33 protein-coding genes (1 of these 33 running past the window's edge) are annotated in these 57,671 nt (G+C 52.0%); 21 read left to right on the top strand and 12 right to left on the bottom strand.

Annotated features, from left to right (window positions below):
- A protein-coding gene (locus CA13_RS16600) for a 6-phosphofructokinase (RefSeq protein ID WP_146398453.1) crosses the window boundary here: on the top strand, window positions 1–983 show its 3' portion. The gene continues 139 nt to the left of window position 1, outside the view; the window shows 983 of its 1,122 coding nt (coding positions 140–1,122); its start codon lies beyond the left edge, outside the window; its stop codon occupies window positions 981–983.
- Window positions 984–1,091: 108 nt separating this feature from the next.
- Here CA13_RS16600 and CA13_RS16595 read toward each other — a convergent pair whose 3' ends face one another.
- Window positions 1,092–2,633: a YifB family Mg chelatase-like AAA ATPase gene (locus CA13_RS16595; protein WP_146398451.1), complete on the bottom strand. Its 1,542-nt coding sequence runs from the start codon at window positions 2,631–2,633 to the stop codon at window positions 1,092–1,094.
- 228 nt (window positions 2,634–2,861) lie between these two features.
- Between CA13_RS16595 and CA13_RS16590 the strand changes: the two genes are divergently transcribed.
- From CA13_RS16590 to CA13_RS16570, 5 genes are all read left to right on the top strand, one after another.
- Window positions 2,862–3,881: a PP2C family protein-serine/threonine phosphatase gene (locus CA13_RS16590; protein ID WP_419194457.1), complete on the top strand. Its 1,020-nt coding sequence runs from the start codon at window positions 2,862–2,864 to the stop codon at window positions 3,879–3,881.
- Between the two features lie 32 nt (window positions 3,882–3,913).
- Window positions 3,914–4,864: a DMT family transporter gene (locus CA13_RS16585; protein ID WP_146398447.1), complete on the top strand. Its 951-nt coding sequence runs from the start codon at window positions 3,914–3,916 to the stop codon at window positions 4,862–4,864.
- 121 nt (window positions 4,865–4,985) lie between these two features.
- Complete coding sequence (locus tag CA13_RS16580; RefSeq protein WP_146398445.1) at window positions 4,986–6,572, top strand: MBL fold metallo-hydrolase; 1,587 nt, start codon at window positions 4,986–4,988, stop codon at window positions 6,570–6,572.
- Between the two features lie 101 nt (window positions 6,573–6,673).
- Window positions 6,674–7,708 carry a proline racemase family protein gene (locus CA13_RS16575; protein ID WP_146398443.1) on the top strand — a complete coding sequence of 345 codons (1,035 nt, stop codon included), beginning with the start codon at window positions 6,674–6,676 and terminating at the stop codon, window positions 7,706–7,708.
- 115 nt (window positions 7,709–7,823) lie between these two features.
- Entirely contained in the window at window positions 7,824–8,312 is a 489-nt protein-coding gene (locus CA13_RS16570) for a hypothetical protein (protein WP_146398441.1), read from the top strand.
- Between the two features lie 30 nt (window positions 8,313–8,342).
- On the opposite strand, the gene CA13_RS16565 is transcribed toward CA13_RS16570, so the two are convergent.
- From CA13_RS16565 to CA13_RS16555, 3 genes are read right to left on the bottom strand one after another with little or no spacing between them, the layout of a single operon-like run.
- Window positions 8,343–9,677, bottom strand: coding sequence for a DUF1501 domain-containing protein (locus CA13_RS16565; RefSeq protein WP_146398439.1), 1,335 nt, complete (start codon window positions 9,675–9,677; stop codon window positions 8,343–8,345).
- Between the two features lies 1 nt (window position 9,678).
- Entirely contained in the window at window positions 9,679–11,337 is a 1,659-nt protein-coding gene (locus CA13_RS16560) for a DUF1553 domain-containing protein (protein ID WP_146398437.1), read from the bottom strand.
- Between the two features lie 38 nt (window positions 11,338–11,375).
- Entirely contained in the window at window positions 11,376–12,530 is a 1,155-nt protein-coding gene (locus CA13_RS16555; RefSeq protein ID WP_146398435.1) for a tetratricopeptide repeat protein, read from the bottom strand.
- 91 nt (window positions 12,531–12,621) lie between these two features.
- Between CA13_RS16555 and CA13_RS16550 the strand changes: the two genes are divergently transcribed.
- Window positions 12,622–13,380 (top strand): DUF1638 domain-containing protein, encoded by a 759-nt coding sequence (locus CA13_RS16550; protein ID WP_419194456.1) that lies wholly within the window; start codon window positions 12,622–12,624, stop codon window positions 13,378–13,380.
- Here CA13_RS16550 and CA13_RS16545 read toward each other — a convergent pair.
- Window positions 13,377–14,414 carry a DUF4261 domain-containing protein gene (locus tag CA13_RS16545; protein ID WP_146398431.1) on the bottom strand — a complete coding sequence of 346 codons (1,038 nt, stop codon included), beginning with the start codon at window positions 14,412–14,414 and terminating at the stop codon, window positions 13,377–13,379. The genes CA13_RS16550 and CA13_RS16545 overlap by 4 nt on opposite strands.
- A 233-nt stretch (window positions 14,415–14,647) precedes the next feature.
- Here CA13_RS16545 and uvrA point away from each other — a divergent pair, with 233 nt between their 5' ends.
- Together uvrA and thrS are read left to right on the top strand one after the other, a co-directional pair.
- Window positions 14,648–21,064, top strand: coding sequence for an excinuclease ABC subunit UvrA (uvrA, locus tag CA13_RS16540; RefSeq protein ID WP_146398429.1), 6,417 nt, complete (start codon window positions 14,648–14,650; stop codon window positions 21,062–21,064).
- Between the two features lie 230 nt (window positions 21,065–21,294).
- Window positions 21,295–23,505 (top strand): threonine--tRNA ligase, encoded by a 2,211-nt coding sequence (gene thrS / locus CA13_RS16535; protein WP_146398427.1) that lies wholly within the window; start codon window positions 21,295–21,297, stop codon window positions 23,503–23,505.
- 127 nt (window positions 23,506–23,632) lie between these two features.
- On the opposite strand, the gene CA13_RS16530 is transcribed toward thrS, so the two are convergent.
- Together CA13_RS16530 and CA13_RS16525 are read right to left on the bottom strand one after the other, a co-directional pair.
- The gene (locus CA13_RS16530; protein WP_146398425.1) at window positions 23,633–24,322 is read right to left on the bottom strand and encodes a tyrosine-protein kinase family protein; all 690 of its coding nucleotides are present in this window, start codon (window positions 24,320–24,322) and stop codon (window positions 23,633–23,635) included.
- Window positions 24,312–25,919, bottom strand: coding sequence for a GumC family protein (locus CA13_RS16525; RefSeq protein ID WP_146398423.1), 1,608 nt, complete (start codon window positions 25,917–25,919; stop codon window positions 24,312–24,314). The genes CA13_RS16530 and CA13_RS16525 overlap by 11 nt, the downstream gene beginning before the upstream one ends.
- Window positions 25,920–26,241: 322 nt before the next feature.
- Between CA13_RS16525 and CA13_RS16520 the strand changes: the two genes are divergently transcribed.
- The 6 genes from CA13_RS16520 to CA13_RS16495 are packed head-to-tail and all read left to right on the top strand — an operon-like array spanning window position 26,242 to window position 33,850.
- A complete protein-coding gene (locus CA13_RS16520) occupies window positions 26,242–27,378 on the top strand; it encodes a glycosyltransferase family 4 protein (RefSeq protein ID WP_146398420.1) in 1,137 nt (378 codons plus the stop codon).
- Window positions 27,375–28,799 carry a lipopolysaccharide biosynthesis protein gene (locus CA13_RS16515; RefSeq protein WP_146398418.1) on the top strand — a complete coding sequence of 475 codons (1,425 nt, stop codon included), beginning with the start codon at window positions 27,375–27,377 and terminating at the stop codon, window positions 28,797–28,799. Before CA13_RS16520 ends, CA13_RS16515 begins: the two co-directional genes overlap by 4 nt.
- 7 nt (window positions 28,800–28,806) lie before the next feature.
- A complete protein-coding gene (locus CA13_RS16510; RefSeq protein ID WP_146398416.1) occupies window positions 28,807–30,261 on the top strand; it encodes an O-antigen ligase family protein in 1,455 nt (484 codons plus the stop codon).
- Window positions 30,248–31,474 carry a glycosyltransferase gene (locus CA13_RS16505; RefSeq protein WP_419194455.1) on the top strand — a complete coding sequence of 409 codons (1,227 nt, stop codon included), beginning with the start codon at window positions 30,248–30,250 and terminating at the stop codon, window positions 31,472–31,474. Before CA13_RS16510 ends, CA13_RS16505 begins: the two co-directional genes overlap by 14 nt.
- Window positions 31,471–32,625 carry a glycosyltransferase family 4 protein gene (locus tag CA13_RS16500; RefSeq protein ID WP_146398411.1) on the top strand — a complete coding sequence of 385 codons (1,155 nt, stop codon included), beginning with the start codon at window positions 31,471–31,473 and terminating at the stop codon, window positions 32,623–32,625. Before CA13_RS16505 ends, CA13_RS16500 begins: the two co-directional genes overlap by 4 nt.
- A 16-nt stretch (window positions 32,626–32,641) precedes the next feature.
- Window positions 32,642–33,850: a glycosyltransferase family 4 protein gene (locus CA13_RS16495; protein WP_146398410.1), complete on the top strand. Its 1,209-nt coding sequence runs from the start codon at window positions 32,642–32,644 to the stop codon at window positions 33,848–33,850.
- Between the two features lie 177 nt (window positions 33,851–34,027).
- On the opposite strand, the gene CA13_RS16490 is transcribed toward CA13_RS16495, so the two are convergent.
- From CA13_RS16490 to CA13_RS16480, 3 genes are read right to left on the bottom strand one after another with little or no spacing between them, the layout of a single operon-like run.
- Window positions 34,028–35,107: a lipid II:glycine glycyltransferase FemX gene (locus tag CA13_RS16490; RefSeq protein WP_419194454.1), complete on the bottom strand. Its 1,080-nt coding sequence runs from the start codon at window positions 35,105–35,107 to the stop codon at window positions 34,028–34,030.
- Window positions 35,104–41,361 carry an amino acid adenylation domain-containing protein gene (locus CA13_RS16485; RefSeq protein WP_419194453.1) on the bottom strand — a complete coding sequence of 2,086 codons (6,258 nt, stop codon included), beginning with the start codon at window positions 41,359–41,361 and terminating at the stop codon, window positions 35,104–35,106. Before CA13_RS16485 ends, CA13_RS16490 begins: the two co-directional genes overlap by 4 nt.
- Before the next feature lie 10 nt (window positions 41,362–41,371).
- Entirely contained in the window at window positions 41,372–46,303 is a 4,932-nt protein-coding gene (locus CA13_RS16480) for an HAD-IIIC family phosphatase (RefSeq protein ID WP_419194452.1), read from the bottom strand.
- Window positions 46,304–46,788: 485 nt separating this feature from the next.
- Here CA13_RS16480 and CA13_RS16475 point away from each other — a divergent pair, with 485 nt between their 5' ends.
- The 3 genes from CA13_RS16475 to CA13_RS16465 all read left to right on the top strand — a co-directional run bounded on the left by CA13_RS16475 (window position 46,789) and on the right by CA13_RS16465 (window position 50,976).
- On the top strand, window positions 46,789–47,967 hold the full coding sequence (locus tag CA13_RS16475) for a polysaccharide deacetylase family protein (RefSeq protein ID WP_146398402.1): 1,179 nt from the start codon (window positions 46,789–46,791) through the stop codon (window positions 47,965–47,967).
- On the top strand, window positions 47,946–48,908 hold the full coding sequence (locus CA13_RS16470) for a hydroxypyruvate isomerase family protein (RefSeq protein WP_146398400.1): 963 nt from the start codon (window positions 47,946–47,948) through the stop codon (window positions 48,906–48,908). The genes CA13_RS16475 and CA13_RS16470 overlap by 22 nt, the downstream gene beginning before the upstream one ends.
- A gap of 76 nt (window positions 48,909–48,984) precedes the next feature.
- Window positions 48,985–50,976, top strand: a complete 1,992-nt coding sequence (locus tag CA13_RS16465; protein ID WP_146398398.1) for an NAD(+) synthase — start codon at window positions 48,985–48,987, stop codon at window positions 50,974–50,976.
- A 39-nt stretch (window positions 50,977–51,015) separates the two neighbouring features.
- Here CA13_RS16465 and CA13_RS16460 read toward each other — a convergent pair whose 3' ends face one another.
- Complete coding sequence (locus tag CA13_RS16460; protein ID WP_146398396.1) at window positions 51,016–54,624, bottom strand: hypothetical protein; 3,609 nt, start codon at window positions 54,622–54,624, stop codon at window positions 51,016–51,018.
- 291 nt (window positions 54,625–54,915) lie between these two features.
- Entirely contained in the window at window positions 54,916–55,338 is a 423-nt protein-coding gene (locus CA13_RS16455; RefSeq protein WP_146398394.1) for a secondary thiamine-phosphate synthase enzyme YjbQ, read from the bottom strand.
- 481 nt (window positions 55,339–55,819) lie between these two features.
- On the opposite strand from CA13_RS16455, the gene CA13_RS16450 reads away from it, so the two are divergent.
- The 3 genes from CA13_RS16450 to CA13_RS35290 form a co-directional block, all read left to right on the top strand.
- Window positions 55,820–56,044, top strand: a complete 225-nt coding sequence (locus CA13_RS16450; RefSeq protein WP_146398392.1) for a hypothetical protein — start codon at window positions 55,820–55,822, stop codon at window positions 56,042–56,044.
- 470 nt (window positions 56,045–56,514) lie between these two features.
- Entirely contained in the window at window positions 56,515–56,955 is a 441-nt protein-coding gene (locus CA13_RS16445) for an iron-sulfur cluster assembly scaffold protein (protein ID WP_146398390.1), read from the top strand.
- Window positions 56,955–57,671: aminotransferase class V-fold PLP-dependent enzyme (locus tag CA13_RS35290; protein ID WP_419194451.1), on the top strand; the 717-nt coding region annotated here is incomplete at its 3' end. The genes CA13_RS16445 and CA13_RS35290, both read left to right, overlap by 1 nt.

Raw genomic sequence — 57,671 nt, 5'->3', positions numbered from 1 at the left:
AAGACCGAGTCTTGCGTGTCGGTGGCGAACAACTGGCTGGGATTCTGACCGATGGCGGAACGATTCTAGGAACCAGTCGAGACAAACCGCATAAGATGCCTATCGGCGATCGAACCGAGGACATGACTCAAGCCGCCGTCGACACTTACAAGAAGCATGCACTAGATGCAGTAGTTTGCATTGGAGGTGGTGGAACGCAGAAAAATGCTAGGCGAATGGCCGACGCGGGATTGAATGTGATCACGCTTCCGAAAACCATCGACAATGACATTTTCGGAACCGATACTTCGTTCGGTTTTGACACGGCGTTACAAATTGTGACCGAAGCGATCGATCGACTGCATTCAACGGCGACAAGTCATCACCGGATCATTGTGGTCGAAACAATGGGCCATCGAGCCGGATGGCTTGCCCTAGGTGCGGGTATTGCGGGAGGTGCGGATGCGATTTTGATTCCTGAGATTCCCTATTCAGTCGAAGCGGTCGCAGCCGCGATCCGCGAACGAGCTCGTCGCGGACGACGATTTAGCATTGTAGCGGTTGCCGAAGGTGCAATGACGGACAAGGAATCGAAGACCATCGAACGTTTGGCGCAGCAAAATAAAGAAGCGGATTCGAAAAAGGAGCGCAAGGAAGCTTCAGCAAAGCTGGCGGAATTCCACGAGAATCACGTGGGCCACACACTCAAACTGACGAAACAACTCGAGGAGCTGACCGGCATCGAGTCGCGTCTAACAATTCTCGGGCATTTGCAGCGCGGCGGTACTCCATCGGCAGCGGATCGAATTTTGGCGACGCGTCTTGGAACCGCGTGTGCCGAATTGCTACACAACGGAATTTTTGGCGTGATGGTGGCCGCGCGCGGCGACGGCAGTGAAGCGATCCCGCTGAAGGATGTCGCAGGCAAGAAGAAACTTGTCACACTCGACCACCCTTGGGTCCGAACCGCAGAGTTGACCGGAGTTTGTCTAGGGAAGCCCTAACAACGAATTCCGCCAAGCGAAAGATCGGTAGTTAACAAACAGTTGACGAGCAAACGACTGCGGGACAATCGTTGAGGCAATCGCGTTGCGTTGGCCTAAAGAGCTTGCTTACGTCCAAAGATCGCGATCTAGACTGCGATAACCGATTGCTTCAGCAAGATGCTCTTGATCGATCGAATCGTCACCAGCAACGTCGGCGATCGTTCGAGCGACTCGCAAGATTTTGTCGTGGGCGCGTGCCGACAGGCCCATTTCTTCGACACTGTGCCGAAGCATGTGTTGGCACGATTTGTTTAGCTCGCAAAATTTGCGGACTTGGCGACTACTCATTTGAGCGTTGTACTGAACATCACCATTTCCGAAGCGAGCAAGCTGGGCTTCGCGTGCTTTGACAACATCGTCACGCATCTGCTGGCTCGTCGTTCCCCCAGTGCTGTTGCTGGAAAGCTCTTCAAACGGAACCGCAGGGACTTCGATATGAATGTCGATTCGATCCATCAACGGACCCGAAATACGTGACATGTATTTTTCAACCGCAGTTGGCAGACAATTGCAACTGCGTCGCGGATCGCTTCGATACCCACAGGGGCAGGGATTTGCAGCAGCGACAAGCATAAAGTCACATGGAAACGTCGTGCTGCGAAGTGCTCGCGAAATGGTTACGACACCGTCTTCGAGCGGTTGCCGCATCACTTCGAGAGTCTTACGGTTGAACTCAGGCAATTCATCCAAGAACAAGATCCCGTTATGAGCTTTGCTGATCTCACCTGGCGACGGCGGGCTTCCACCACCAACCAATCCGGCGTCAGAGATCGTATGGTGCGGGCTGCGGAACGGGCGACATGCCAATAGTGGTTGTCCAGACGGCAATTGCCCCAACGCACTGTAAATCCGTGTGGTCGCGATTGATTCAGATGCTGTCAGCGATGGCAGAATCGTTGGCACTCGTTTTGCTAACATCGTTTTTCCACTGCCGGGCGGCCCGATCATAATCAGGTTGTGATTTCCGCCGGCGGCAAGGGCCATCGCACGTTTAGCTGACTCCTGCCCGCGGACGTCGCCAAAGTCGAGATCATAGACACTGAATTCCTTGAACAACCTCTCGACACAACTGGGAACAGGATCAAGTTCAACTTCGTCTGCAAAAAAAGCCACCGCTTGAGCAAGGCTTTGCACCGGAATCACTTCAATGCCTTCAACGACCGCCGCTTCGCTGGCGTTGGCAGCAGGGACGACGATGCCGCGTAGGTCTGGATTCTTGGACGCTTCAATCGCCAGCGACAAGACTCCTTTGATTGGACGGGTCAAGCCTTCAAGGGCGAGCTCGCCGACAACCGCATACTTTTCCAAGCGATCAAGCGTCAATTGACCACTGCCGGCCAAAACGCCCAGAGCGACTGGCAAGTCAAACGAAGCAGCTTGCTTGGGTAAATCGCCGGGGGCAAGATTGATCACAATTCGATCATGGGGACGAACAAAACCGCTGTTGACGATGGCACGTTCAACCCGATGTGTGCTCTCTTTGACAGCCGCATCAGGTAATCCAACCAAAATGGTTTTCGGCATCGCAGCTGGCGAAATATCGACTTCAACGTCGACCGGCATTGCTTCGATACCGAGGAGAGTGAATGTTTTTAGTCGAGCCAGCATGTCTCTCGTCACCTTTTCCCATAGCGTTTTCTATCGACAATCGTGACAATATGTTCATCCCAGGTCAACCTATCGTTTCGGATTCCCCCGGTCGGGGTGCATAGGGAATGCCGATGCCGTTATATTCATGAGTGCCCGGCCATCACTTTTTCACCGCGTCGCCAGTACGGTTCTCTGCATATGGACACTCCCAACGATAGCTCTCCCTCCACATGCAACGATCCCGGCATGGTGATCGTGACTAGCGGTCAGAGCGACATCGGCCAAGTTCGTGACGTCAATCAAGATCGATTTTTGATCGCAGAGTTACGGGGTGCCGTAAAAGTATCCTCGACCAACCTAGCAATGAAGCCAAGCAATACTTTCTATGGTAACTCGATCGGGGAAGCGTTGTTTGTTGCCGATGGGATGGGGGGTCATGCAGCGGGAGAGCGGGCGAGCCAACTCGCCGTCGAGTTTTTGGCAGAGCATCTTATCGAAGCGGTCCAGCCCAGTTTTGCGAACGAAGTGAAAAGCCTCAATGACGCGAGTTCCGGAAATGGGCATCCACGCGAGTCCACGTTTATCAATAGGCTTGTCTGGTTGATGCGTCTGGCTCACGCCAAGATTCTACGTGAATCGGAGACGAAGTTGGAGCACCGCGGGATGGGAACGACATTCACAATGGCGTACATCGAGTTGCCTCGCATGATCGTGCTGCATGCTGGCGACAGTCGCTGTTATTTAATTCGAGACGGAGAGGCCAAACCAATCACGACCGATCACACGTTGGCACACAAAATGGTGGAGTCAGGAGAACTCGCCCCTGAGGACGAAGCCAAAAGTCGATGGAGCAATGTGCTGTGGAACGTGCTCGGTGGTCAAATCGAAGGCGAGTTGGTTACTCAGGTCGAAACCGTCGACCTTTGCGATGGCGATGCCGTGGTTCTTTGCAGCGACGGATTACATCGATACATTGACGATGCAATGTTAGCAATGACTGTTGCTGAAGGAGACGATCCGGCATCGATTTGCGAAGAATTGGTGCGATTGGCAAACGAAGCCGGTGGCGATGACAACATTACCGTCACCGTTTCACTCATTCGACAAAGTCGCAAAAGCACTGGGCAAACGACATTGGTCGAAGATGGGACGATCGACGATACAGCGACCGGACATGGCGAGTTTGATTCGTTCATCTTAGAAGAGGGTTTCCTCGGTTCACTTGGCGAGATGGACACGACAATGGACGATACGATTTCGGAGTAATTGATCTCCCAAAAGCACGTTCAAAGGCCAAGATGAAAGTAACTCGCCCGCCCGTTGGGATGATTGCGGCCGTCGTTTGCGGCGTGACTGCAGCGGTGCTCTACACATGCTCGAACATCGCGCTACGGGAAAACGTCGGACTCGATCCGTTTCTTGTCGCAGCGATGAAAGCGTTGCCGACGATCGTCGTGCTCGGTCCTTTCGTTCTTTTCATGCGACTGACAGGACAAACGATTGCAACGAACTTGGCGATGATTCCTCGCTTTGCCATAACAGCGTTGCTTGCCCAAGTAGTTGGCAATGGTGCATTCCAATTCGCTCTTGGTTCCATCGGTTTGGCTGCTACGGTGCCAGTGACATTGGGCATGTTGATTATCGGAGGTGCCTTGTTAGGGCGATTGATTTTGAATGAACCGGTGAGTGTGCGGACGATGATTGCGATCGTGGCACTGATCGCTGCGGTCATCGTGCTGTCATTACCGAATGCGACCGAAACGCCGATGCAATCGACGACGGCCCTTCCAGTGTGGGGCGGAGTACTATGCGCGGCCGCATCGGGTTTTTCGTACGCTCTTTTCGGGGTCGTGCTGCGGAAAACGCTTAACGCTGGCGTCTCGGCGCCGGCCGCGATGCTGGTCAGTGGTATCGTGGGGGCGATCTCACTTTGGTCAACCACTTTCTATCGAATCGATCTTTCCTCGCTTGGTGAAATCACGAATCACCAGTGGTTGTTTCTAGTGCTCGGCGGTGCTTTTAACCTCAGTGCTTTTGTGGCGCTTTCAACGGCGTTAAAGGCATTGCCGGTCGTTTCGGTCAATTTAATCAATGCCTCCCAAGTCGCGATGGCTGCAGTGGCGGGCGTGATACTTTTTTCTGAGCCGATTACGAAGCCGTTGCTGCTGGGGATTTCACTGACCTTCACGGGTTTGCTGGTTTTGGCGTGTGGACGCAAACCGCGAACTCATCGCGATCCCACTTCGTAATCGATCTCATCGCGACCTAGGCTTCATCACCCTATTCCATTGCGGTTGTGGTACAACATATCGGTGCAAATTTAGCACACACTTTGGATCTTCCCTTTTTCAATAGAGCAATTCTGCGATCATGGCGACTCTTACTTTTTGTGGTGCGGCAGGCACGGTGACTGGATCTTGCTCGCATATCCAAAGCGGCGACAAACGATTTTTGGTCGATTGTGGCTTATTCCAAGGAACCAAAACCACGCAAAGCTTGAACTACAAGCCCTTTCCATTCGATGCGACAAAGGTCGATTTCTTGGTGCTCACGCATGCCCATATCGACCACAGCGGGTTGCTACCGAAACTTGTCAAAGGGGGCTTCAAAGGAAAGATCTACGCAACCGAAGCGACGTGTGATTTGCTTGAGTTCATGCTGAGGGATTCGGCCTATATCCAAGAAACCAATGCCGAACGGCTCAACAAAAAACGTGAACAAAAGGGAGAGCCACTGATCGAGCCGATCTATACGAAAGCGGATGCGGAACAAGCACTGCGTCAGCTTGAACCAGTCGACTACGAACAATGGTTCACACCAGAAGACGGAATCCGATGTCGGCTGTGGAACGCAGGGCATTTGCTGGGGTCCGCTTCAGCAGAAGTACAACTTGATGATGCCGATTCGGGCAAAGTCATTCGAATGTTGTTTTCAGGCGACCTTGGCCCCGACGAAAAGGCGTTCCATCCGGAACCCGATGCGCCAACAGGTTTTGATTACGTGGTTTGCGAAAGCACTTATGGCGATCGAAATCGTGATGACTATACGCTGGAAACACGGCGTGAGATGCTGAAAGAAGAACTAACCACCGCACTCAAACGAGGTGGCAATGTCGTGATCCCTTCGTTCGCGGTGGAACGTAGCCAGGAATTGCTGCACGATATCGGCGTGCTGTTGACCAACGGAGAGATCCCGGAATGCAACGTGTACCTCGATTCGCCATTAGCAAGAAAAGTGACAGAGGTTTTCATCAAGCATTCTGCAACGCTTCACGACATCGAAACCGATGAGGAAAAGATCTTTCGCCATCGACGTTTCCACCTTGTTGAAAGTGTCAACGAAAGCAAGGCAATCAATCATGTCTCGCAAGGAGCCATCATCATTTCTGCTAGCGGAATGTGTACCGCCGGCCGAATCAAACATCACTTGAAGAACAACATTTGGCGTCGCAATTCCACGATCCTGTTCGTTGGCTACCAGGCACCCGGGACGCTTGGGCAGATCATCACCAGCGGTGCCAAACGGGTTCGAATTTATGGTAAAGAATACAAGGTCGAAGCGGCAATCCGACGGCTGGGCAATTATTCGGCACACGCCGACCAACAGGAATTAATCGACTGGGTGGTCGAGCGTGGGCCGGTCCAAACCGCGTTGTTCTTGAATCACGGCGAGGATGAGCCTCGCGAAGTCATGCGTGGACTCCTAGACGAACACGGAATCGACGCAGCGAAAGTTTTCTTGCCCCAATTTGATGAGAGTTTTGAATTGGTGGCTGGAGAACAGCCGGTTTTGACTGCGGCTCCGGAACCACGACTCGACCTGTCACAAACCCATCACGATTGGCACAACGACTATGCTCAATTTATGATGGACCTCAGCGGCAAACTCGGAGAAATGGACGACGACCTGCGAAAGCAAACTTTGATGCGGCGACTGGCCGAAACATTGCGTCAATAACTCTGGGGCAAAGGACCATTTACACAGTTTGTTCAGCTCATTAAGCTTCGTTTTATCGGTATAAACGATTCGCCCGTGGTGTCTCAATTTTTTCGATTAACATGAAAGACAATCCTCAGCGTATTGAACGCATTTCTGTTTTTGATTCTCACACCGCTGGCGAACCAACACGATTGGTTGTCTCGGGCGGTCCTGATCTAGGAAAAGGATCGTTCGTGCAGCGCAGCCATCGGTTCGAAAACGAGTTTGACCACTATCGCAGCGCGATCGTCAACGAGCCTCGTGGAAACGATGTCCTCACCGGCGCACTTTTATGCAAGCCGTCCAATCCTGATTGCTGCGCCGCAGTGGTCTTCTTTAACAACGTCGAGTGTCTCGGTATGTCGGGTCACGGTGTAGTTGGTGTCGCGGTGACACTCGCCCACCTTGGCCGTATCGACCCGGGGCATCACTTGCTTGAGACCCCCACCGGCACGGTGAGATTTGAACTCGACGAAGATTTGCACCGTGTAACGTTCGAAAATATGCCAAGTTATCGATACCGAAACGGTATATCAGTGGACGTTCCCGGGCATGGCACGATCGTGGGCGATATCGCGTGGGGTGGCAATTGGTTCTTCTCGGCACGAAACGAGCCAGAACAAATTCGCCCTCAACATCTCGAAGAGTTGCTTTCGTTAACGCGTGCGATTCGTCAATCTCTCGAAGAGCAAAATATTACCGGTCATGGTGGCAAGATGATCGACCATGTGGAATTGTATTGCGAAACATCGCCTGTCGATGGACGCAACTTTGTGCTTTGCCCCGGCGGTCAATGGGACCGTTCACCATGCGGGACGGGCACCAGTGCGAGAGTAGCTTGCTTGGCGGCCGAAGGAAAGCTCGAGCCAGACCAAATGTGGCGTCAAGAAAGTATCATCGGAACCCATTTCGAAGCTCGCTATCGATTGCCGAAAGAATCTGAGTTGAAATCACTCCGAAGCGTGGGACTCCATAAGGATGAGTCACTTGCCGCCAACGTTGCCGCATCCAACGGGATCATTGTTCCGAGTATTACAGGAACAGCCTCGGTCACTTCCGAGAACCAATTGATCCTCGATCCTGATGATCCATTTTGTTACGGGATTCCCGTTTAGAAACGGCAATGACGTCACGCTGTAAAGGATCAGAAAATCTGCCGAATGGCGAAAAAATGTGGTAGGTTTGAAGGCACGCACTTTGCCCCCTTCCACCACAAAGCTAATCCCACCCATGTTTCGCCTCGGTTCCGTTACAAACCTCAAGACCGGCGCATCCCAACTTCGTCGTTGGCGTTGCGGACGGATCGTGATCAAGGGCGGGAAATTCGTCGAAGTCCAACATCGTTTGACAACCGGCAATGTCTCGGTCGCCCAAGTTTGGTGGCAAGCCAAGTACGGCCGGATGAATGACGACATCTGCTGGCTCGATTATCACCAACCGCTGGGAATGCCCGCGTTCTTGACACTCGATTACATCCGCAGTGGCTACCAAGCCGGATACAAGTCGGCCGTAGGTGCGGTGGAGGTTCTTTACGAGATCACGCGACTGCGTCGTGCGTCCGCGATCGTTGCCCATGTCAGCAATGCAACGATCAGCGATCGAATACTCGTGCGACAGGGCTGGCAGCGTCATCTTGAACATTGGTCAGGCCGCCATTGGATCCGTCGTTTCTATGACGGCTATCCCGAGTCGCGGCTTTGCCGATACACCGGCGTTTAAGAGATACCGGCGTTTAAGAGATACCGGCGTTTAACTCGACAACAACGCGTCGATCGGTTTCCCTTCGCTTCGAAAAATCGGACGACCAACATTTGTGTAGAGTTCTTCGTCGTAAGGAACTCCAAGTGCGGAAAGAATTGTCGCGTGCAAATCAGCGACCGCGACCACGTTTGTGATATCGTCAGTCGGTTTACTGCTATCCAAACGAGGATCGGGCGATGTTCCGCCGTAGACTGCCCCACCGCGAATCCCGCAACCGGCAAGCAATGTTGAGAATCCGTGCGGCCAATGATCCCGACCACCACCCGGATTGATCGAAGGGGTCCGTCCGAATTCGCCACCACATACTACCAACGTTGTCTCGAGCATGTCACGCTCCTTCAACCGCTCTAGCAACGACGCCAATGCAGGGTCAAGCTTCTCACATGCACTCGATTGCAACGAGTGATTATTAATGTGCGAATCCCAACCGCTCAATGTCACCTCGACGCAACGAGCCCCCGCATCGAGCAAGCGTGTTGCGGCTAAACAACCACGACCGAACGCATGGTCACCAAAACGACTCAGCACATCTTTTGGTTCACTTGAAACATCAAAAGCATCGAGCTGGTCGCTCGACATCATTTTCAAGGCAGCATCCGTTGCTGTCGTGTGAAGCGTCCGTTCTTTTTCCAAATTCGCCAATCGACCGCGCCGGAACTCGCTTTCAACGACGTCGTACAAGTCATCTAATCGGCGCTCGTAGCGATCCTCGTCGACGCGTCGGCGGATATCGGGAACTTTGCCCGCAGGGTCGCCGATTTTGAATGCGTCGAAGGCTGCACCGAGGTAGCCACCACGACCGGGTGAACCACCAGGAACGATCGAGATATGCCGAGGTATATCCGACAAACTAGGTGAACTGTGGCAAAGGGCAGCACCGATCGACGGATGAACGATCGTGGTGGCAGGACGGTATCCGGTCTTGATGTTATAAACCGCTCGTTGATGGTCGCCTTCCTTACTAGTGACGCTGCGAACTAACGAGGCCAAGTGCATTTGCTCGGCGACGCGAGGTAGCGTGTCTGCTATTTGGATGTTGCGAGCGGACGTAGGGATTGCCTTGACATCGCCACCGATCGCAGTCCCGGGATGGGGATCAAATGTTTCCAATTGACTCGGGCCGCCTTCGAGCCAAAGCAGAATCACGCTCAGCGGCCGCTTCGGATCGGTAACCCCTTTTTCGTCCGCCATCGCTAATGCGTGAGCGATTTGAGACATCATCAATCCGCTCGCCCCGGCACCAAGAAGCGTGCGGCGCGAAAAATGGGCCGCATAGTCGCAAAGTGACGGCGTAGCGGCCGAAGCTTTTCCAGATAGATTCATTTCAGTGGTTCCACGCTAATTCGGTGCTATTGAGAAGGACCCAAAAGATGTCTTCGATTGCTTGTCGACGAAATTCCGCATTGGAAATCCGTTCGCCAAAATGAACTCGTTCGCTTTCGCTGGGTCGACGATTTAAGACACTCAAGTAAGCCATCTCAATTGCCAAATCATCCGTGGGTGCGAACAAATCGATGTGGCTTGAAGCATTCATTATGGGATTATCGCTGATCGATTCCTTAAGCATGTTGCCGTTGAGCATGACCAAACGTTGGGTAATCGTAACGCTTTCGTTCGTGAATTCGTCTTCGCCAATATCGCCATACCGCTTCACGAAATCGTTCGTACTACCAAACTTTTGCAATTGGGTAACAAAAGAGGAATCACGGTCGATCGTCTTAATGCGTGAACTTTGAATCACACACGCAGCAACTTGCTCGGGCCGTAACCGCGTAAGCGGAAAAACGGCGTTCGCCTTTTCATGTTCGTCCGTGACCAAAAAAACCGCGCGGCTCGAGACACGAAACGCAGAAGATTTAACAATCAATCGAATCAAATGCCGAAGATCAAATTCGCTCGCGATAAACTCATCGGCCAACGCTTCAATCACCTCGGGTGCGGATTGATCGAGCGGCAAATTGTCAACGGATTCAGTGGCACTTCGCCCAAACAACAATGCCCACACGTGACTGACCGCTGCGCGAGCAGCTTGGCGATTCTCGGGATGAGTGATCCACGCGGCCAACCGACTTCGGCTGGATCCTTCGTCAGGCAAAAGTTCGGGTGAGTAGGGAACAGCCGGTTCAACATCGACATCCTCATCCGAATCGAGATACTGGTAACGATAATCGGCCTCTGATTCCTGGACTCCTTGAAAGCCATTTGTTTTCGCGGCACTGAAAAATGCCGCCAACTGATGAAAATCACTCTGTAATCCTTCGCGAGGTGATTCGATATCACCAAGGCTGACATTGCCCAAAAAATCGTCGTGGCATTGGAGGCAATCGATGCGAAGCCCCAAAAATGCACGTGAAGTCCGTGCTGCCAATCGAACCGGATCGGGCTGACCATCGTTACTGTCGAAGGTAACGGTCAAGAAATTCACTTCGGGTCGATCGGTCCATAAGCCTTCGGCGTTGACGAGACGACGAACAATCTCGTCATAGCGACGATCCGACGCGAATTGCTCGTACAACCAGATACGAAACCGACGTCGACGGTAAACAAGAAAGGGCCCTTCGTCGGCACCAACAAGAAACCGTGACCAGCGCTCGGACCAATAATGATGAAAACGCGAATCGAGAAGTAACGATTCGAGGTGCACCGATTCCCGTTGATCCTCAGGCAAAGATTCGAGAAAGCGAATCTCCTCAACCGACAATCCACTGCCGACCATCGCGAGCGACATGCGACGGCAAACAGTCAACCAATCGGCATACTCAGTTCGCTCAAGCCCCTGATTCTCCCACGTTTTGGCAAGAATGGTTTCGACATGATTTAAATCCTTCAGGGACGCGTCGCTTAGCTGTCCGGAACCTTGATTCTGCAACTCATTTTGAGGCTCTGACAATCCGGCTGCGAGATACCCAAAAGCAAAAAGGACCAGCAAAGTGAGCCAGCCCCAGCGAACGATCGCATTGACAATGGTTTTCATGCGGGGCATTGGATCGGCCTTTGAGAGAAGCTAAATGGACACGTCGTTCATTTTATTCGGTTGCCATGCCGTGATCTTGGCAAAAGACGGCGAAATTTGTTCCACCAACCTGTCATTTGTCCTCGCGCAGCCCGTTTTTGCTTAGCGCGAGTCAGATCGGCGAGCACACCGGGTTGTTCCCTTTTGCCTTGAATTACGTCGTCGATCATTTTAGCGACCGCCATGTTGACGCTGTCATTGGGCTGGAGAGATACCGCATAAGAGATCGTTTTTTTCGCTTTTTCCAATTGCCGGTCTAGCAGGTAGGCAACAGCAAGGTTCCCGAGCAATTCGACATCTTCCGGAGAGACTGCCACGGCTTTCTCACCCACTCGGCAAGCCTCGGCCGTTTTTGCCATCTCGAGACAGGTGCCGGCGAATTCTTTGAGCACCGTTGGATTCATTGGTGCTAGACTCGCCGCTTGACTCAAACAGTCGTAAGCTCGTTGGATCTCATCAATCGCATACCAAGCTTTTCCAAGAAACAGAAACGCGTTCCAGGCGTCGGGATGTTTTGCCGTCAATGTTTGCAATTGTCCGATCGCCTGACGAATCTCGTCATGCTTATCCGTTGGGGCAGCAGGCGTCCCTGGATGACGATTGTATTGCCAAACGACGGCGTAAGCCTTCTGGAAAATCTCCTCATCGGTCTCATGCAAACGAGTATGGTAGAGCAGTTTCCCAGTCTCTTTGTCGCGATAGACATCGACCTTTTCCTCACGCCGCACAAACTCCAAACGCTCCTGCACTTCCTCTGACGACAGATGCTGCAACTTCGATTCCTCGCCCGGTTTCCACCAATCGGGGGCAATGATCGTGCTCGAATCGTTACCGCGCATCGTTGCAATCACATGGCCTTCGTATTCAAACAGGACCAACCAATCACAATCTGGTTCCGTCGATTGGTTGTGCGTATTGACGACCACAAAGTCAGGAACAAATTCAAAAACTTCGGAATTCCGCTGAAGCCCACGCAACTCCAAACTCTCAGCGTACAGCTGCGCGTCGTGAGGCGACATAAAGCTTGCTTGCGAAACACGTTCATCGCCATAGCAGACTTGGTGGGGAGCGATCGAGATAAAATCAGATGCACCCCCAGATAAGCAACGGTCCAGTGCGTCGTTGCGGATCACAATCGCAGTACCTTGAATCAGCAATGGCATGTCACTTCCTCGATGTTGAAAAGGACTAGCGAGTGATTGTACAATAGCAGCCGACGCAAAAGTCTATCATCCCCCCAATCGAGTCCAAAACGTGAATCCGCCAAACGAGCGTCGAATAGTACTGAGCTGCAAGATTTTCGAGCGAGAAATTGAACAAGCACTTGAGCGGGCAAAGGGGAATATCGACGTTGAATACTTAACCCTCGGGTTGCATTGTGGCACCGCCGACGAGGCTCGTTTGGGGATTCAAGCAGCCGTTGATTCGGTCAGCAGCGAGGCTTACGACACCGTGCTAGTGGGCTACGGATTATGCAACTTTGGAATTCGCGGACTTGTCGCACGCGATTTGCCGTTAGTGATTCCCCGATCTCACGATTGCATTTCGTTTTTGTTCGGAAGTCGTGATCGCTATATCGCATTTTTCCAAGAGCAACCTGATTCGTATTTCTTGACTTCGGGATGGGTCGATGGGATGGCCGAAGGAATAGTGGGCCCCGACAAAACAGTCCTCGGCTCTCAACTTGGACTCAACGGGGAACTATCCGAATTGATCGAAAAATACGGCGAGGACAACGGACGCTATCTATACGATCAATTGAAACCACGCCAATACGCTCAACGAGTCTATGTCACCAGCGGCTGCGAGAATGAAGAGGAGCTAATCGAACGTGCTCGCGAAGAAGCCGAGCAACACAATTGTCCTCTGCAAGTCGTCCAAGGTGATACCGTGTTGCTTGAGCGATTTTTAAACGGCCCATGGGATGAAGAGAATTTTCTAATCACGCCACCAGGAAAACAAGTTGCCGTCGTCCATGACGATCGGATGATTGACTGGTCGGACCTTGATTAAAACTCGTCACCATCCTCATCGTCGTCGTCCAAGAATCCTTCGTCAAAGTCGCTCTCGTCCATTTCCTCCGGTGCATTGCCTCGCTCCATCAACTCCGCTGGCGGCTCGCTACCGTTTTGCGGAATCCATCGAATGGTCGACCGTGGTGGATCGGACAATGCTTCTTCGCATTCCATCGCCAACCAATTAATGTCGCCGGGACCGTCCGCAGTATCACCGTCTTCGACTTCTTCGTCCGAAGTGAGCATGTAGAGCGAAGCGTTTCGCAAGAACCGTTCGATGTCAGCCGGTTCAAATTGGTCGGCCCGGTAAATCGCTTCCAAGTCTGGCAAATCCAATTGGCCATTGCCAACCGTGTCCATCAGCGACCACTCTTCGTCGGCTTTGAAAATTCGCACGTTTGTCCACATGTCGAGCGCTGGCAATTCATGGTTCCAGGCATAGTTTAGCCCTTGCCGAAGTCCCGATTGGTCGCGTAGGACTTCGCCACCGGGGTTGAAGTAGCAGATTGCTTGTGGCAGTTCCAATAGTTCGGTGACCGCGCGAGTGATGAATAGCATCTCGTTCATCGCGTCGTATTCTTCCGGCACCAGCGGAATGTCTTCGTCTTCATCCTCTCCTTCGACTTCTTCCATCCCGAGCACGTAGCTGATCAACAACCGGATGTGGGCCGTATGGGTCTTGACCGCTTCGGGAGCTTCTTCCCATCCCCATGATTGCTCGCCCGCACGCTGTAGGCACCCTGGAAAGGCCAGCGGGCCAAATTGGCCAAGCGACCAAGCGACAAACCGTTCCGGTGACTCCTCAGGATCGCCCATATCGTCCGGCCAGGGGGTGCGGCAGGGGGTCACTAGCAGGTGGCCTCCGACGTCCTCGCGGTACTTCAGCACGATGGTTTCAGGGGCGTCATCGTCTTCGATCGATTCATGGTGCCCGGCAACTTCGAAAGCCGACAGCTTTGCCTCCAATGCTTCGATCGATACCGGTTCGCGCAGCAGGACGCACATCCCTTGAGTGAACAATCCTTTTGCCATGTCGAACTCTACCCCTGTCTCACTTGCGATTCGTAATCTACCGTTTTACCGCAGCTTGTCGCTGTTCACGAGGGGATTGGTTGATGCAGAATGCAAAAGGAGGTCCTTCTAATGATCACTTTTACGTCCGAATCGGCGAATCGAAGCCACTACCCCTTTCTCTACAGACAGGTTCTTCTTAGCGTGGAAGGTGAATCGGGGTATTTGCAGACTTGAAAGGTACAATATCGGGCATGGCGACGAAGGAAATCACAGTCAAAGGTGCTCGAGAGCATAACCTCCAAAACGTCGATTTAGCACTGCCCCGCGGCGAGCTGATCTGCTTTTCGGGCGTAAGCGGGAGTGGGAAGTCTTCGCTAGCATTCGACACGCTCTACGCGGAGGGCCAACGGCGGTATGTCGAAAGTTTGAGCAATTATGCCCGCCAATTCATGGGGCAAATGCCCAAACCCGATGTTGATTTTGTTGGCGGACTGAGTCCATCGATCTCGATCAGCCAAAAATCTTCCGGAAATAATCCGCGCAGTACCGTTGGTACGATCACTGAAATCTATGATTTTTTGCGAGTCCTTTTTGCTCGTGTCGGTACCGGCCATTGCCCAGCCTGCGGCTGTGAGATTACTGCCCAATCTCGTGACGCGATCACTACACGAATATTATTGCTCCCCACCGAAGCGACGTTATGGGTGATCGCTCCGCTGATCCGTGGGCAAAAAGGCGAATTTCGAGATTTATTCGAAGACCTAAGAAAACAAGGTTTTTCACGAGCTCGCGTCGATGGCGAAACGATTCATTTGAACGCCCCCCCCACCTTGGATCGTCAACACCGTCATCATGTCGAGGTCGTTGTCGACCGCATCGATCCTGATTCACGAGATCGTGGCCGAGTGGCTGAAGCGATTGAAATCGCCTTGAAACTTGGCGAATCAACGGCGATGGTGTCACTAACCGAAGCCAACGAAAACGCCACGGCAAAACCTGTCGAAGATCTACTGTACTCGTCTAAATACGCCTGTGGATCGTGTGGCCAAAGTTTCAAACCACCGTCACCCCAATTGTTCAGCTTCAATAGCCCGCAAGGCATGTGCGAAGCCTGTGACGGGCTCGGCCACCTCTACACGTTTGTCCCCGATTTGCTAATTCCGGATCCGACAAAATCGGTACGCAAAGGGGCGATCGATCTGCTGGGAAAATGGGGCGATATCGGCCGATATCGTCGTCACATTTTCAAAGGGGTCGCAGACGCAATCGACCGCGAAATGGATCTGCCAAAGGGCACCATGCTCGAAGGCAAATGGCAAGACCTATCGGACGAATGCAAACATATTTGGCTATGGGGGACCGACGATGCGTTGGAATTCACATGGCGAGGCGGTCGCAAAGCGAAGAAGTATTCCGGTTCGTTCGAAGGATTCATTCCGGAGCTGCTGACGCGATACAAAACCAATCGCAACAAGATGCAGCAGAAGCAATTCGAAAAGTACATGAGTACGATCGATTGCCTCGACTGTCACGGCAAGCGACTCAATCCGCAAGCCAGTGCAGTGACTTTGACGACCGGCAGCGATTCATTCACCCAAGAGCATGGCAACGCAAAGCTCACACTACCTGAACTATGTGAACTGCCGATTGACTCGCTTGTCGAGTTTTTCGGCGAAATCAAACTCGGCAACACTGACGCCAAAATCGCATCCGAAGCGCTCAAAGAAATTCGCACACGGCTCGGGTTTTTACTCGGTGTCGGCCTCGACTATCTGACGCTCGGTCGTACCGCACCAACGCTCTCCGGCGGTGAATCCCAACGAATCCGTCTGGCGGGACAAATCGGTAGCGGTTTGGTAGGCGTCCTCTACATTCTCGATGAACCATCGATCGGTTTGCACCCCCGTGACAACGATCGATTGATCGAAACGCTTGTCCGACTTCGCGACCGTGGCAACACCTTGATCGTTGTTGAGCATGACGAAGACACGATGCGAGCGGCCGACCAAGTGATCGACTTTGGCCCTGGACCAGGCGTCAAAGGTGGCGAAATCGTCGCCGCAGGCAATGTTGAAAAGATTGCTAAATCAGCCAGAAGTGTCACCGGTCAATTCTTGTCGGGAAAACGCAAAATCGAGCCCCCGGAAACGCTTCGTGTCATCGACTCAAAAACCAAACTCACGATCCGTGGCGCAACGTTTCACAATTTGAAAAACATTGACGTTTCGATTCCCCTTGGCACCGTCACTTGTGTCACGGGCGTTTCGGGCAGCGGCAAGAGCTCGCTGATAGGCGGAATCGTTGAACCTGCCCTTCGTTGTGCGCTCAACGGTGCGAGCTGCGAAATCGGGGATCACGCTTCCATCGAAGGACTTGAACATCTCGACAAAACGATCGCCATCGATCAATCACCAATTGGCCGCACTCCGCGTAGCAATCCCGCTACCTACGTAAAAGTCTTTGACGAGATTCGCAACCTTTACGCGAAGCTGCCCGAAGCAAAAACTCGCGGGTACACGGCAAGCCGGTTTAGTTTCAATGTCGACGGTGGACGCTGCGCCGCATGTGATGGCAATGGAGCGACGAAGTTGGAAATGGACTTCTTGGCCGACATCTGGGTTACATGCCCTGTGTGCCAAGGTCGCCGCTACAACCGCGAAACACTCTCGGTTCAATTCAAAGGCCAATCGATTGCCGATGTCCTCGAAATGGACATTTCCGAGGCACTAAAACTCTTCGAGAACATCCCGAAAGTTGCCGAAAAGCTGAAGACACTCGTCGATGTCGGGTTGGAATATTTGAAACTCGGCCAACCTTCGCCAACGCTCTCCGGTGGCGAAGCCCAGCGGATTAAATTGTCGCGTGAACTCAGCAAACGCGACACCGGGCGAACGCTTTACGTGCTCGACGAACCGACAACCGGATTGCATTTTGCCGACATCCAATTACTGCTCAATGTGATTCACGGATTGGCCGATCGCGGCAACACGATCGTCATTGTCGAACACAATACTGACGTGATTAAAACTGCCGACTGGGTTATCGACCTTGGCCCTGAAGGAGGCGAAGGAGGCGGTTTGGTTGTCGCCGAAGGTCGTCCGGCAAAGATTGCGAAAGTCACTAAGAGCTATACCGGTGTAGCCTTGGCGAAATCCCTTGGGATCAAACGCCGCAAGACCAAATCGCTTGTGGATCGCAAATCGCTTGGCACCGAAGTGCAAAACTCACACACGCACGTGACCGTGGAAGGAGCAACGGAGCACAACCTGAAATCGGTTGACGTTGAAATTCCTCGCGACGCGATGACAGTATTCTGTGGGCCGAGCGGCAGCGGAAAGAGTTCGTTGGCGATGGACACGATTTATGCCGAAGGCCAACGTCGCTACGTCGAATCGTTGTCCTCGTACGCTCGACAATTTATCGGTCAAGTCCAGAAGCCCAAGGTCGAACGAATCGAAGGACTGTCACCTGCGGTTGCATTGGAACAAAAAAACCTTGGTCATTCGCCACGAAGTACCGTCGGTACCGTGACCGAAATCTACGATTATTTGCGAATTTTGATGGCTCGGCTGGGCACGATGCATTGCCCCAATTGCCAAATCCCGGTCGGAACACAAACGCCCGACCAAATCGTCGACAAAGTCATGTCGCTCAAGAAGGGAACCCGCGCGTTACTACTCGCGCCGATCGAAGTCCAATCAGGTCCAGCATCCGAAGACACTTGGCAATCGCTCCGGAGTACCGGCTATCAACGTATCCGCATCAACGGCGTCACGGTCGCGCTTGACAATGCTCCCATGCTTGACGCACGTCAACGACATCAAGTCCAAGTGGTCGTTGACCGGATCGTGGTCCAGACATCTGACCGTTCACGTATCAGCGATAGTATCGAACAAGCGTTGTCGCTAGGTGTCGGTGTGCTGCAGGTCGCCTTGGCCGATGCGGATCGAGCTGAAACCGATTGGGATGTGACGACGCATAGCCAGCACTTGGTGTGTGGAGATTGCGGACGATCGTTCACGAATTTGTCGCCGCATCATTTTTCATTCAACTCGGCAATCGGTTGGTGTCCCCAATGCGAAGGGCTCGGAACGCAAACCGGTACAAATCCAGCCGCACTCATCGCCTCGCCATCGTCGACGCTTTCCGAAGGCGCATCACTGCTTTGGCCGTCGCTTGATCAGGCCGTTTCGCGTTGGATGCTTCGAGCAATATCGCGGCATGCCCGCATTCCTATCGACACGCCGTTTGTTGATTTGACCGTGACTCAGCGGCGGATGTTGTTCCACGGAACCGGGGACGCTTGGATCGAAGTTCGCGAAAGTGACCGCGAATCCAATCCGAAGAAAAAGACAAAAAACGACACAGTGCTTTTCCGTTACCAGTTCAAAGGTTTTTATCCTGCGCTGGCCGAAGCGGCTCGTTTGACCCCAGGACTGCGAGGCAAACTGGAACAGTTCGTCGACGAAATCGACTGCAGTGCTTGTGATGGATCACGACTGCATGAGGACGCCGCTGCGGTTCGTTTCCGCGATCGCACGATGGCCGACTTGGTTCACATGCCACTCGGTAAACTGGCCGATCACGTTGACTCATGGAAGCTCGATAAACGTGAACAAAAAATCGCGGGTGAATTGGTTCGTGAAATCACGTCACGAGTCCGGTTCTTGCTCGATGTCGGTCTCGATTACTTAACACTCCATCGTGGCGCGGCAACACTCTCGGGCGGCGAAGCCCAACGGATTCGATTGGCAGCACAATTGGGCAGCGGACTCTGTGGCGTCCTCTATGTGCTTGATGAGCCGACGATCGGTTTGCATCCGCGCGACAATCATCGGCTGATCGGCGCACTGCATCGGCTGCGCGATCTCGGCAACACACTGCTTGTCGTCGAACATGATCATGACGTCATCGCCAGCAGTGACTACTTGTGCGATTTTGGTCCGCGTGCAGGACGATACGGTGGACGTGTTGTCGCGCGAGGGGAACCGAAATCGGTTGAACCATTCGATCAATCAGTGACGGCAGCCTACATCCAAGGCAAAAAATCGCTCGCCATTCCATCGGCTCGGCGACCTGCGTTCAGCCCCAAAGGCGATCCTTACGTCAATCTTCTGTCAATCAAAGGTGCACGCGAAAACAACCTTCGGGGGATCGATTTCGATCTGCCGCTCGGTGTCTTGACCGCTATCACCGGTCCAAGCGGCAGTGGAAAGAGTTCGCTGATTGAAGGAGTAATCTATCCGGCGCTTGCTCGTCGACTTCATCGCGCCCGTGTTCGCCCGGGACGCTATGAGCGGATGGACGGCGTGCGGTTTATCGATAAAGTGATCCAAGTCGACCAATCTCCATTGGGCAATAGCCCGACTAGCAACCCGGCGACCTACACCGGAATGTTTGACTTGATTCGTCAATTGTTTGCCGAGATCCCCGAAGCGGCCGAACGACGATTTACGTCGCGCACCTTTAGTTTCAACGTGTCCGGAGGTCGATGTGAAACGTGCGAAGGCAGTGGGCAACTTAAGATCGAAATGCACTTCTTGCCCGACGTTTGGGTTCCATGCGAAGAATGCAATTCACGTCGCTACAACTCGGATGTGTTGGATGTGAAATTCCATGGCAAATCGATCGCCGACGTGCTAGAGATGCAATGTGGCGAAGCCCTCGAACTTTTTACCGATTATCCAAAGATCTCGCGCATTCTGCAAACGATATGTGATGTCGGACTCGACTATGTCACGCTCGGCCAACCCGCCCCGACACTATCGGGTGGCGAAGCGCAACGTGTGAAGTTAGCTGCCGAACTCGCTCGCCCAATGACCGGCAAGACGCTCTACATTCTTGACGAGCCCACCACCGGCTTGCATTTTGATGACATCGAAAAATTGTTGGTTGTGATGCAGCGGTTGGTCGAAATGGGCAACACGATGGTTGTGATTGAGCACAATATGGACGTGATTAAGAGTGCTGATTGGATCATCGACATGGGACCAGGCGCCGGAATCGACGGTGGACAGATCGTATTTGCGGGCACCCCAGAGCAAATGGCGGCATCGGCGTCCGAGGCAAACCACAGCGTCACCGCGCCCTACTTAGCCGAAGTGCTTGCCTTTGGAAAGGCGGTGAAACCGAAATCGAAAGTCACTGTCGATGGCAAAGCGACGGCCACGAAGAAAGTAACAAAAAAGGCAGCCAAGAAAGTGACGAAAAAGGGGGCGAAAGCGACCAAGAAAGTCGCCTCGGCAACCGATCCGTGGCAAGCACTTGGTCGTCGGTGGCATTCGTTACCCAAGGGATTCCCAGATGACACCCAGCCACAGTGGCCGATCGAATTGGCTGACAAAATGCTGAAGCTGCTCGAGCAAGTCGCTGGCGAAAATTCCCTCCGCTTCGACGCACCCGACCGAGTGGTCGTCCGGCCGAAGGGCCACCGAAAATTCTGGGCGCAAGTGGAAACCAAAACTCCCGAGTCGCTGCAGGTGACCTTGGCTGGCCCGCAAGAAGCGATCGACCTGGAACAACTCAGTTCGCTTGGCATGAAAAGCCCTGTCCGGCCCAACGGAAATTCGCGGACCGAGGTCACGCTACAACTGACCGAGCTAAAACACGTTCGTAGCAGAAAGCTAAAAACGTTTTTGAAAAACCACCTTGAGCGGACGATTGGATAGCGTGAATGGGTCGGTTTAGATTCATGTTGACACCGAACCTTTCCCCAACAGGCGGTTCTTTGCATAAAATGGCATCCTTCGACGGTGGTCCATTTTGGACAGGAAGATTTGCTTCTAGGAAAAACCGGGATTGACGGTTCACTAGGAAAACAATCATTCTTTGCCTCTTCGATCCATGCCTCCGTATCGCATGGACAATTCAAAAAACGCAATTCCTAGTGAAATCCGCCATGTCGACTGCATCGTCCGCGACCATCCAAGTTCAACTTCCTGATGGAACCATCGCCAAACACCCCGCCAACACCACCTCCATGGACATAGCCCGAGGGATCAGCGACGGGCTGGCTCGCAGCGTCATGGCTGCCGAGGTTTGCGGGCGAATCGTCGATGCGAACCGCCCATTAGGGGAGTTAGCCGAAGACGATTCGCCGATTCCGCTACGACTTTTGACTCCCCGTGATAGCGAAGCACTCGACGTTCTCCGTCACTCGGCCGCTCATGTGATGGCTCGCGCCGTCATGCGACTCTACAAGGGGGTATCGCTCGCGTTCGGCCCAACCACCTCCGGTGGCTTCTACTATGATTTTGATATCCCTGAGAAAATCAGCGAAGACGATTTCCCAAAAATCGAAGCCGAAATCAAGAAAATCATCAAAGAGAAAGAACCTTTTGAACGGTTCATTCTCGATCGCGACGAAGCAAGAAAACTTTGCGATGATTTGGACCAGGACCTTAAGGTCGAACACATCGACACGGGTCTAGGTGATCAAGCGACCGTCAGTTTCTATCGCCAAGGAGAATTCGTCGACTTGTGCCGTGGCCCCCATATTCCCGACGCCGGAAAGATCAAAGCGATCAAGTTGATGAGTATTGCCGGGGCGTACTGGAAAGGGGACGCGTCGGGACGCCAACTACAACGACTTTACGGCACCGCTTTCTTTGACAAAAAAGAACTGGCCGCGTACCTGGAACTACTCGAAGAGGCTCGTCGTCGCGACCACCGCGTCCTCGGCAAACAACACGGACTCTTCGCGATCAACCCGGAAGTCGGGCAAGGCCTATGCCTTTGGCTTCCTAAGGGCGCCCGCGTCCGCGCAACATTAGAAGATTTCCTGCGCAAAGAACTTTTGTCACGTGGTTACGATCCCGTTTATAGCCCTCATATCGGTCGCGTCGAATTGTATGAAACGAGTGGGCACTTTCCCTACTACCGCGAAAGCCAATTCTCACCCTTGTTCGGCAGCGAAGCGGGTGGCATGATCGATGCGTGGATGCAGCGACTTGAAACCGGCACGCTTGACGCCGACTCCGAAGAGAAGCTGATGGAAGCGGCAAAGGTACTCGGTGCCGAGATACCGGATTACAAACAATCGGCCACAAACGAAGCGAAGTTGGAAGTGCTACATCGTTGGCAAAAGGTTCACGAGCGATACTTGGTAAAACCAATGAATTGCCCGCACCACTGTCACATGTTCAAAGCACAACCGCGATCGTATAGGCAATTGCCGCTGCGACTGTTTGAATTCGGAACCGTTTATCGTCACGAACAAACCGGCGAACTGAACGGGATGCTCCGCGTCCGTGGACTCACCCAAGACGATGCCCATATTTTCTGTACTGCAGATCAAGTCGAAGCAGAGTTCAAAGCGACAATTGATCTGACCAAGTTCGTTCTCGAATCCGTTGGATTGAAGGACTACCGCGTACAACTTTCGTTGCGGGACCCAAAGAGCGACAAGTATGTCGGTAGCGAAGAGAATTGGAACCATGCCGAAAACGCATTACGAGGCGTGATGCAAAATTCCGGTCTGCAATTCAATGAAGAGGCCGGCGAGGCGGCATTTTACGGCCCCAAGGCTGACTTCATGGTCAGCGATTGCATTGGCCGGTCATGGCAACTCGGTACCGTACAACTCGACTACAACTTGCCCGAGCGGTTTAAGCTCGAATACACCGGTAACGATAACTCAACGCATCGCCCTGTGATGATTCACCGTGCTCCGTTCGGCTCGATGGAACGATTCACAGGAATGTTGATCGAACATTTCGCCGGCGCGTTCCCAATGTGGTTATCGCCCGAACAAGTTCGCGTTTTGCCGCTCAGCGACAAGTCGATCGATTATGCGGTCGCGGTTGCCAAGCAATTTGATGAAGCGGGTTTCAAAGTGACGATCGACAATAACGACGGAAAGGTGCAAGCGAAGATTCGCAACGCTCAACTAGATCTGGTTAACTACATGGCCGTTGTCGGTCCAAAGGAAGCGGAATCAGGGCAAGTAGCACTTCGTGACCGTATCGATGGCAACCTTGGATCAATGCCCATCGCGGAAGCAATTGCGAAACTAAAGAAAGAGACCGACGATCGAACCGTTCGCCAAGCGGTCGAAAGCAAGGTGAGTGCAACCGCCGTTGATTCGGGTTCAACCGGGCATGAGTACTAAGATGTAGCGAGAAATCGCCGTCTGAATAATACTTGTTTGAAAGCTGTCGGGCCGGATCCCTCGGGCTGAGTCCGCTAATTTGCCACAGACGGCCGGTTGGAACCGGCCGTACTTGTACCATGGTTGCCTACCACGCCAAGTCGCCTGCGTGTTTGGGGACTTTGTTATAGACCGCGCCGAGAAGATTCGCGTGGGCTCGGCGGAGTCGCGCCGAAGTGCGTTCGGCAATTTTACGGTCCACCCGATCCGCCTCGACAACCATCAATGCACCATCCATCCTACTAGCCAACAACGCACCGCTGGTCACGTTATTGGATGGTGGTAGATCGAAAATGATCCAACGAAACGTGTCTCGCCACTCGTCCAGAAGTTCGTCGATGGACGAGTTACTGTAGAGAGCCACTTCGCCATCGGCCAGTTTCCCGCTCAGGGTCAGAGAGAGACCTTCAAAGACAGTTGGCGTGATGCACTCTAGCGGCGAATGACCGCCCGACAGAGCGTTCTGGAAGCCTATTGTATTTTTGAGACCGAACACTTTATGCAAACTTGGACGCAGGTCATTCGCATCCACCAATAACACTGGACCAGACGCCATTCCGGCCACCGTCAACGCAATGTTCGCAGCAACGGTCGTGGTTCCTTCACCCGACAGAGAACTGGTAACTCCCAACACGCGTGAATCATCATCACGCTTGAAGGGATCCGACGCAGTAACCTGCCGGACAAGCGCCAAATAACGCTCGTCCAGATCGCCAATAGGAATGCGACTCGATCGCTTCGTTTTCTGTTCAACCGACATGTTCTGATCAACGGACATAGCTTGCACTTTTCGCGAGTTTAGAAATTTGCAATGGACGTGACTCTCGGGGCATAGCCGCCAACACCGGAACCCCCGTGACAGCCTCGACTTCGGCAGGGGACTTCAAATCGTTGTCGAGGTATTCCATTACAAACGCGAATGGAATTGCACCTAGGATCGATGCCAGTAAGCCACCTAGTGCCAACAGCATCCGCTTCGAATCCATCGGCTCACCCTGGAACGTTGCCGGTTGAGCAATATTGACATTGCTAATCTGCTGCTTAGTCAACGAGTGACCGATTCGGGATTGTTCAAGGCTATCCGAATAGGTGTCGTAACTACGCGTCAAAAACGCGACGTCTTGTGTTAGTTGGTCTAGTTGATTGGCCGATAGGTTAAGCGACTCCATTTCTTTGAGAAGACTATCCCACTGCGAATCGACCACTTGCAATTGCGATTGCAGGTCGGCAAGTTGCGATTGCTGCTGCTCAAGTTCCAAGCCCAGGGTATCGCGACTCAGGTTTCGCCCGTAGTGAAGCTCGGTACGGTCGGTTTGTTCTTGCTTAAAACGGTCTCTCATTTCGGCCAATTGGGCACGAATCGCCATCAAACTCGGGTGGTCGTCTTTGTACTGCATCGACGCTTTGCCCTCAGTGACTTCAAGATCGTAGAGTTTTTGCCGTATCCCATCAGTCGCCGCGTTGGGCATCCCCTCGTTTCGCTGGGTCAGCACAACTTCGTCGGCGGCATCAACGGCCTCTTTGAGTTTATCCCGTTTCGCGATCGTTCCGGCGAGTTCTCGTTTGAGCTGACTTCGCAGGGCCGCGACACTTGCTTTTTCATCTTCAAGGCGTTTGTATTCAGCTTCGACAGTGCCGATCCCAAGCTCGGTCCGCAGCGAATTTAATCGGGTCCGTTTTTCTTCGAGTAGATTTCCAATGCGTTCCTTTTCGGTCCGGAAAAAATCCTCCGATCCGGCCGTACTATGCAGCCGCATGTGTTCCTTGGTGTAAAGCCCGACCAAGCTCGACACGATCGACTGCGACAACTCAGGAGAATGAGTTTCAGCGGATATGGAAATCAACGTGGACCCTTCCTTCGAACCCACGCCAACGTATTCATTGATTGCCTTAATCGCTTCTTCGCGGCGACTCGCATTCCCATCCAACTTTGACGATCCGCCCGATGGTTCCATCCAACCTTTGATGGTCTCTTTAATGTTCTTCTTCGTATTGACCACCGCGCTCTTCACATGGTCAAGCGGCCCAGGGTTTTCGGGTGGCTGCAAAATCGTTTCGGCACCGATTTCGTCCACCACCTTCGATATCATCACTCGGCTCTTTAGCAATTCCGTGAGAGTGATGATCTCGGATTCGCGTGAAGCTTGCATGTTGAGCGTCTTTCCGGTCGCGACGACCGGGTCAAGCGAAACGCTCTCACGACCGACCAAAACCAACAATTTTGCTTCGGAGTTGTACTTACGGGGCAACAAGACAACGGCGACCGCAGTCAAGAAGACGACCGAAGCCATGAACAACAGAACTTTTTTGCGGTGCCGGAGCACCACCTTGACCATCTCTTGTAAAGAAGGTTCTTCGTGTGATCGGATCGCCATGACAACATCACCCTAGTCGTGATAACTTGGTTGTAATTAAGCGGTCCGCGTTTTCGGTCCGCGCTATATGAGATTAGAAACAAACGCGTAAAACCGAAGTGGAGACTGCCACCAATACTTCGGTTGGTTAAGCTAACTATAGTGGAAAAGTGCTGATTTTCTATTAGCATGGCTTTGGAAACGGTCAAATATTGACAAAATGGCCCGCTAGCTTGAATTTAATACGGCGGTCGTTTTGTTGGTTTTTCCGCGTGTATATTAGTCACCTTGGTCTAATCTCCATCGCAAGCAACCCATTCACCGCAAGAAACGTAGCGCACCGGTGCATCCCAAACGAATCTGCTTTGTATCCAACAATGTGTACGCTGCGCTGGCCCAAACATCGGTCCCCTTAATGGGCGGTGCGGAACTGCAACAGGCGATTATTGGGCGATGTCTTCAAAAAAACGGGCACGAGGTCTCGTTTGCCACGACAGTTTTTGACGGCCGGCGCGACGATGAAATAATCGATGGGATGAAGATCTATAAGACATTCGATTCCGAAGACGGACTCCCAGGACTCCGTTTGTTGCACCCGAGATTGACAAAGCTCTGGCAAACGCTGAAAAAGGCCGATGCCGACATCTATTACCAACGATGCGCCGATCGAGTGACTGGAATTTGCGAGCTTTTTTGCCGAAGGTACGGTCGCACGTTTGTCCATTCCGGAGCTCACGATTCCGATTTTTCCCCTCGACCCGATCTCCGAATGCGAGAAAGAATTCCCTATCAATGGGGGCTGCGCCGTGCCGATCTTGTCCTGGTCCAATCCGAGCAACAAAAACGATTGCTGAAACAAAACTACGGCAAGGACGGATACGTCTTGCCGAATGTATACCCCAAACGGTCGCTGACAACCTGCGAAGGTTACGTTCTTTGGGTGGGCAGCATGCGGGATTTCAGACGACCGATGCACTGTTTGGAAATCGCAAAAAGATTTCCTAATGTAAAATTTATCATGATCGGCGGCCCCGGAAACCGCGGTACCGCAATTTATGATCAAGTGCATCTCGAGGCCAAGAACCTACCCAATGTCGAGTGCCTTGGGTTCCAAACGCTCGAAGTGACCGAGCGTTATTTCGACGGTGCCAGTCTGCTGCTCAACACTTCGTCCGTCGAGGGTTTCCCGAATACATACCTACAGGCATGGTCGCGAGGCATTCCAACCGTAGGATTTTTCGACCCCGATAATATGATTGCCAAGAACGATTTTGGACGCGTGGTTTCCGAAGTATCCGAGTTTGGTGATTGGCTCGATTCGCTTCGCAATGCCCCACTCGATCAACGTCAACGCATCCAAGTGGGCTTTGAAAACCAGTTCACTCCTCAACGCTATGTCGATGGGTTCATTGACTTGCTGGATCAATTGGACCAACCGTCTACCGCAGATTCCTCGCTCGGTATGAACTGCGCACGATGACCAATTTCTCTACCACCGCAGCGTCCTCCGATGCAAAAAATCCGGACGCGGCACACATCCCGCCATCAGGCTGGGGACAACGAATCGGCGATTTACGACGCAGTAAATTTGTCAAGGATGCGATCGGCCTAACGACAGGCAAAGGGCTCAACTTGGTCCTCGGCATGCTGTCGACTTTGATCTTCGGCATCGTCTTTGCCAAACCCGAAATCGCGATGATCAGCCTATTCGAGATGCTTGTCGATTTGGTGATGGCGTTTGGCGTCAATTGGTCGGCCGCCGGAATCACGCGATTTGGCAAAGACGAACTGCATAAAAAACAAAGCCTGGCCTACACGTCGTCGACGCGGTTATATGTCCTAGTACCCATTGTCGTTACCGCAGTAATACTACTTTTGTTTTTCCGAACGAGCGTGCTCGACTACCTCGGGGCCGCCAACCCTGTTTTGATTTGGTATTTGATCGGCAGCTTAATTGTGTCGCTTCTTCACGATCAATTGACGACCATGCTTGCGACTCGCGAAAAACATTTTGCGAACGCTCTTTTTTACGTCGCCCAAGGAGTCGCGAAGCTCGTGATCCTGGCAACATTCTTGTCGGGGATCATTGAACCGAGTGCCATCGGATACGTTTCTGCGTTAATGTGGCTTAATGGTTTAATCCTATTGCTCCGTTTGCCATCATGCGGCAGTTCGTTTCTCTATCCTATGCAACGGGTTCGCAGCGAAGACCTACAAGCGTTCGTTCGTTATGTGGTACCCCAACTCTACGGCGTTGCTGGAATCTATGTCGTCAATTGGGTCGACGTCTATTTCATCCGAAAATATGGAACGCTCGACGCTCTTGGGGCTTACCAATTTCTGTATTCGATCTTTTTGAAATTCGCAGTATTTGCGTTTGTTGCAAATTCGATCCTGTTTCCAAGGATCATGGCTTGGAAAATCGAAAATCCCGATGCGATCGCTCGCTTTGCCCGAAAAGTACCTCATCTGGTTTTGATCGTAACTATCCTATGTTCCGGGTTGCTACTCGTACTATTTCCGCCCCTTTTTGACGCGTTCTTTGGAGACAAGTACGTGATGGGGTATGTTTCGTTTTCGCTGTTGATTTGCTCGTTGCCGTGCTACTTTATTAGCTACCTATTTATACCGGTTTTAAATAGCTATGACCGCGTCCGCTATGTCCAAAACATTAACATTCTGTCGGCAATCTGTAATTTAGTGGTCGACTATTTATTAGTTCCCAGGTTCGGGATTATTGGCGCGGCATTAGGTACGTTTGTGGCATACTGGGTCAAGGCAGTGCTGCTGATGATGCCTGTGCATGAATTGTTTGCATTAAGATGGCGATTGATTTTGTTCCTACACATTGTGTTGGCAGGTTACGTTGTATTTCGTTTTGTGGCGGCGGTAACTCTCTGATATTGCTATGGTGACTTTAACTCTGCTTGCCCAATTCGCCATCTTGTATGTGCTAATTGTCTTCGTCTGGCGATTACCGATTCTGTTTCGCTTGCTACTTGGTCTCATCATTACGTGGCCAACCCTTGGATTGTATGGTGAACTGCCGCTACCAGCAGGTATTCCCGACTTGAATTTTCAACGCGGTTACGTCGCGGTGTTGGTATTAGGCTATTTCATGTCGGTCGTACTCGAAAAGCGACAGTCGGCAAAGTCTCCCATCGATCAAACAGAGGCCCCACGCGATGTCGGAGTACCACACTTCTATCAGGACGTGAGTCCAACTTTCCCAATCTGGGTTGCTGCCTATGTCGGTTTAAAAGCGGTTTCGGTTGTCAATGGTCTCGTTTTTGGCACCGGAGGCTCGACAAGCATTACCGGATATATTGAAACGACACTGATCGCCGTGGTGGCATACTTTTTGGTCAAGCGATTTGTTGATTCGCGTGAACGATTGATGTGGCTACTCGGTGCAATCATTCTTTCTGCGTTGATCATTTTGGGCACAGGGGTGTACGAGCGAGTGTTGAACCTGGACGAGAGCATCTTCCCGGTCTCCGCTCACAATGAAGCTGGAAACACGCGAACGATGGATGTGCCCGGCGGGCGGGCGGCAGGAGTGATTGGAAATTCCGCCGTCTTTGGCGGGCTAATGGGAATGTCGTTGCTTGCCACATTGTGCATTGGCGTGAATGCAAAAAAAACTTGGCTGAAAATTTCGCTTGGGTGTATTGCGATGATTCTGGCCTACGGTGTGTTTGTGTGTTTCACTCGTTCCGCATGGCTGTCCGTTGCGATCGCTCTTGGTTTTTCCCAGTTCTACTTTAATGGGTTGTGGAAATTGACCGTTCCAATTGGGTTTGTCGTTACGTTTGCACTTTTGATTGTCTGGGGCTCACTCGCGAAAAGTGACGTGGTCCAAGGGCGACTATTGAACCAAGAAACCGTAACCGGTCGCGTCGAGCGTTTTGTTTGGTCGTGGCAACGATTCTTGGAACGACCGATTATTGGTCGCGGTCCTGGCTCTCTCAACAAATTGATGCAAGCCGAGTACAGTGAGGATGGTTTTGACACCTCACACAACACTTACATGACGATGATGGTCGACAACGGCGGGCTCGTGTTTATCTGTTTTTGGGGTGTTGTTTTTGGATGGTTATCCAAAGCGAAATCGATTCTCCTGTTGCAGGATCGCAAGAGTATTTTCTTCACTTCGGCTGCGTTTGAACGCAGTGTCGTAGCGGCGATGGTTGGATGCATAACCATTTATCTTTTGGCGGGCATGAGTCTAGAGATCAGCTACTTTTCGTATTACACTGTGATGTTTTGGATTGCCGGCGCGGTAATCGAACGGATGGTAGGTGCCACCGGTACCACCAGCGAGAAAACCGCATTGGAAGGTACCGCAAGTGCAGATCGATGATTCCCAGCCTCGTCCGCCATACAACCTGCACGACGCAAAGGTAGACGCCCCCCGAAAAACAAAGGTTGTCTTCGTTCAACATTCACTGCCTCGAGCTGGTGGTGCCGAACAGGTTCTTTACGATCTCATCTCGCGTCTAGACCAACAAACCATTGAACCTGTGCTGTGTTGCCTCTATGAACTAGGCGAACTCGGCCAACGCCTAAAAGACTCTGGTTGCAAAACGCACGAACATCTAGTCACGCAAAAACTTGATCCGCGAAATATCGGTCGAATCGCCAAAATCCTCAAACAAGAAAACGCTGACATTTTGTACGTGACCGATGCCTTTCACAACATGGTCGTCGGTCGACTTGCTGCATATTTTGCTGGCACGACCAAAACCGTGCTGGCGTTTCATTCGTTCGATACCGTGCTTCGTGATGGGGATAAAATGCCCTTTGCACGAAGACTCGTTCAGGGGTCCGCCGATCGAATGCTGCACCCAACCTATCATCGAGTGATCGCACTAGCAGAAGGCCATAAAGAATATTTGGCCTCGACAAAAAAAATCGCTGAAGAAAAAATCGCGGTCGTACATAACGGGATCGATCATCATCGGTTTTGTGTGACTCGTGACAAGAGCGAAGCACGTACAAAACTTGGACTACCGACCGACAAGCAGATTGTCGGTATCGTTGCTGCCCTGCGACCGTGGAAATCTCACGATAAGTTTCTCGAGTCGGCATCGAAAATTGCCAAAGAAGCTCCCAACACGCTGTTCCTAATCGCCGGACAAGGGAAAGAACGCGAAAACCTTGTAACGCTTACAAAGAAACTTGGGCTCGAAAAGAACGTTCAATTCATGGGGCAAGTATCCGACGTACCAACCTTTCTTCAATCGCTTGACATTTCTGTTTTGACGTCCTTTCACGAAGCCTTTCCGTTGTCGCTGCTCGAATCGATGTCTTCGGGATTACCGGTCGTCTCAACCGATGTTGGCAGCGTCAACGAAATCATCGATGACAGTGTGACCGGCTACTTAGTACCCTTTGGCGACACCGATCTCTTTGCGCAAAAAGTGGTTAGTCTGTTGCAGAATGGCGAGTTGGCCAAGCAACTTGGAGATGCCGGCCGTAAAAAAGTCGAAGACATGTTCACGGTCGATCACATGGTGCACCGAATGGAAACGATTTTCCATGATCTAGTAGCCTCTGACCGGGAGTCACGATGATGCAAACCGATCAGTCGATCCACGTTGGTGCCGTTGCATCGGTAAAACATGGCTTTGAGCACTTTGTCCATCGAGAACTTTCCTTCTTGGAGGATCGTGGTGCCACCATTAGTGTTTATCCAACGAAGTACCAAAATGGGCTCTACGGTCCTCGTGAAACTTGGAACGTCTATCGCTGGAATTTTCTTTCGCTGTTTTTCGCACAGTGGATAGTGCTGTTTTCACATCCGGTCAAGTATGTCCAGTTGCTCATTGAAGCGATCCGATATCGATCGGTGATTGATTTTGTGATCGCGGTTCACTTTTCAGGCAAGATGAAAGATGTCGACCTGATCTATGCCACCTTTGGTGATCGAAAGCTATTCATTAGCTACTTCTGCAAACAACTTCTTGGCAAGCCACTAATGTGTACGATTCACGCGTACGAAATATACGACAACCCTAATGAGGCAATGTTTGCTCGTGCAATCGCTGCGTGTGACCAGATCACAACCGTCACTGACTACAATCGCAACCAGTTACAACAGCGTTTTGGCATTGCCCCCGACAAGGTCGAAGTCGTACGACTATCCGTCGACTTGGAAACCTATCGACCGGAGGAAAAGTTCATCGTCCTGATCGTGGGTTACTTTGCCCAGAAGAAGGGGCACCGGATTCTGTTTGAAGCAATTCAAAAACTCAACGATGAACGATTTGAAGTATGGGTTGTGGGGACGGGCCGTGATTCAGTTGACTCGGTAGATCTAAAGGGTTTGGCGAAGGACATGGGCATCGAGTCCCAAATCGCATTCTTTGGAGGACTTTCGAATACGGCTTTACGAGCTGTCTATCATGCTTGTGATGTGTTTTGTTTGCCGAGCCATTTCGATGAGTTCGGTGCCGCTGAAGGTTTTCCGACGGTCATCATCGAAGCAATGGCGTGCGGCAAACCGGTCATCAGCACTCGCCATGTCGAGATCCCTGCGATTGTCGAGCAGATTTTGGTCGATGAGAAGGATGTCAATGGATTGGCGGATGCGTTGCTGCAGGTCTATCAATCGGAACCCCTACGACGTCAGATGGGAATTCGCAATCGTGAGATTGCCGAAGAACGTTTCTCACCCAACAATGCGAAACGAACCGAAGCGATCATGAAGTCACTTTGTAAGTAAGACCCTTGGATTCTCAATGAAATCGTCTGTGAAGCCGAATCGTATCTTAATGCTGCTGGAAAATCAGAGCTATCCTGATGACGTTCGCGTGATGCTAGAGGCCGAGTCATTGATGGCGGCTGGATACGATTTAACCGTGATTTGTCCAACCGGCGACTCGCAGAAGTGGGCCGAACGTGTTGCAGGCTGCCGCGTGTATCGGTACCCCCAGCCTTTTGAGGCACACGGTTTTCTCGGCTACGTTTTAGAATATGGGTACAGCTTAACCGCATTATTCTTAGGGTCTGTCTATGTCTTTGTGCGCCACGGTTTCGATGTGGTGCATGTTCACACACCGCCTGACATGACGGCCATGATCGCGATCTTTTACAAACTGCTGGGGAAATCGTTTGTATTTGATTTGCATGACCTCTCTCCTGAACTCTATTTGGCTCGCCGTGACGATAACCAGCCTAATTTCATCTACAAAGTACTCCGCTTTTTTGAGCGATTGGCGTGCAGATCAGCAAACCGATTGATCGCAACGAACGAAAGCCAAAAAAGCGTACAAGTCGATCGATGTGGTGCTAAAGAAGAACATTGCTACATCGTTCGCAACGGGCCGAATCGTCTTTTCCTGAATGACGTTCAGCCCAGTAAAGACTTGTTGGACCGTGGTAAAATCCTGTTGGGGTATGTCGGAGCCATCGGCATCCAGGACGGAGTTGACAACGTTATCCGAGTCGTGAAGGAATTGAGAATCGCTCACGGTCGTGATGATTTCCTGGCCGTCATTGTCGGCAATGGGCCAGCATTAAAGAGCCTCAAAGACCTAGCGGTTGAGTTGGACGTACAAGACTTAGTCCATTTTACCGGCGGCATTCCATTTACATCGGTTCCCTCGCATATCGCAGCGTTCGACATTTGCCTAACCCCAGACCCGAGCAACGCATACAACGACAGCTGTACGACGATCAAAACAATGGAGTACATGGCACTACGAAAGCCGACAGTATGTTTCAGCACGCGTGAAAACCAACTAACCGCAGGCGACGCGGCCTTCTACGCCCACAAAAACGATGTATCCGAGTTTGCCGATTTCGTTATCCAATTGATGGATGATCCATCTTTACGAGCGTCCATGGGCGAGATTGCTCGGTCGCGAATCGACAACGGATTGACCTGGAAGCATCAATCGGTGCACCTTGTCGCACTCTATGATGGTTTGTTCGGTATCGTCCGGTAGACAACGAAACGCAATTTTCCGATTTGATCGGTAGACCTCATCTACGCGAATCAGTGGCGAATCCACTGTGGTTTGTTCCAGTCCGAATTCTCCAGACTCACCCCAACGACGAGCAGCTCTCGCTGACCACCAGGCGACTGTCCTCTCGATGGTGAGTCCGTTTGGAATACGCGAAAGCTACGTATTGTATCGGTACAGAATCTTGCCAGCGGTTCGGCAGACGATGGATGGCGTGTGGCGAATCGTTGCTCGTGCGAACGTCATTGCCAGCGAATCAGAGCGATTGATGGCGACATTTCCGACAACGCAATCATTGAAGAGCGGATACTCCGTTGCACCCCATTTACGCTTGAATCGACGAAGTCCGGTTTCGACCTCACGGGAGGTACCGAAATCGAATGTGTCGAGTGAACGGTCCACCGCATCACAGATAGCGTTGCCGACAAGAAAATCATTGGGCCGTAAATGAAGGGCTGCTAATTCGGATGCTGCGTACTTGAAAACCATCGTCTTCCCGTAAACCAGAAACACGCCCACCGAAACAGGATCGCCTTGATGGGATACTGTCGCCACAAAACCGAGACCGGTCGCTATAAGTTCCCGATAGAGGCGATTGAAGAAGCTTCTAGGCTGGACGGGAATACCTAACCGATGCCGTGTCTTGACATGTATTTGATAGAAGGTATCAAGTGCCGCTGCATCTTGGCTAACACTGAACTGAAGGTTTGCTTTTTGACCCTTTCGAAGATTCGATTTCAAACTTCTGGCATAACCCCGTTCAATTTCTGACATTGATCTTGTTAGATCGAGTTCGTGCCGAACAATGCCACTGGGTGTGCAGCTAAATCCAAGTGGTTGGTCGGTTTTATTGACGACACAGTAATACGAAGAGAAATTGGTTGCTTTGAGACCATCGCGCAGAGCCAGCAGACTTTCCGCATCGGAACCAAGCACCCGCAGATTGTCGGTAAAAGGAAGCGAGACAAGTTTTCTTTGTCTCCGCAGCGTACTCGTTCCTAAGAACGGAAGACCTGCCATCACTTCACCTGCTTTAACCCAAGCGTAAATGTGCGCTGGGAATTTGTACTGTTTGCTGATCAAACTTAACCAGCGTGCGTGATGAAAAATGGTTCTCTCAGGCTGCGTGTTTACAAACTCTTGCCACCGCGCAAGTGGAATACGTTCGAGTGAACCTCGCGGATTTGGCATGTCCTCGACAGGATCATTGCGTCTGGATTGTAATTCAATTTGTGTCATTGCACGAACGATTCCTTGACTCGTTCCAACGAAACGCCATTCTGAATGGACTTTTCCGGCACACCCCATTGGTGCGGACTCAAACGACGCTGAACTTGACTCGCCAAATCTTGGACATACGGTTCCATCAACATCCCGGCGGGATAAACATCTAATTCGACCACCTCAAGATCATCAACGAGTCCGTTTCCCCACCCCAGCGATGGATCTTCGTAACCGGCATAGGCTTTGCATGGTCTAAACAGCGTCACTCGGCCACCATAACGTTGCGGAACGTAAGACTCATTTGCTTTGTCATTGATCCTTTCCAACAATTGCAGCGGCGGGTTTTCACGAAGTTTCAATGCACACGCGATGCTTGAATAGGAAACCGCCGTTCTACGAAACAACCGACTGCGAAGCTCAGCAAGCTTACCCCTCAGGAACGCATAAGCGCCACGGGGACCACGGCGGACCAAATTCGCGGCATGAAAACCAATGTTTTGCAGTCGTCGGTAGTTTGCTGAAACAAAGGTCTCTTTGAACTGTTCCGTCGTGGTGTCAAAGAGCCCAAGCAGTTCGATTTCTTCACCCTCGGCCGACAATTGTTGCGCCATTTCATAAGCGATCGCTCCTCCCAGACAGTAGCCGCAAAGATGATAAGGGCCGTTGGGTTGGACTTTGCGAATTTCCTCGACGTACTCCGAAGCCATATCACGAATCGTGGTGTGAACGGAAAGCTCTCCATCAAGACCTCGCGACTGCAATCCATAAACAGGTTGATCATCGCCAAGTCGCATCGCCAATTCACGATAGAGCATCACATTGCCGTGTGCTGCATGAACACAAAACAGAGGCGGTTTGTTGCCGCGTTCTTGTATTGGCACCAAACAGTGCCATCTTGGCCTCCAATCTTTCCGCTTCATGAGCTCGGCAAATTGTCGGACCGTTGGCGCAGTCAACAAAGTCGCCAGCGGTACCCGTTCTCCGAATCGTTTTTCAAGTTCGAGCATCATTCGAGCGGCGAGCAATGAGTGGCCACCTGCATCAAAAAAGTCGTCATCCCGTCCAATCCGATCCAACTTCAATGTGCGTTTCCAAATATTGGCGATTTCCATTTCCGTGTGGTCTCGCGGAGCCGTGTATCCGACTGATAATTGCTCACGATCCAAAACTGGCTTAGGCAATGCACGGCGATCGACTTTCCGATTCGGCGTCATCGGCAACTCTTGCAACATGACAAAGATCGACGGGATCATGTATTCAGGCAACGTTTGACGTAGAAATTCTCGTAAATCCAATGGCGATGGCGACTCCGAATGGGGATCGGGTACACAATACGCCACAAGCGATGCGTCCTCACCATCCGGACTAACCACAACGACGGCCTGGTTTAAATCGGGATGCTTCGACAGTTCATGCTCGATTTCATCGAGTTCAATTCGGAAGCCTCGGATCTTGGCTTGATGGTCGAGCCGGCCAAGAAAATCCAATGTGCCATCAGCCCGATATCGAGCTTGGTCGCCCGTATCATAGATCCGCAACTCCGATTGATTCCGAAACGGATGGGCGATGAACTTTTCGGCGGTGAGTTCAGGTAAATGTCGATACCCGTGTGCCAACCCTGATCCACCGATAAACATTCTCCCTGCCACTCCAATCGGTACTGGTCGGTGGCGTTCGTCTAAAACAAAGATTTCCGTATTCGCAATCGGATGTCCGATGTTAACCGTTTCACTCGACTGAATTTGACGAACCGTCGACCAAATCGTCGTTTCGGTTGGTCCATACAAATTCCACACCGAATCACCACGATCAAGTAATTCGCGAGCAAGCGCATTGGGCATCGCTTCACCGCCACACAGAATTTTCAATCCTTGCTTGCCATGCCACCCCGAATCGATGAGCATTTTCCAAGTGGCCGGCGTCGCTTGCATCACCGTCGTTTGTAGTGCTTCAATGTGCTGACTCAGACGCGGGCCATCCATAGCCTCCTCACTCGAAACTAAAACGACACGTGCACCGCTTACAATCGGCAAAAAGATCTCCAATGCCGCGATATCAAAAGAAAGCGTCGTGACACTCAATAGAACATCGTTCTCATTCAATCCCGGTTGATGCTGCATCGAGCACAGGAAATTCGTCAGCGAACTGTGACCAATCTCCACTCCCTTCGGCTTTCCCGTGGAACCAGACGTATAGATCACGTAGGCGACTTGGTCTGGCGAAATAGAAACTTCAAGGTTTGCAACATCCGCTGCAAACGATTCATGCAAATCCTCATCCACTAGAATGCGATTTGCATGCGGAGCGATCTCAGCAGTAGGAAGCGACTGCTGAGTCACAATCACGGACAACTCCGCATCTTCCGCCATCATTGCAAGTCGTTTAGCGGGGAAGTTCGGGTCAAGCGGCACATACGCCGCCCCCGCTTTCAAAATGGCGAGGGTTGCAATGACCATCCACTCGGAACGTTCTAAATGGACGCCAACAAGATCCCCGGAGTTCACGCCAACGGATTGAAGATGACGGGCCAGCCCATTTGCGAGTTCGTTGATTTGTTGGTAAGAAAATTGGCGATCATCAGCAACCACAGCAACTCGACCTGGTGTCGAGTGAACTTGTTGCTCGAACATATTGTGAACTGGTTTTGCATTAGAATGGACAGTATTCGTACTGTTCCAATCGACAAGAATCTGATGACGTTCATGGTCACTGAGCAGACTAATCTCACCCAATGACTGCGACGGATCTTTCGCAATCTCTTGCAACAATGTTTCATAATGCCCCACCCATCGGCGAATCGTGTCTTCGTCATATAGGGCAGTACTGTAGTCGAGATATAGCTCCAAACCATCCGCAGTTTCGTTCAAGTTAAAGAACAGGTCGAATGTTGATGCTCGTTTGACCGTTTGTGCAACCTCGACTTCCAAGCTTGGAAACTCTAGACCCATTCCATCGCGGTCAAAGTTAAAGTTGATCTCGACCAGTGGCAGTCGACTGGGATCACGCGGAATCCGCAACTCGCGAACAATCTTGCCAAGCGTACATTGCTGGTGGTCGAAGCCGTCGAGAACTTGTGTTTGGGTAGCAACCAGGAATCGATCAAACGAATCGTCCAACTTGATTTGCGACCGTATCGGCAACAGATTCACGCAGTGGCCAACAAGACATTGATTCACCTGCAAGACTTGACCTGCGGTGGGAATTGAAACAACGATATCGTCCTGACCGGACAACCGAGCAAGCAGGACGTTTAGTACAGCAAACGTCATCGAAAACAGCGTCACCTTTTTCTCCGCTGCTGTTTTCTTCATCGCCTGATAGGTGTCATCCTTAAAATGATGGATCAACGTACTACCAGCAAAGCTCTTTACAGCGGGGCGAGGACGGTCAACGGGCAATTCGAGCGGGGCTGGCGGGTCGCGGTATTGGTCCCTCCAATAAGAGAGCGCCTCGGTGGATTCATCCTGGGCCGCCAATTCCATCGCTGCGTAATCGCGATAGTCAGCAGGTTCGGCCAACTGAATATCACGCTGTTCGGCAGTCGCCGTATAGGCCTCGGCGATTTCCGACAACATCAAGTTTGTCGACCAACCATCACTAACGATATGGTGCGCAGAAACGAATAGGATGTGCTCGTCATCGGCTAATTGGGTCAATGCCAAACGGATCAGCGGTCCCGCTGAAAAGTCGAACGACTTTGAACCAAGTGTGCCAGCGAATTCGGCGAGCGAGGTGTTTTGCTGGTCCGATGGGATACCGCGAAGATCGTGCCGGTCAATCGTGACTGGCTGTGGATTATGTACTTCTTGGTATTGCCCATCCGCGGCAATGCGATAGTGGAGCGTCTTGTGTCTGGCAACAACTGTTTGAATCGCATCACATAGAATCGCACAGTTCAACTGGCCCCGAAAACGAACCGAAAACGGTTCATTGTATGAACACGAAGCCTCATTTCCCATTTGAGACGTGACCCAAATTTCAAGCTGGGCTTCGGTCAGCGGGAATCTCAGACACTTTTTTTTTTCGAATAGCGGCGATTGCGTCGTCGCTGAACTTTCGATTTTCTGAGTATCGGAAGACCGAGGGTCGGGCAAGAAACCACCTTCACGAATCTCATTGCAACTGTCTTTTACTGCTTCGATAATCCGCTCGATGTCCGTATCGCTGTGTGCCGTCGACAAGAAACAATTATCACCCCAACCGCGTGTAAAAACACCTCGATCCAAGAGGTGGAAGTAGAGCAAGTCCGCATATTCCATCGTTGGTGGAAACATGAAGCGAAATAGCGAAGTGAACTGGGCAACGCGAAGGGGATAGAGTTCTTTTTCAAAGAATTGATTCAGCGAATCGACAAGGTAGGTTGTCTTTTCAGTAAGTCCCTTTTGGAGCTCTGGGCCTGATTCTTTCACCTTCATTAATACTTGGTGTGCCGCAGTGATCGCGAGCGGGTGTCGCACAAATGTTCCGGCATAGAACGTCATATCTGCCGTTGGTTCGGAATCGTCTTCGTAGCGCCAATTGCCGCCATCAAGTGCATCCATGTATTTGGCGGAGCCTGCCAACGCACCGATCGGCAATCCGCCACCGAGGACTTTCCCATAAGTTGCCATGTCGCCCCAAACGCCAAACCATTCCTGGGCACCACCCGGCGCGGCTCGAAACCCGGTAATGACCTCGTCCATGATCAAGGCGATGTCATTTTCCTCGGTGATCTGCCGAACCTCCTGCAAGAATGCCTTCGGCTTCATAAAAGGATTTGCACTCTGCACAGGTTCAACCAAAACAGCAGCAATGTCATCAGCGTTGTCACGAATCGCTTGTAACGCTTCGTCGGTCCCATAATCAAGGACGATTGTGAGATCGGCTAATGGTTGCGGGACGCCCGGCGCAGCGGGCTGCGAGCGTCGCTTGTTACCCATCGTTATCGACCGAACAAGAACCTGATCAAAATTGCCGTGATAGTCTTTGTTGAAGAAAACGATCTTTGATTTGCCTGTCACAGTTCTGGCTAAACGCATCGCCGCCATCACGGCTTCGGAGCCAGTGTTGCAGAACGAAACGCGACTCTTTCTTGAAAAGTCACAGAGCAGTTGGGCAACTTCACCAGCAAGTGGCGATTGCGGGCCGACTTCGACACCCTTTGCTAACTGCTTCGCAATCGCTTCGGTGATAAAGTCGGGTGACTGGCCGAATAGGTTCAACCCAAAGCCCATGGCAATGTCGATGTATTCGTTTCCGTCGATGTCCCATAGCTTGCTGCCTTTGGATCGGTCCACGGAAATTTGATAAACCATCGCTTTCCAAATCCGTCGATAACCAGCGACGCCGCGCGGGTCGGCAAAGTGACCACGGTGTTGCTGCGCATGCTTGCGCGACTTGGCAGTGCGATTTGTAAAACGAGCAATCAAGTTATCGAGATGACGCTGTTGTTGGTCAGTTAGCCCACCATCGGGCGCACGACGAACCGGTTTGAACGGTCCAAATCGCTCGAGAATTTGCGTCTTGGGAGCGGAGTCGAGCGGTGCGGACACGACGGGCTTTGTCGAGCCGTTTGGAGAGGGGCTTGCCGAGCTAATTTGCGAGCTGCTTGCTGAACTGCTTACCGAGGGACTTGCCGTTTGGGAGACCTGCGGCGCGACCGCGGATGCTCTGGTGGAGGGTGTCGGCGCAGCAGGTCTTGCCCCAGCGAGGAGTTGCAACTGCAAACTCATCAATTCGTTTTGCTGTGCAATAATTTGCGACAGACTCGCTCGATCCTGAGCTGCACTTGGTCCGGTGCCAATCGGCATCGGTGGCAGCGCCGCCGCGGCTTGCACGGGTAAATTCCGAATATCGGGTGGATTCGGAATAACAGGCGAAGCCGGATGAATAGGCGGAGCCGAAAGATCAGCAGACGCCGTGTTTGTGGGCTGGCTCGAATCTGCTATCACCGATGGTTCGTTGACAACGATCGGTTCGGTAGCGGGCGTTTCAGCAGGCTGTCCCCCCACGACAAACTCATCGGGAAGGCGCTGAGCGACATACGCAATTAACGCGTTGATCGTGGGGATCTCTTCGATCAGCTGACGAAACGTCACTTTTACTTTTAGCTGACTCTTGATCTTCTGGCTGAACTGCACAAGAAACAACGAGTCGAGCCCCAGTTCCGCAAAGGAAGCTTCCTGATCAAGTTCGCTGAGCTCAAAACCCGACGCCTCACTCAGCAATGATCCAATCGCAGATTCTGCTGACGCTTTTCGGTCGCTCGTTCCAGTAAGAAGTTTTCCCAATTTTGTGTCCCTAGCTGTTCCAAACTGCAAGTTGTTGCTTCATCAAGTGCAATTGTTGCTTGATGACTTGTTCGATGATTTCATCTTGTTCACCATCTGTAACGCGATTATCAGTATCTCGATCCGCTTGATCGTTCACCATTTTCGCGGCTTGCGGCGTTTCCGGCGGACTGATTTCAACATTAGTATTATCACCTTGAGTGTTTTCATCAAACCAAAAGCGTTTTCGTTCGAATCGATAAGTCGGCAGGTGAACTCGCTTTCGCGGCACTTCACCGAATAGCGATTCCCAATCAATGTTGGTTCCTGATTGCCAGAGGCGTCCGAGCGTCGACATGAAGTGAGTTGCCGCTGAAGCGGATAGCTTTGCGTGCGGAAGCGATGACAACACGGTGCGTTTAGCAGGAAACGCCGGATGCTGGCGAGCCAACGTACTCAACGTTTGTCCTGCGCCTACTTCCAACAACGAGCTTTCACTTTCTGTTAATAGCCGCTCGACCGCATCGGTGAACCTAACGGTTTTACGCAGGTGCATCGACCAGTACAATGGATCAATCGCCTGTGCAGACGTTAGCATTTCGCCTGTAACCGAGGAAACAATGGGGGTTTTTGGCGGGCTTAACTCGAGAGCCCTCAACAGTTCCGCCATTGGCTCGACCGCCGGTTGCATCATTTCCGAGTGAAATGCGTGGGATGTATGTAGCGGCCGGCAAACGACTTCATCGGATTCAAGCTTTTCCCTCAGTTGCTCGACCGCCTCGCTCGGCCCCGCCACAACGCAGAGCGACGGGCCGTTAATCGCAGCCAATTCGACATTGGTTCCGACAAGCCGCTCGGTGATTTCGGGCTCCGTTAAACGAACCGCCAACATACTGCCGGCCGGCAACGCCTGCATGCTCTTGGCTCGAAATGCAATGAGCCGCAACGCATCCGGCAGCGAAAAGACACCAGCCAAGCAAGCCGCAACAAACTCACCAACGCTATGTCCAATCATTTTCTCGGGAACGATCCCGAGGTTTTCGAATCGTTTCGCCAATGAATACGAGACCGTAAAAATTGCTGGCTGCGCGATTGTGGTTTGATTGACTTCACTACTTGCAGCAGCCGATTCCGTGACAAACAGCTTGCTCTTTAAATCAAACCCTATATGTGGCTCAAGCAGTTCGCAGCACTCATCAAAGTGTGCTCGGAAGACACTGTCGGACTCATAAAGTCCGCGGGCCATGTTGACGTGTTGGGCTCCCTGGCCTGGGAACATGAACGAAACCGGCACGCCGCGACGCACCTGATGTCGCGTGAAAACGGAACCGCTCTTGAGTTCACACAATAATTCCTGAGCTTCGGCGAGAGTATCGGCCACAAAAATACGTGAATAGTTCTGTGCTTTTCGACCGACGGCGAGCGTATAAGCAACATCTGCCAGATTGAGTTCCGGTTGCTGTTTCAACGCACCGGCTAAATCCGCAGTGATCGCGTCGAGAGTTTCTTGACTTCGTGCAGAAAGCATCAACAATTGCGGCCCCCTAGCGGGAGCGGATGGCTGTTCCACCGGCGCTTCCTCGAGAACCACGTGGGCGTTGGTTCCCCCGACACCGAACGAACTGAGGCCAGCTCTTCGTGGTGTACCATTCGATTTCCATTCTTGTTGTTTGGTGGCAACATAGAACGGCGTGCTTTCGAAATCGATATTCGGATTCGGTCGATTGAAGTTCAGACTCGCAGGAATCTTTCCGTGATGCATGGATTGGCAAATCTTGATGATTCCCGTCACGCCGGCAGCCACATCAAGATGCCCGATGTTGGTTTTGAGAGAACCAATCGCACAATATTGATTACGATCGGTTGTCTCGCGAAACGCCTTCGTTAGCGAAGCCACTTCAATCGGATCACCGAGCGCCGTTCCGGTTCCGTGAGCTTCGACATAGCTAATCGAGTCGGCAGAAATCCCAGCCTTACGGTGCGCCATTCGAATGGCTTCGGATTGCCCTTCGACGCTAGGCGCGGTATAGCCCATCTTTGAATGCCCGTCGTTGTTGATTCCCCAACCACGGATGACGCCGTATATCGGGTCACCGTCGGCGACTGCATCCTCGACTCGCTTCAACAAGACGGCGCCGACCCCTTCGCCAAACACCGTTCCGCGGGCGTCTGCGTCAAACGTCCGGCAAACGCCGTCGGGCGAAACCATACCACCATCGCTGTAGAGATAACCTCGTTTTTGCGGCAGTTTCAACGTCGAACCGCCCGCTAATGCCATTTCGCATTGGTACAATTGCAGTGCCTGGCAGGCTTGAACCACTGCGACGAGCGAAGTGGAGCACGCCGTTTGCACCGTCATGCTTGGCCCACGCAGATTCAATAGAAACGAAACTCGCGTCGCCAAATAATCTTTATCGTTGCCAAGTTCCGTCAGCAAATCGCCACCGTGAAACGAGTTCGCTAAACTTTCAAGCAGTTTCGGGTTGCTCGCCAAACTTGCTAACGTATAGGTGTTCATATAACAGCCCGCGAAAACTCCAACCGAAGCATCGACGGCGTCAGGACAGTAGCCCGCATCTTCCAACGCGTGCCAGCAAGTTTCAAGCATCAAACGATGCTGTGGATCCATCACCTGAGCTTCCTTGGGAAAGATCCCAAAAAACCTCGCGTCGAACTTATCGGCATCGTTGACGGTCGCTGCTTTTCGCACTAAGCCCGGGTGTTTTCGCAGCGGGCTATCCGGCGGAAGATTGAGTTCCTCATCGGATATCTCCGTTATCGAATTCACTCCATTGATTAGGTTTTCCCAAAACTGAGCAACATTGTCCGCCCCAGGAAATCGGCCCGCCATCCCGATCACTGCGATTCCGTCCGAAGAATTGCGATGTTGCGAATCGTTCTGTGGCATCGACAACGCCGGCGCAGGTGAAGTCATTCTGGTTTTATCTGTACCTTGAAGACGATTGGCGATCTCGCGAATTGTCGACAACGTATAGAGTTCGGTGATTGGGATTTCCGTACCAAGCTGTTGAACAATCTGACTATGGATTTGCACGACATGTAGCGAAGTGCCTCCGAGGTCGTGCAGAGAATCGTCCGTTCCCACTTGGCAAATATTGAGCACTTCCGAGCAAATGCGAGATAGTTTGGTTTCAATCTCATTCGCTGGAGTGACGTACGAAACGCTCAAATCAGGTCGCGGTTCGGCAAATGTTGCCAAATAGTTTTGGATTTGCTCAACCGATTGGAAGTCGGTCGCAATTCGGCTTAGAACTTCCGAATCTCCGCTGCTCGGAGTTGAGTCAACCGTGGCAACCGAAACTGCAGTGTGCTGCCCCTCGCTCTGTCCCGACTCCGCTGCCGACAGAGGATCGAGTTGCCTAAGCAATGCCGATGGGAAACAATATTCAATGCCTTGCAGGCTCTGGGAACCGAAACCCTCGCCAAGACTTTCCAAAAAGATTGCTGCCGGTGTGTTACGTTCACCAGACACGAAGGGAAAGGTCACCTCGCTTAAATTCAATTCAAGTGCAAGCTCGCCTAATCGACGCATCATGTGATGTTCGACACCACGACCGAGTGCACGGCAACTTAGCAAGAACGAATCCACCAACAGACTTCGTTCTTGTTGTCGACAGAGCATAAGACCGACAAAGCCATAATCGCCGAACTTGTCCGACACATCCACTGCGAACGCGAAATACTCAGAGGAAGAAACCAGGGCGCGAAGTTCGGGACCAGTTCTTCGAAGAAGCGAACTATTAAATTGGTTCGTTCGCTGGGTCAACTGAGACATACGCTCCAGATTTGTTTCGTTGACTTGCTCAAAGCGGACCACTAGCTCTAAGTCCATCAAGAATTGACGGAGCGACACGGAGGATTGACGCACATCTCGGCGTTGCAGCTCCGCCAAATAGCCGTCTGCTCGACCACGATCGTCCGTTGTTATCTTCGGACGGTCGAGTGCCCAAACATGTCGCAGGAACGACGGAATCCGATTCGGCGAAGGAACCTGAATAGCCAGAACGGAAGGGCAACGCGAACGAACTTCTGCGATTTCAATGTGGTTGTCGTCAAGCAACAGGAAGCTATCGAGACCGAGGCCAAGTTTGCTAGCCAATTGTCGCAGGTTTTCCGATTTTGGCTTCCAATTAATCTCGGATGCAGCGATATGCTCACGACGGAGCAGCATGGACGGGTTCTGTTCAAAAACATCCCATACATCTTGCTCATGGTTCTTGCTACACAGTGCAAGAAGCATTCCGTTGGCTCGCAAGTCAAGCATCTGACGTTGGAGGTTTCGGAACGGCTCCCCCACCTCAACGCCACGACTACCGAGTTCACCGCAAGCTCCACTCCACAGGGTGTTGTCACAATCGAGCACGACAACCTTCGTTGGCGGGCGAAGGATTGCATGAATACGCCTGGTAATCATCGTTCCCAGCGAGGCGTAGAAAGGTCGAGTGTATGGCACATGGCCCGTTCGATCGGCCACTTTGTCAAAGTAGTCGTTAACGGGGTACGTATCCATCAACTCCCTGGTCGACGTCAGGTAAAGCCCCACAACATCCGCCAACTCGGCCGTGATTTGAAGCTCGACCTGTCGCGTGATTTGCGACACTTGCTCGGGTGCATCCGGCGAGTCTGGGCAAAAACAAATCAGGGTCGGGCTCGAGCTTTGCGTCGCAAACTCGCGCACCTTTTGGCTGAATTCGTTGCCTCGTTCAACCAATCCTTCGATTGATGACTGCGTCCAATCCTGTAGCCTTATTAGCAGTACATTGAATCCCCCTGCGTCTTTAACCAACAGACTGCGAGGATCGATCAACGATTGGATTACTTGGTTGTAAGCTGCGAATTTAACCGTAAACGGCTGATTCAAATCGCGCAACCACACCGACAGCGGCAAGCGGATAGGCTCGGCTGTGAATGTTGCAGAAATGGCGAGGACAGCTTCATTCAAGCGAGCTTCCATTAATTATTCGTTCGACTCTTAAAGACACGCGGGTATATACATAAAAGCGTAAGCCGACGTTTGGATCCGAAACGGATAATCCATACTATCTTAGAAAATGGCGGAAGCAAGCAAACACGCCTTGAGTAACAAAATGATTCCACTAAATTGCTGCTTTTCGCATAACGAAGTGGCCTTCGCGGCCCTGATTTCTTAGCAACAAAACGCCTCTGTTAGCTTTGATTGGCGGAAATGCCGCTAGGAATATCGCATTTACTGTCTAATCTAGGCGATCAGCAGTATAGTCGGTGTCTATCGTAGAATAGCTTTCCCTACCACTATGCTCGTGAGTCTTTCCTCGTTCTTCTCCCAACGATGATGTTATTTATCCGGATCCGTCCTGTAGGTTCCCAACAGTCATTCGCGCGTTTAATCGTGCCAAATTCAAATCGCGGCCTCCGTCGATCCAACCCATTTCCGGAGGTACTATGAAAATGAGTGACTCCGGTGAAATGCCAACAGCCAAGCTTGGTCCCTCGTCCACCGGAGTGCGTTTTGCTTTCGGGGGCCGCGCGGGCCAAGTGCTACAGGACCATTTTGAACGAGATGTTCACCTTGCGGTGCTGTCCGCAAAATTCAAGCTCTATTATCGGTTACGTCCTTTTATCCCGATTCCACTGCGGCAATGGCTACAGCGCGGACGCAATCAATCGATTGAGGTTTCCCAGTCTTGGTACTTGCCAATCGACTTCTTGAATGATTTCCAAACTGCGATTGAGAGGGAAGGTGACGCAGTTGCCATTCATCCATGGCCCGATGGATTCCAGATGGCGGTTTCGTTGACCCATGACATCGAAACGGCGCAAGGAATGAAATGGATTGACCAGTTAGCCGCGATGGAAGAAAAGCTCGGCTTGCGTTCGTCGTGGAACGTGGTTCCTTACAAGTACAAAGTCGATCCATGCATCATCAAAGACTTGCAACAGCGGGGCCATGAGGTTGGCATTCAGGGATACAACCATGACGGTCGCCTTTACGAATCACGGCGGACGTTTATGCGTCGCAGTGGTTCCATCAATAAGGCGATCGCAAAATACGGAAGCGTTGGTTTTCGTTCGCCGATGGTCCATCGAAATTTCCAATGGCTCCAAGACTTGGACGTCCAATACGACGCGTCGAGCTTCGATACAGATCCATTTCAGGCGATGCCTGGTGGAGTTGGCGGGGTGTGGCCATTTATGGTGGGAAAGTTTGTGGAGCTACCCTACACGCTTCCGCAAGACCATACACTGATGGTTTCACTTGGTGAGACAACACCTCGGATTTGGCTTAAGAAGCTTGAATTCCTACGAAGCATGGCCGGTATGGCGATGGTGATTACCCATCCCGATTATCTCGACTCGCCGAAGCGGCTTGAGATTTATCGTCGATTCCTCGACCACGTTGCCGAGCAGACGGATTGCTGGAAGGCATTACCACGTGACGTGGCAAGTTGGTGGCGGCAACGAGACGAACTCGAAATCGTTGACGATCGAATCGTAGGCTCTTTGGCCTCGCGGGCTCGCTTGTGGCCTCTGCATGAGTTGGCCGCTATAATGCAGGTCGCCTCTCCCACAAGCCCTTCTGTCTCCACACCCGATGCGCTTTCACTATGCAACGAAGACACTTTCTAAAATCAACTGGTGCAACCGCCGCTGCAACTGTACTAGCAGCGACGACCTTGAATGCTCAAGAGGCGGCTCCGCCCGCGAAATCAACGAACACATTCAAACTTGGCTATGCGCCACATGCCGGCATGTTCCGCAACTTGGCGGGCGACGATGTCATCGACCAAATCAAGTTTGCGGCGGAGCAAGGCTTCACCGCTTGGGAAGACAACGGAATGCCAGGCAAACCGCCAGAACTACAAGAGAAAATCGGCAAAACGCTTGATTCACTCGGAATGCAAATGGGTGTCTTTGTTGCATACGGCAGTTTTGATAAACCGACCTTTGCACGTCCCAAGAAAGAAACGACCACTGAGATTCTCGATGCGATGAAGAATGCGATCGAAGTCGCTAAACGCGTCAACGCAAAGTGGTGTACCGTCGTCCCCGGCAGCGTTGATCAACAACATGCCGATGACGATTGGAATCGCTATGGTGGCGGCCGATTAGCAGAAGGCTACCAAACAGCGAACGTGATCGATATGCTTCGCCGATGCACCGAGATCCTCGAACCCGCCGGATTGGTAATGGTACTCGAACCACTCAATTGGTACGCCAATCATGGTGGTGTTTTCTTGCAGCGAAGCGATCAGGCGTACGCGATTTGCCGAGCGGTCAACAGTCCTTCTTGCAAGATCCTCTTCGACATCTATCATCAGCAGATCACCGAAGGCAATTTGATTCCGAACATTGACGCAAGCTGGAGCGAGATCGCGTATTTCCAATCGGGTGATAACCCGGGACGTAAAGAACCGTATTCAGGCGAAATCAACTACCAAAATGTCTTCAAGCACATCCATCAAAAAGGTTTCAAAGGCGTCGTCGGAATGGAGCACGGATTAAGCGAACGTGGCAAAGAAGGGGAACAAAAACTGATTGCGGCGTACCGGCGAGCGGATGACTTTTAGTATTTGGTTTCTCTCATCACGAGGAAATTCTCCTTATATTTATCCGACCAACTTGTAATGCGCTAGGCTCGATTCCTTGTCCAATCACGGTTTCTTTCGAATCTCAACCGCTTCACCCACTGTTCACGTTGCCAATCCAGCAGCCAATGCGGCAGCAATAATGCGGATTATCGACCAAGTCCATTCCGAGTTGATCGTCTTTCCAGAATTGGCGATAACCGGATACACCTGCGGTGATCTCTTTGCAACCGATTCGTTGCTTTCCGCAACATTGGATGCATTGCAGCAACTGGTTGACCACAGTCGCTCGCACCACCGTATCGTGATTGTTGGATTGCCGGCAAGCATCGACGATTCTTTGATGAATGCCGCAGCGGTAATCCATGAGGGTGAAATTCGCGGAATCGTCCCGAAATCATTCTTGCCAACCTATCGTGAGTTCTACGAGGGTCGACACTTTCGGCCTGCATCGGACACGGACCCACTATCGATTGAAATCAACGGGCACTCGGTTCCGTTTGGCACCGACCTGCTATTCCGTTTTGGCGACGCTTTGATTGCCATCGAGATATGCGAGGATCTCTGGACGCCGATACCGCCATCGAGCAAAGCGGCCCTTGCAGGAGCGAACCTGCTGGTGAACTTGTCGGCAAGCAACGAGACGATCGGCAAAGCAGCGTGGCGACGCGATCTACTTCGCAGCCAATCGGGACGATGTATCGCAGCGTACGCCTACGCGTCGGTCGGGCCTGGTGAATCAAGCAGCGACGTGGTATTCGGCGGCCATTGCCTGATTGCCGAAGCAGGAACGATCTTGGCCGAAGGTCGCTCCATTCTTGACGATGCATCCCCCACCAGCGAGACCGAAATCATTGTTTCCTGTGACGTTGATCTTGGAAAACTTGCTCACGACCGCCGCGTGATTGGATCATTCGATGATGGAAAACGCTCACTCGACACAAGCTACCGAACGATCCATCTAGCATCGCATGGAAATCCGAACCGGCTCCAGTTGCGAAAACTGCTTCGGACGATCGACGCTCAACCGTTTGTTCCGAAACAATCGAGCGAGTTGGAGGCTCGTTGCGAAGAGATCTTTGCGATTCAAACCGCAGGACTCACGAAAAGGTTGTCTCGGTTATCACCGACCACTCCTCTATCAATCGGCATTTCCGGCGGGCTCGACAGCACGCTTGCGCTTTTGGTTGCACTGCGGGCCTGTGATGCGATGGAGTTGCCTCGCACTCGCATCCACGGCATCACCATGCCTGGCTTCGGCACGACGAGTCACACCAAAACGAGTGCGGATTCGTTGATGGAATTGTCGGGGATCACGAATGAAACGATCAACATTCGCCCACTTTGCCTTAATACGTTTCTGGCAATTGGCCATCGACCGCTCGGCATCCACATCGACGCATCGACGACTCCGGAACGATTACAAGAATTACTGCAAGACGTCCCTATGGACCAAGCGGATCTAACATTCGAGAATGTACAAGCTCGCATTCGCACGATGCTGTTGATGAGTCGCGGATTCGTGCTTGGCACCGGCGACATGAGCGAACAAGCGCTCGGTTGGTGCACTTACAACGCCGACCACATGTCGATGTACAACGTCAACACATCTATCCCAAAAACGCTCGTACAGTTCTTAGTTCGCTACGTTGCCGACCACTACTTCGAAGGCGAAATGACGGACGTTTTGCACCGCGTCGCCGATACTCCGATTTCACCAGAATTGATGCCTCCCGCTGCAGACGGTTCAATCCGCCAAGAAACCGAAGCATCCATCGGCGCGTATGAGCTTCACGACTTTTTTCTCTACAACTTCGTTCGCTGCGGATTTGATCGCGAGAAAATCCTCTTTTTAGCGAAGCAAGCTTCGTTCAGCCAACCGTTTTCGGCCGAGACAATCGCGATAACATTGGCGACGTTCTTTGATCGATTCTTCAAGAACCAATTCAAACGCAATTGCGTTCCCGATGGCCCGAAGGTCGGCTCGGTCAGCCTGTCACCACGAGGTGATTGGCGAATGCCAAGTGACGCCGACAGCGATGCTTTTTAAAGAGTCAGCGGACCTTTGACTAAATCCAATGTGAATACATCAAAATCGCATTGGTCTTGGAAGCCAATTGCGGATCCGCTGGGCAACCCCATGCGTTTCATCGGGAGCCACTTGATCCGTTTCGGCGTTGGTGGGTGCCTTTACTTTGGCAACCGATGCTGTCTGTATGAGCACACGTGCCCAACGGTTTTTTAGCAGGCGAGCGGAGGGCTCAAGGTTTCCTCGTTGCAATCCCTGAACGGCCAAAAATGCCTGCGTCTGCAATTCGGTTCGTTCTTTGCTGGTAGGAAAAAAGTCGTGCAACCGCACGTCGTCAATCCATATTTTCCCCGGCGACAAACTGTCGATCGTGATTCGCAGTGACTCCACTTTCGATGCATCCAACGAAGCGGCTTCGGAAAGGATTTTTCGTGGCTGCCATTGGCCATTTCGAGGCAATTCAACCTCTTGGCTATATCGGAACGATGCACCCGAGTCAGTCCCTTCGACCGAGACCCTCAGTTTGTGCGGTGTGGTGACCTCACTTGCTTTGGCGCGGCACGCCATCGCCACCGCCAATCGCCCGGACGCCGGTGGTGCAATTGTCTCGCTAACCAGCCAAGTTTGCGAGGCAACCTGCCCATCGGTTGTCATGCACAACGATTGCTTGCCTTCGATCGATTCGTGGCTATCGGTCGTGACCGATCCGGCCGGATACTGGGCATGCATCCAACCCGTGATCCCAACTCCGCCAGCGTCTTCGAAACCGCCGTTGGACAACGCATCGTATGGTTCGCTGTCGGAAAGCGTTCCGAGTTTTTCGACTACCGTGGTCACGTCCGCTTTGATTTGTTCGATCCCTTCCGCGCCACCTTGGACACGTGACGACCATGCTAAGACGTTCTCGGGGAGTTCGGTCTGTGCACTTCGCACCACCTTCAACTCCCCCGTATGCAAACCGATACGCGTAACCAAATTGTCATCGCTCATGGCAAACGACTTTTGCAAATCGCTCGGATCTTGCCAACGAACCGGCTTGCGACAACGGAGTTCAAGCTCGCTCGGCCAAGGAGCGTTGTTTGAAATAAGCAGCACAATGTGGCCGTTTTCCATTCCCCATTGGACACGAACGGTTTGTGTAACCGGATCCGCTGATGCGAATTCCTTCATCGGCGATGATGACAATTCGCCCATCACAAACATCGCCGTACGCAGGCCATCGGACAAACTGGTTTGAATCGCTTCGTAATCGATGACGATCAGCTTTGGATCCAATTGGTTGATCGCATGATTCAAAGTCACTCCCAAGATTCGATCAACCATGGCCGACGTAGGGTAATCAGCCGAAGTCGAACTGCGAATCGCGACGCCAATCCGACCGGAAAGGGGCTCCAGCGACGTGGTTTGTTGAGCGACGAGTTTCTCTGTATCGAGCTGCTTTGATAAGGACGAGTAGGCTCCTCGAAACTGCGTTGCAACGGGCACAATGTTTGAATGAGTGGAAGCGTCTGGCCATGAGGAATCGACCATTGCAGACGCGTTGTTGGTCACAAGTTCCGATTCGGGCAGGTCGACCAACCAAAGTGCCTTTGCGTCACAGCGGGCTGCTATCGCTTCATAGTGCTTCCGCGTCAAATTAATCGCCCAATTGCAATAGGTTTGGAACCCCGTTTGGCTGATCCACGTTTTTAGTTGTTCTAGTGTGAGCGATTCTTGGTCAACCGATTGCGCAAACGCTTGTAAAATCTCATCATTCGGAAGCGACGTTGTCGGAATTGGGCGGCAATGGCTTCGCTTTCCGCACGATATCGCCATCCCACCAAAACAACGATGCGGTTTTGCAACCGCAATCATTTCATCAGTGATTGCAAGGACTGATTCTGAAACAATCGGGTCCACAAATCGGTAGGCCCGTGAATGGCTTTCACCACTCGTTTCCGCTCGACGGAGCGTCATGTTCGGTTCCAACGCGATAACGACTTGGCACCCGAATCGATCCATCAAACTGAGCACCACGTCAAGGTATTGGTCCTCCAAATCGCTGGACTTCTTGGATGAAGCGAATTGTGATGTAGGGAACCATGTTCGGCCATCTTCGTTTGCGCTGACGAGTAGCGTATCGGCACCCAGAACGGCAGCATATTGGCTAATCCGTTCCGTAGCCACGTACAACCGATAAAGTTCTATTGATTCAGTCGTAAGACTGGAGTGTTCCAAAGTGTCCGAGAACGAATGAACCCAGTCGAACCCGTTCAATCGAATCGCCGACGCTCGAGCCGCATCTTTTTCCGGAGAAAAATTTGACGCCGCCAAGTTCGCAGGACCACTTTTAATCTCAATGGACTCAATCGCTGCAGAATCACTGGGGTCGATATTGGACACTCGAATCCGGTCTTGCCCCTGAGGGTAATACAGAATCGATTGAGTCAACCATTTAGGATTGCGGCTCCGTTGTGGATCAACTGCATGACGCTCGTCTTGAATAACATAGTCGGTATGGCACTCGTGGAATGACTGACGACGATTGGCAATCTGGATCCGCAAATGGAGCGACTGGTTCGCGGGATAGCGGATCGTAATGTGGTGAGGGTAACCAATCCGCAGGTTTTTCAAGGCCGTTTCAAACGAGTTGCTTGGCGGAATCATGGTTGTTTTTTCCCCCTCATGCATCCCTTCGGGGAACTCTGCCGGTTCGCTATCCAACCTAGTCTCACTGAGAGTCTTGTCGGGCAACAGCGGTGAAGGAAGGAGCGGGATGGTTCGGAAGGAAAAGAATTGGGGTACGGCCCAATCGGTCGTGTTCGTCAATTTGAGGTGGCTAATCGTTGGCCACGATTCAAAAGCGATCTCACCACCCACAGGAGTCGTTTCGGGAAGCACAACGATGGGCCGAGCGACGCGAACGACCGAATCTTCGCGGCGCCGCAAACGTGACCACAATCGGTCTTCGTTCGTTACTTCATAACGCAGTTCATACACACCCGGTTCGGTTGGGCAACGATTCGCTACGGTAACTGGTTTTGAGTTCCCCTGCGAGTCAATTTCAAATGGATCGGTTTGTGTCGAAACAACCTTCCCATCGCTCGCCCGGATAATCGAACTGACCAAATGAAGAAGCTTTGACTTGCCTTCCACCAATGCGTTACCAACAACACGAGTTTCGATCGGCGTACCCGGTTGGCGAATGATCGAGGGATCGGCAAACGAAACGCGGACCGAATCATTGGCGACACGGCGGAGAACCCATGTGGGATCGGTCTGGCTGTTGACGGTCTCGGAAATCAGTTTTTGCAGCGGTATCCGAGTGACCATGCCAGTGGACACAGATTGCGAATCATCGGGGGTTGTGGCGGCGTCAAACGAGTCAACTCGAACGACCAATTCCGCCGCATCCGAAGCGGTCACTTGGAAACGGGCCCCTCCATTGCCAGTGGCGAATCGCGGTGAAAACGTCCATGATGATGCGTCATCATTCAATTGAAATGCACCGCAAACGGTTGGTTCTTGGCAGCGATTTTCGAGTTCCGACAAAATCGCGGTGCCGTTGCGATCAACGACTTCGACTTGGATTCGCCATCGGTTAGCGAGTTCGGTAGTCCAACTCAGTTCCAGTCGCAAATTGACAGGGGGTTGCAGTTCAGTTTCCGCCGCCTTGAGGGTGCAAGCCAAAAGGCAAACCGAAGCGCAGCACAAAAGAATCGCCCCAAAAAGATGGGTGATTATTGCGTTAGGCCGGCAAAGACGTCCGTGTCTAGCCATGACCGCCACTTGGGCTACCAATCCGTAAAAATGCCAAAATCGTGGGGAACAAGAGGGCAATAACTCTCGGATCACCCACGATACGATTGTGTCCGGCCTGCAGACTACTCAAACCGAAGAGCTCAGGTAAAGGCAGATATTTTTTGCCTCCAGGTTGTCAATAGAGAGGCATTGGCCATCCAGCCCCCCAAAGAAGAGTTGTCAGCGTGGTTCTCCGTTGATCGTGATGATGGCATTGCGACTACTGGCCCGATCGCGGTGCTCGCATAAATAAATGCCCTGCCAAGTCCCCAATTGCAACCTGCCATTGCGGATAGGGATCATCACACTGGCTCCCATCATGGACGCTTTTACATGAGCGGGCATGTCGTCTGGGCCTTCGAGGGTGTGGGCATAGGGAAGGGATTCGGGAACAGCGTGGTTCATTGCGGTCTCAAAATCAACTCGCACGTCCGGGTCGGCATTCTCGTTGATGGTTAGCGAGGCACTGGTGTGTTGTACGAAGACTTGCATCCACCCGACATGAATACCTGCTAGTTCAGGAACCGCATCGACAATGTGGTTGGTAATCAGATGAAAGCCACGACGTGCAGCGGGAAGCCGCAAGGTTTGCTGGATCCACATAATCGAAGAACTCTGTAGAGGGAGGAAATGTCGAAGGGAAAAAACTTTTTTTCTCATCGGAATTAACGGCCTATTCTGGCGTGACCGACTCGTTAGCCTAGTAGTTAACAATCACGCAATCGTAGGAAACACAACAGGCGATTGCTTATCAAGTGCCCCTTCGGACCATCAAAGGATCGCAATGTGGAAGTAAGCCCCCTTGACAATAGCTTGCAAATCGAAGAGCCCCAAATCCCAAGCTAGCACTTGGGTGCGAACGGGGCCGTTCCAGCAAACAAAACCTGTCTAAACTCGCATTGGCGGGGAGACGCCACGGTAAATGTTTGCACAATTTTCTTGACTCTTTTGCCTTCACGTCAATAATCAAGCCGTGCAGACATCTGTGTTGTTCATTGGATTTGGACATTGTTGAAAGTTGGATTGTTTTGGTGCCGCACTCGGCAGGATCGGGTGTTCACCGTCGGGAGATATAGAACGAAGAATGAGTCATTGTAAAAACGTATTTGAAGCGATCTTACGATACGGGCACGATGAAGATTTCGTCCCGCATCAAGATGAGCAATTTGAACCTACGGATGCCCCCGCGGGCAGTCGTGAGAAAATCGAAGTGCTCCGTAAACGTGTCGAACTTGGACAACCCCTTTGGCACACCACCGACCGAGTCGACTATAGCGGTTTGACTGGGGCGATTCGCCCACGCGAGTAAGCAGCGAGTAAAGTAAGCAGCGAGTAAACGAAGCACTCGCCGTGAAGCTCTTTTCTACGGTGGGTGGTTCTCGAGAATCGAGGCAATGACCCCGCAAGGCTAACCGAAGGTCGGTCCCTTAGCCCGCAAGGCCAGCCTTTTTTTGTGATGTGAATACGACCCAGACGCCCTCCGACGTACTTTCGGAGGGCGTTTTTTTTTTGTGTTCAGCGTTTTTGTGTTCAGCGGTGGCAAACACCCAGCCATGATTTCCCCCCCTTTTTTTCACTCCAATTTGGGGTGGTATCGCAGGGCACTTTGAAACGAAATGGTTGTGAAATCAGATCGACGGTGACGAAACAAAAGCGCCGAATGGCAGTTCGCAGGTTATCGAACGACGGGGGCTCGTCGTTTTTTGACATCAAACATAGACTTTATTCAGTAGACTAATGCATTCTCATACTCCGACTCGCTTCCCTCTTTGATCTGAAATGTCACCCAGCGAACACGATATCTACGAAGAACACGTTCTCGACCATTACGAAGACCCTTACCATCGCGGCGCTTTGGATCATCCGACACATTGCGACGAAGGGAATAACCCCCTTTGTGGTGACGTGGTTCATATTGACTTGCGATTGACTCCTGATGGAAAAATTGAGCAGGCATGGTTCGACGGCGATGGGTGTGTGATTAGCCAAGCGTCCGCATCGATGTTGGTCGAAAAGATGGAGGGCAAGACGCTTGACGAGGTCAAAGCGTTTTCGGCCGATGAGATGCTGGAATTGTTTGGCCCCAAATTGACACCTAACCGACAAAAGTGCTGTTTGCTTTCGTGGCGTGTGCTCCAAAGTGCGGTGCATTCGCCTGTGGAGCATGGCGACGACGACGGTCCTCAATTTGGTGGCCCTAGCTTGAGCGAAGAATCGTAATGACGACTGCACCCAGGGCCGAATCTTCATTACCGCTCGCCGTTGACAACTATCGACGTGACTTTCCAATTCTGACTCGTACCGTGACTGGCAATATGCCGCTGGCGTTTCTCGATAACGCCGCAAGTAGCCAACGCCCTAGCGCGGTGATCGATGCAATGTCGGGCTTCTATGAAACGTTCTATGCCAACGTGCATCGAGGCATCCATACGCTCAGCGAAGAATCCACCGATCGCTACGAGCAAGCTCGCGGTGGTGTGGCTTGTTTCTTGAATGCTGAGGACAACTGCGAAGTTATCTTTGCATCAGGTTGTACCGCAGCAATCAACACCGTCGCCCGAACATGGGGTGACGCGAATATCGGGGCGGGCGATGTTGTCTTGCTGACGATTGCCGAGCATCATGCGAACATCGTTCCATGGCATCAACTCGCCGAGCGGACTGGTTGTCGAATCGAGTTCTTACCGATTGACGAAGCATGCTTAATTTCGGACGACGTGGTGGTCGATGCACTCGATCGATGGAAACCGAAACTGTTTGCCTTCACCGCCGCCAGCAATACGCTTGGGACGGAGTTCCCTGTCAAACGCTGGACCCAATTCGCCCACGATCACGGCACAACGGTTTTGGTGGACGCTGCTCAAGCGGCTCCCCATTGCCGAATCGACGTTCAAGATTGGAATGTCGATTTCTTGGCGTTTAGCGGCCACAAGGTT

This window comes from Novipirellula herctigrandis, assembly GCA_007859835.1.
GTDB lineage: Bacteria > Planctomycetota > Planctomycetia > Pirellulales > Pirellulaceae > Novipirellula_A > Novipirellula_A herctigrandis.
This window is presented reverse-complemented; position numbering and strand designations above follow the sequence as displayed.

Excerpts from the sequence above, each read along its gene's own strand:
- CA13_RS16490 (WP_419194454.1), bottom strand. The coding sequence starts at position 35,107 with ATGACACAAATTGAATTACAATCCAGACGCAATGATCCTGTCGAGGAC.
- CA13_RS16555 (WP_146398435.1), bottom strand. The coding sequence starts at position 12,530 with ATGCCATTGCTGATTCAAGGTACTGCGATTGTGATCCGCAACGACGCA.
- CA13_RS16510 (WP_146398416.1), top strand. The coding sequence starts at position 28,807 with ATGGTGACTTTAACTCTGCTTGCCCAATTCGCCATCTTGTATGTGCTA.
- CA13_RS16495 (WP_146398410.1), top strand. The coding sequence starts at position 32,642 with ATGAAATCGTCTGTGAAGCCGAATCGTATCTTAATGCTGCTGGAAAAT.
- CA13_RS16445 (WP_146398390.1), top strand. The coding sequence starts at position 56,515 with ATGTCACCCAGCGAACACGATATCTACGAAGAACACGTTCTCGACCAT.
- CA13_RS16545 (WP_146398431.1), bottom strand. The coding sequence starts at position 14,414 with ATGGCAAAAGGATTGTTCACTCAAGGGATGTGCGTCCTGCTGCGCGAA.
- CA13_RS16570 (WP_146398441.1), top strand. The coding sequence starts at position 7,824 with ATGTTTCGCCTCGGTTCCGTTACAAACCTCAAGACCGGCGCATCCCAA.
- CA13_RS16525 (WP_146398423.1), bottom strand. The coding sequence starts at position 25,919 with ATGGCGATCCGATCACACGAAGAACCTTCTTTACAAGAGATGGTCAAG.
- CA13_RS16565 (WP_146398439.1), bottom strand. The coding sequence starts at position 9,677 with ATGAATCTATCTGGAAAAGCTTCGGCCGCTACGCCGTCACTTTGCGAC.
- CA13_RS16455 (WP_146398394.1), bottom strand. The coding sequence starts at position 55,338 with ATGTGGATCCAGCAAACCTTGCGGCTTCCCGCTGCACGTCGTGGCTTT.
- CA13_RS16475 (WP_146398402.1), top strand. The coding sequence starts at position 46,789 with ATGAGTGACTCCGGTGAAATGCCAACAGCCAAGCTTGGTCCCTCGTCC.
- CA13_RS16580 (WP_146398445.1), top strand. The coding sequence starts at position 4,986 with ATGGCGACTCTTACTTTTTGTGGTGCGGCAGGCACGGTGACTGGATCT.
- CA13_RS16450 (WP_146398392.1), top strand. The coding sequence starts at position 55,820 with ATGAGTCATTGTAAAAACGTATTTGAAGCGATCTTACGATACGGGCAC.
- CA13_RS16590 (WP_419194457.1), top strand. The coding sequence starts at position 2,862 with ATGGTGATCGTGACTAGCGGTCAGAGCGACATCGGCCAAGTTCGTGAC.
- CA13_RS16595 (WP_146398451.1), bottom strand. The coding sequence starts at position 2,633 with ATGCTGGCTCGACTAAAAACATTCACTCTCCTCGGTATCGAAGCAATG.
- CA13_RS16560 (WP_146398437.1), bottom strand. The coding sequence starts at position 11,337 with ATGCCCCGCATGAAAACCATTGTCAATGCGATCGTTCGCTGGGGCTGG.
- CA13_RS16470 (WP_146398400.1), top strand. The coding sequence starts at position 47,946 with ATGCAACGAAGACACTTTCTAAAATCAACTGGTGCAACCGCCGCTGCA.
- uvrA (WP_146398429.1), top strand. The coding sequence starts at position 14,648 with ATGGCGACGAAGGAAATCACAGTCAAAGGTGCTCGAGAGCATAACCTC.
- CA13_RS16530 (WP_146398425.1), bottom strand. The coding sequence starts at position 24,322 with ATGTCCGTTGATCAGAACATGTCGGTTGAACAGAAAACGAAGCGATCG.
- CA13_RS16575 (WP_146398443.1), top strand. The coding sequence starts at position 6,674 with ATGAAAGACAATCCTCAGCGTATTGAACGCATTTCTGTTTTTGATTCT.
- thrS (WP_146398427.1), top strand. The coding sequence starts at position 21,295 with ATGTCGACTGCATCGTCCGCGACCATCCAAGTTCAACTTCCTGATGGA.
- CA13_RS16515 (WP_146398418.1), top strand. The coding sequence starts at position 27,375 with ATGACCAATTTCTCTACCACCGCAGCGTCCTCCGATGCAAAAAATCCG.
- CA13_RS16500 (WP_146398411.1), top strand. The coding sequence starts at position 31,471 with ATGATGCAAACCGATCAGTCGATCCACGTTGGTGCCGTTGCATCGGTA.
- CA13_RS16585 (WP_146398447.1), top strand. The coding sequence starts at position 3,914 with ATGAAAGTAACTCGCCCGCCCGTTGGGATGATTGCGGCCGTCGTTTGC.